Genomic DNA, 49981 nt, shown 5'->3' with positions numbered 1-49981 from the left:
GACCTGCCCAACCACGGAGGTGCCCCGCGCGTTCTCCCCTGCGTCAACCTCATAGCCACACCCAACCCTCCAGAGCTACAGATGGAAAAGGCTCCAAGACCGTGCTGTACCCACCGCAGCCGGCCGAACAGAAAGCCGCCGAATGGGATCGCCCCGCGCTGGGGAAAAGCCGAGGTCGACACCGGAAGCCAACCCCAGCAGAGGACCGAGAGCAGTAGCAGTCCATTCAGGGCCGCGCGGGAAGGCGGCGGCAATATAGCGGCGGATCCCCGGTTACCGAAACCGGGGATCCGCCGAATACTTGTAGCTCCACCGCCACTTCCTGACCGCCCGTCGAAAGGCAGCACAGCGACGATCTATAACGTCACCGCCACACGGCATGCAGTACCTGTTCCTGGCCCGTCACGCCGCGGCGTAGCTGAGGCGGAACAGATCTTGCGCGCGCTCCAGATCCCGCTCCGTACGCAGTTGCACCTCCAGGTCGCCGGTGCCGTGGTGGCCGAGCCCCGTCACATCCCGCGTGAAGCCGGGAACGAGGTCGACCTCCTTGGGGTCCGCTTTGAGGTAGACGAGGAGCTTGGTCTGCTGCGGCGGGCAGACGCAGGCGAAGTTCCGCAGCCGCTGGTAGGCGGTGTACTGCTTGCGCTGCACCCGTGTGATGCCTCCTCCGAGGCCGACCAGTGCCTCGTCGACCGCCGCAGCCAGCTCGGTCATCGCGCCGCCCTGCCATCGGGCGGTCGGCAGCCCGGCCACGCGCCGGCGAACCCGCTGGGAAGCGGCCAACTGCCCGGTGACCGAAGCCACGGTCTCCAGGCCGAAGTGGCCGCTGCCGAAGTACCGGTAGCGGACCAGGTCGATGCTGCGCCGGTGCTCGCGAACGGCGTGCGCGTCGTAACGCGTGAAGTCGCCGGCCACGCAGATAAGCCGCGGTGCGCTCCACAGGATCTGGGACGCGGCCGTGACACCGAGCCGGTCACGGACCAGGTTCCGGAAGGCGTCCTTATGGGCCGTGAGCCAAGCCATGTAATACAGGCCCTGGTTGATTACCCCGGCGGCGGTACCTCGCTTGTACTCGATGATGACCGGTGCACCGTTCTCGTCGAGTCCCAGCGAATCGATACGACCGCCGTCGACGCAGTCGATGACGTACTCGCCCGCCAGGAACGTGACACCCAGCATCGTCTCCATGTGCGCCTCGACGAGGCCCTGTATATCCGCCTCGACCTCAGCAAGACGCGGCACGACCTCGGTCACACCGCATTGCGTGTTGAACAGCTTCAGCGCCACCACTCCCCCTGCACGATCACGATGCCAGAAGTGAACGTCGCAGGGCCCAGGGATATTTCCGCTACCGATACCTTTTCGAAAGGGACGAAGATCCACAGATGCACAGCCAGAACGACGTGATGCCGGACATGGACTCCCTGTACAGCCCCTCCCACATCCGCACCACCTGGGGCGGAACCGGCAGCATCGAAGACGCTTCCAGGGCCTTCGGGTTCTCGCGGGCCAAGGGCTACGACCTGGTCCGGCGCGGGGAGTTCCCCTGCCGTGTGCTGCGCATCGGCCGCAGCACACGTGTCGTCACCGCATCCCTGCTCCGCGTACTAGAAAGCGGTGAGCCTGAGTACAGCGAAGTCCACGACGCGCGCCGCACGCTGGCGTGACCCAGCTCGCATAGAAGCCCCCGCCGGAGCACTTCCGGCGGGGGCTTCTTGCTCTTCTCACTCATCTCCCGCCGCAGCCGCTCCAGCTCGGCGCGTTCGGCCTCCCGCAGCCGGCCACCCTGCGCGGCTGGCGCGGGCCGGTCAGAGGAAGCCGAGCCGTTGCGGCGCCACCGCGAGACCAGCTGTGCAGCGTCCCCGGGTGCACCCCGAGTTCTTCGGCGACCTCGGGGATCGCCTTCCTCGTCTCGATCAGGATGTGTACGGCACCCTCACGGAAGTCGGCGTCGTACTTCTGTTGCTTGGACCCCATGGACCTCAACTTTCCCTGGTATCACGGACTCCACGTTACGAGGGGAACCTCACTTCGCCGAGCAACACACAGGCACGAATGAGAGCTCGGCGCTTCAAGCCGGCCAGCTCTTCCCGCAGCGCTGGATCGGCAGTGACCAGGACCGCTTTGAGCTGGTTGGTGGCCTGGGTACAGGCTTTGACAGCGGATTCCCTGGCCACGATGTACATACGCGCGATCTCTACCGGGCCGTTCCCCGACTTCACCCGGGAACACGCACGGCCACTGAGCACGCCACGGGCGGCAGCTTCTGCATCACCCTGGTCGGTTTTGCTCCGCCGGCGACGAGCCGAACGCCCCGGCCCAGGGGCCTCGATGACGTCGATACCTTGCGACAGCAGATACCGGGACAGCGCCGCCCCATAGTTGCCAGATCCCTCTACCCCGGCACGCCGAAAGAGACCTAACCGGGATGCCCACTGCGCAAGTTGACAATATCCGGTCGCGGTGGCCGGGAAGCTCTCAATGGCCAGGGTCTTCCCCGTCGTCGAAATCACGGCAGCCACGTGAACATCTCGGTGCGTGTCAACCCCAAGAATCACCTCGTCTGCATCCGGAGAAGGGTGATCCATGGGATGAACAGAGCTTGTTGATTCGATCGTTCATCCGCTCCCGTCAGTAGTTGCACATCAGCGTCGCCACTGGCCCGGAGGAGCGGTCGTCAGTGAAACGGTGCAGATTCTCACGCACAGCAGCCCTCCAGACACACTCCCCCGAACCAGCGTCTGTGCGCACTGCCTCGCCCCGCGAACGACATAGGATCGTCAGGACACTTTGGTCAGAAATCTCAGGAGCCAGATCACGGCACGACGGCAGCATCGCTGTCATCTCTTCCATCTGCCGCTCACCAGTACACCGCTGCCTCTCGTCGAGGGAGCACCCGTTGAAGCCCAGCAGCGTCCACGCGCCCCCGGGATCTTCATCGCTACGGAACAGCGCGCCCGCGCGCATCGCAAGCCCCAGCCGCCAAAACGCGCCCCCGCTGCGTCGTCCCAGCCGCCGTCTCGCCCCTTCCGCTGCGTCGAGAACGGTGAGCCCGAGCACAGCAAGATCGCACCGAACACCGCGAACCAGGCAGTCCTCGAACGCAGGAACCCCCGCCGGCAGCCGACGAGGGTCCCTCACCTCTCACTTGCTATCACACGCGTCCCACCAACACCGTCGACGCAGGTGGACCACAAGAACCCCACCTGCACAAACGGACCCGACCTAGACCACATGGACGCCAGAAGACGCTTCCAACAACCTGATGCGGAACAACCGGTGATGTCCGGTGCGAGCCCAGGGTGTTGGCGGCTCACCACCCTGCTCGGCGCGAGCGGTGCGGTAGCCCTGGCCGCCCTGCCGCTGACGATGGCGTCGGGCCGCAAGGGAGGTCGGCCCAGATGGGGCTTCACCCATACCCAGTACAGCACGGACCACGGCGCGCCGGAGGCAACGCGGGGGGCTGCCGACCTGCTCTCCGCGCGGCCCCTGCCGCAGAACCAGCACATCATGGGCTGGAGCGCAGAGAACCCCGAACCGAAGCCCGGACGGTACGACTTCGAGGCCCTCGACGAGCACGTCGCCCGGATGCGGGCCATCGGCGGGCTCCCCGTCCGCACCTTGTGCGGCGCCGCTGACTGGATGAAGGGCGGGCGGCAGGGACGTACCGACTGTCCCGGCTGAAGGCCGTCCCCGGCCGACGCCACTGAGCCCTTCAATAGATCAACGAGGAAATTCCGGATTCCCCTCGGAGACCATTTCCCCCGGAATGGCTGCGGCAGAACCTGAGAACCCCCGCGGGGCGCGACGTCATGAGGAACGACGGACCCGTGCGGCCTTACGGGCCTCGGCCAGCTGGCGGGCCTCGGCGGCGCGACGGGACTCACCCCCTGAGCGGCCGGGCCGGCCCGGGGTGGTGCCCCGGCCACGGAACGGGGCGCCGCCGCGCTGGGGGCGCTGCGCGGCCGGCGTGCCTCCACTGACAGGGACGCCGGAGGGGGCCTGGGCGCCGGTGATGCGGCTCAGTTCAGCCTCGCCGGAGCGGACCTGGGTGGTCTGCGGGGTGATGCCCGCGTCCGCCATGAGGCGCGCCATGTCGCGGCGCTGGTTGGGCAGGACCAGGGTGACGACGCGGCCGGACTCGCCGGCACGAGCGGTGCGGCCGCCGCGGTGCAGGTAGTCCTTGTGGTCGCTGGGCGGGTCGACGTTGACCACCAGATCGAGGTTGTCGACGTGGATGCCGCGGGCCGCGACGTTGGTGGCCACCAGCGCTGTGACCTCGCCGGTCTTGAACCGGGCCAGGGTGCGGGTGCGCTGGGGCTGGGACTTGCCGCCGTGCAGCGCTGCGGCACGTACACCGCTGTTCAGCAGGTGCGTGGTGAGCTTGTCGACGGCGTGCTTGGTGTCCAGGAACATGATCACCCGGCCGTCCCGGGCCGCGATCTCGGTCGTGGTGGCGTACTTGTCTGCGCCGTGTATGTGCAGCACGTGGTGTTCCATCGTGGCGACCGCGCCCGCCGACGGGTCGACCGAGTGGACCACGGGGTCGTGGAGATAGCGGCGGACGAGGAGGTCGACGTTGCGGTCCAGGGTGGCCGAGAACAGCATCCGCTGGCCGTCCGCGTGTACCTGGTCGAGCAGTTCGGTCACCTGGGGCATGAATCCCATGTCGGCCATCTGGTCAGCCTCGTCCAGGACGGTGATGGTCACCCGGTCCAGGCGGCAGTCCTTGCGCTCGATCAGGTCCTTGAGGCGGCCCGGGGTCGCGATGACCACCTCGGCGCCGGCGCGCAGTGCACCGGCCTGCCGGCCGATCGACATACCGCCGACCACCGTGGCCAGCCGCAGCTTCAGGGACCGGGCGTACGGCGTGAGCGCGTCCGTGACCTGCTGGGCCAGCTCGCGGGTCGGGACAAGGATCAGGGCCAGTGGCTGTCGGGGCTCGGCTCGCCGTCCGGCGGTGCGCGCCAGCAGCGCCAGGCCGAAGGCGAGCGTCTTGCCCGATCCGGTGCGTCCGCGGCCCAGGACGTCCCGGCCTGCAAGGGAGTTCGGCAGCGTGGCCGCCTGGATCGGGAACGGCTCGCTCACGCGAAGGCCGGTGAGCGTCCTCAGCAGTTCGGCGGGCATGTCGAGTTCGTCGAAGCTGGCAGCCGTGGTCAGGGCCGGGGTGATGGTGACGGGCAGTGCGAACTCCCCCTGCGGCGTGGAGCCGTGGCGCCCGTGTCCGCCGGAACGGCTGCCGGGGCGTCCCTGACCTTGCGGGCGGACTCGGGCACCCCGGTCGGAACCGGCGGAGCCGCCCTTACGAGGGTTGGGGTAGCGGTCATTCGTGCGAGCTGAGCGGTTCATGGAGAACCTTCCTCGATATGGCACGTATCGAGGAGTTCTCAGCAGAAATAGGCCGAATGAATCGCAAGAACGAGCCGGATAAAAACCTGGAACGAAGCCGGCCGCACCATACGGGACGGCAGTACACTGCCTGAAGTCAGGCGAGCCGTCACACACCGCCATGGCGCGTCGGATATAAAAAGCTTTGGAAACAGCAACGAGCTGAGGCCCGCATCAGTGCGGGCCCCAGCTACCTGTTATGCGTCAGCGTCAGGCAGGAACAATGTTCTCCGCCTGCGGGCCCTTCTGGCCCTGCGTGACGTCGAAGTTCACCTTCTGGCCTTCCTGAAGCTCGCGGAAGCCCTGGGTGGCAATGTTCGAGTAGTGGGCGAAGACGTCAGGGCCGCCACCCTCCTGCTCGATGAAGCCGAAACCCTTTTCCGCGTTGAACCACTTCACGGTACCGGTAGCCATGTTAAATCTCCTTCGGGGCAGTGCCTGGGGGCCCGCACTGCGCGAACCCCGGCGTCGCCGCGATGATTACCCCGTCCGGAAAACAGCACCGGAAATATAAAAGCGCCCGACGGCATAAAGCCATCAAAGGCGCTATGGGAACCACAACTGCAACTGGGATCAACAGTAGCACGGCATGAGCGTCCATGCGTCAGCATTTCAGTGAGTCTCTTTCATCCGGGATCGCGGGTGCTGGTCAGCGGGGTGGCGCGAAGAGACGAGGCTCCTGGTCGTTGCGTTGGCGTTCGCTACGCACCGCCTGCGACTCCGGGACACACGAACCCGCGTCGGACACCACTCACCAGGCCCGCCCTCGAACACGGGAACCCCCGCCGGAGCCAGCCGACGGGGGTTCCTCACCACTCACTTGCTATCACGCGCATCTCACCAACCCCGTCGATGCAGCTGGACCACAAGGCCCCCACCTGCACAAACAGCCACGGCCTAGACCACGTGGACGTCATAAGACGCTTACGACAACCTGTGCCAGGTCGTCCCGAGGGCGGGCCCCCAGGACGAGGACGGGGGCGCCTTCGGGGCCGTCGATCCGGTGCTGAAGGGTCTTCTCGCTCACGCGACCCAAGCTACCCATTCGATGACACGATCCTGACACCCGGGTCAGGAAGCGTTCGTCAAAAACGAAGCGCAGATCAGAAATGGACGGTCGAAACGGTGTAAACGACCGGGTGCCCGGGCTCGTCGAAGCTCACCATGATCCGCTGCGCGGGCTGCGGCGCCGGCCGGTTGACCGTGGTTCCCTGCCACGGCCAGTCGACGTGGAAGTCCCAGCCGACCTTGGCGGCCTGTGCGGGCGCGATGGTGATCGCGCCCTTCTTCAGGGCGGCGGTGTGGGAGCCGACCGCCTTGAGGTACGCCGTCAGCCCGTAGTCGTTGGTGCGGAACTGCACGAACAGGGAGCTGGTCTTCCAGGAGTTGGTCTCGTAGTAGTAGACGGGCGTGGAGCCGAGCGGCACCGGGACGTCGTAGATCCGCTGCTGCAACCGGGAGGGGAAGGCGTTGGTCAGCCCGGTGGCGGCGGCCTCGGACTCCTTGTCCTCGCCGCCGTCCCGGCTCTGCTGGGCGGAGATGACGAAGTAGCCGGCCGGGATGGTGATCAGCAGGAAGATCACCAGCGCCATCAGGAAGGGGCGGCGGGTCCGGGCGCGGGGCGCGGGGCCCGCGGCGTGCTCGTCGTGCCGGGGCTGCTGGTCCGGGTCGGTCATCGGCGGCCCGACCGTTCGTAGCGTTCGTAGCGCTCCGCGCGGCGGCGGTTGGCGCGCCGGAAGCGGCGGGCCACCAGGCGGGCGAGGTCGGCGGCGCCCACCATCCCGGCCTCGGGGCCCAGTTGGGCCTTGGCGATGGTGGCCTCGGGGCGGTAGCCGCGGCCGGTGAGGTGGCGCTTGAAGGCGTCCCGGGCGGGGCCGATCAGCAGGTCGTCGGCGGCGCTGACGCCACCGCCGATGACGAAGCAGGAGGGGTCGAGGGCGGCGGCGAGGTTGGCGATGCCGACGCCGAGCCACTGGCCGATGTCCTGGAGGAGCTCGACGCACATCGCGTCGCCCTCGCGGGCCAGCTCGGTGATCAACGGGCCGGTGATGTCGCCGATCCGTCCGCCGACCCGCTCGATGATGTTGTACGCGACCGGGGAGTCGGCGGCAGCCAGCTCCCGCGCCTCGCGGACCAGGGCGTTGCCGGAGCTGTACTGCTCCCAGCAGCCGCGGTTGCCGCACGGGCAGCGGTGGCCGCCGGGGACCACCTGCATGTGGCCGAACTCGCCGGCCACCCCGTACTTGCCGCGCTTTATCGCGCCGTCCTCCAGGATGGCGCCGCCGATGCCGGTGCCGAGCGTGATCATGACGAGGTGGTCCTCGCCTCGACCGGCACCGAACCGCCACTCCGCCCAGGCGGCGGTGTTGGCGTCGTTGTCGACCATGACCGGGACCGCGAGGCGCTCGGCGAGGCGGTCCCGCAGCGGCTCGTTGCGCCAGTTCAGGTGCGGGGCGAAGAGCACCCGGGAGCGGTCGGCGTCCACCCAGCCGGCGGCACCGATGCCCACGGCGTGCACGTCGTGCCGGTCGGAGAGGTCCAGCACCAGCTCGGTGATGGTGTCCTCGACGACCTTGGGGCTCTTGGACTTGTCCGGTGTCTCGGCACGGACCTTCTCCAGGATGTTGCCGTCGGCGTCGACCACCCCGGCCATGACCTTGGTGCCGCCGATGTCGATGCCGACGGTGGGCACCCGGGGGGCGGTCAGGTGCGAGCGGCGCTCGCGGGCGCCGACGGTGCGCAGGACGGTGGCGCGGGCGGTGCCGCGGTGTGCCCGGTCCCGGTACATGCTCATCGGATCACCCCTCGGACCTCGTCGCGGGTACGGCTGCCGGGACAGCCGTGGTGGCTGCCGTTTCGGTCTCGACGGCTGCGTGCGGGCAAGAGTCGTCTCGTCCCTGCGGGTCTCGGGGAGGCGGGGGCCTCCTTGGATGGTCCGGTGCGATTGTGCATCACCCGCGCCGTCCGGCGCACCGCGGTGCCGGGCCGTGCGCCCCGCATCGGCCAGGAGCCGGCGCGGGGCGCGCACGGGTTCACTCGGGCCGGTGACCCCCGGGGAACTCCGCGGGGGCGGAGCGGGACAGCTCGTGGCTGAGCTGCTCCAGCTCGCTGCCGCCGGCCATCTGCCGGGTCAGCTCCTCCAGCGCGATCTCCGACTTGAGGTGGCTGCCGGCCATGGTGCCGCGCTTGAGCAGCACGAAGCGGTCGCCGACCAGGTAGGCGTGGTGCGGGTTGTGGGTGATCAACACCACGCCGAGCCCGGCGTCCCGGGCGGCCGCGACGTACTTGAGCACCACGCCGGACTGCTTGACGCCGAGCGCCGCGGTCGGCTCGTCCAGGACGAGGACCTTGGCGCCGAAGTAGACGGCGCGGGCGATCGCGACGCACTGCCGCTCACCGCCGGAGAGGGTGCCGATGGGCTGGTCGACGTCGCGCAGGTCGATGCCCATCCGCAGCAGCTCGGCGCGGGTGGTCTCGCGCATGGTGCGGACGTCGAGCCGGCGGAACGGGCCGACGCCGGTGGTCGGCTCGGAGCCCAGGAAGAAGTTCCGCCACACCGGCATCAGCGGCACCACCGCCAGATCCTGGTAGACGGTGGCGATGCCACGGTCCAGGGCCTCGCGCGGGGAGCCGAGCCGGGCCTCCTCGCCCTCTATCCGGAAGGCGCCGGCGTCGTGCTGGTGCAGCCCCGCGATGATCTTGATGAGGGTGGACTTGCCGGCGCCGTTGTCGCCGAGCACGCAGGTGATCTCGCCCGCGTGCACCTCCAGTGACACCCCGGTCAACGCCTTGACGTTGCCGTAGAACTTGCTGACGTCATCGAGTTCGACGAGGGCCGTCATGACTTGTCCTCCGCGCGCTTGCGGACCCAGGCGTTCAGGAGCGTGGCGAGCAGCAGCATCACGCCGAGGAAGAACTTGTACCAGTCCGGGTTCCACTGCGCGTAGACGATGCCCTTGCTGGCCATGCCGAAGATCAGCGCGCCGACCGCGGCGCCGATCGCTGAGCCGAAGCCGCCGGTCATCAGACAGCCGCCGACCGCCGCCGCGATGATGTAGAGGAACTCGTTGCCGACGCCGTCGCCGGACTGGATCGCGTCGAACGAGAACAGCAGGTGCTGGCCCGAGATCCAGGCGCAGAACGCGACGCCCATGTAGAGGCCGATCTTGGTGCGGGTGACCGGGACGCCGACCGCGCGGGCCGCGTCCGCGTTGCCGCCCACCGCGAAGATCCAGTTGCCGGCCCGGGTCCGCAGCAGGACCCAGGTGGCGACCGCGACCAGCGCCAGCCACCACACGATGGTGATCTGGATGTCCACACCGCCGATGGTCAGGTGCGAGGCGAAGAGCGCGCGGGCGGAGTCGAAGCCCTCCATGTCGGCGATGGACTTGGTCGACACGGTGCCGCTGATCAGCTTGGTGAAGCCGAGGTTGAGGCCGGTGAGCATGAAGAAGGTGCCCAGCGTGATGACGAAGCTGGGCAGCTTCGTCCGGGTCAGCAGCACCCCGTTGAAGACCCCGATGGCGAGGGTCACCAGCAGCGAAACCCCGACGCCGACCCAGGTGTTGGCGGTCATCTGGTAGCTGAACATCGACGAGACCAGCGCCGAGCTGACCACCATCACGCCGGCCGACAGGTCGAACTCCCCGCCGATCATCAGCAGCGCCACCGGGACGGCCATGATGCCGATCGTCGACGACGCGTACAGCACCGTGGAGAGGCTGGCGGGCCGCAGGAACGGCTCGGCGATCAACGAGAAGAAGAGGAAGACGGCGATCGCGCCGACCACCGAGCCCAGCTCGGGGCGGCTCATCAGCCGGCGGGCCAGGGAGCGGTGCACCAGCCGCTCGTCGCCGGGACCCCCGGTCGGGGCGGGCTGCCTGGCGGGTGCGTCGGCGGCGCTCATCGGGTCCCCCGCTTCGTGTACTCCTGCAGCGCGGCGGCGTCCTTCTTGGTGATCACCTGGGGTCCGGTGAGCACCGGCTTGCCGCCGCCGAGGATGTCGGAGTTGTACTTGTAGAGCCACAGCAGGTCGACCGCCTGGTAGCCCTGGAGGTAGGGCTGCTGGTCGACGGCGAAGCCCAGGGAACCGTCCTTCAGGCCGTTCGCCACCTGGGCGTTGAGGTCGAAGGTGTCGATCTCGACCTTGCTGCCGGCCTGCTCCTTGGCCTGGACGGCGGTGGGGGCGAACGGCGCGCCGAGGGTGACCACGGCGTCGATGGCCGGGTCGGCCTGGAGCTTGGACTCGATGGACGCCTGCACGTCGGGCATGTTGGTGCCGTCCACGTACAGCTTCTGCATCTCGCCCTTGAAGGTCTTCGCCGCGCCGTCGCAGCGCTGCTCGTGACCGACGTTGCCCTGCTCGTGCAGGACGCACAGGGCCTTCTTCTTCCCGCGCTTGGTCAGCTCCTCGCCGACCGCCTCGCCGGCCACCGTCTCGTCCTGGCCGATGTGGGTCAGCGCGCCGAACGCCTTGGACTCGGCGGCGCCGGAGTTCACCGTGATGACCGGGATGCCGGCCTTCTCGGCCTTGCGCACCACGTCCTTCATGGCGTCCGGCTTGGCCAGCGAGACGATCAGCCCGTCGACCTTCTGGTCGATGTAGGACTGCACGAGCTGGCTCTGCCGCTGGGCCTCCTTGTCGTGCGCGTAGACGAAGTTGATGTTGTCCTTGACCGCGGCCTGCTGGGCGCCGTTCTGCACGATGTCCCAGAAGGTGTCGCCGTCTCCCGAGTGGGTGACCATCGCGAACGTCCACCGGGGGGTGTGCACGGCGGCCTTGCCCCCGGCGGCCTGCGCCGCGCGTTCCTCGGCGCGCTTGCCGCCGGTGCTGCTGCACCCCGCGAGGGAGACGCCGAGCACCGCTGCCAGCACGGCGCCCACGACGCGTCCTCTTCTTCCAACCCTTGCCACGAGGAAACGCCTCTCCCGCTCTTGTCGCTGTCCCGGGTCTGTCTGGTGTCGCCGCGACGCCGGGCGACCGGGCCGGGCAACCGACCAAGTATCCGTTACCGGCGTTCTGTACCGATTCACGGGGCCCGGCCGTAGGGGGCCGGTGCCGGATGGTACGCACTCCGGCGACGGGCCGCGGGGTGTCCCGGGCCGACCTTTACCGTACGGCCTCGCGCCTCACGGCCGGACCAGCAGCTGGAACTCGAAGGCGTAACGGGACGCGCGGTAGACGTGCGAGCCGAACTCCACCGGGCGTCCGGTGTCGTCGAAGGTGGTGCGCTCCATCGTGAGCAGGGGCGCGCCCTCGGGCTCGTCGAGCCGGGCGGCCTCGTCGGCGGTCGCCGCGCGGGCGCCGACGGCCTGCCGGGCGCTGTGCAGGGTGATGCCGGCGGCCCGCATCAGGCGGTACAGGCCGGTCTCCTCCAGGTCGGCGGTCGCCAGCCCCAGCAGGCCGAGGGGAAGGTGGTTGCGCAGATGGGCCACGGGCTCGCCGTGGGTCAGCCGCAGCCGCTCGACCAGAGCGACCTCCGTGCCCTCGGCGATCCCCAGGGCGGCGGCGACCTCGGCGTCCGCCTCGGTGGTGGTGTTCAGCAGGACGCGGGTGGCCGGCTTCTGCCCGGCCGCCTCCAGGTCGTCGTAGAGGCTGCTGAGCTCCAGCGGGCGCTTGACCTGGCTGTGCACGACCTGGGTGCCGATGCCGCGGCGGCGGACCAGCAGGCCCTTGTCGACCAGCGACTGGATCGCCTGGCGCACGGTGGGCCGGGACAGGCCGAGCCGGCCGGCCAGCTCGATCTCGTTGCCGAGCAGGCTGCCGGGGGCCAGCCGGCCGTTCTCGATCGCCGCCTCCAGTTGCTGCGACAACTGGAAGTACAACGGGACCGGACTGTTCCGGTCCACGCTGAACTGGACGGGGCTCTCGCCGCCCGCGGCTTCTGTATCGCGTTTCCCCACGCTCGCGAGCGTATCCGGCCGCACAGATGACGGGAAGTCCGGAGGTCACATTGTCCGGACAAGGACGGTCAGAGGGGCCGGAAGGTGCGGAAGCCGCGGCCCGGAGGTGCACGTCGGGCGGGCCGGGCTACCAGGGCAGCGGCCGGCTGTCGCGGAAGAAGCCGCCGGTCGGCCCGTCGTCGGGCAGCGTCGCCGCGTACAGGACACTGGCCGCGCCCTCCGCGACCGGCCGGCCGCCGGCGCCGCCCATGTCGGTGGCCACCCAGCCCGGGCAGACCGCGTTGACCAGCACGCCGTCCGCCCGCAGTTCCGCGGCGAGCATCCTGGTCAGCGCGTTGAGCGCGGCCTTGGAGGCGGAGTACGCGGGGGTGCCGCCGCCCATGTTCGTCAGCGAGGCGGCCTCGCTGGAGACGTTGACCAGCCGGGGGTGGGCCGAGGCGCGCAGCAGCGGCGCGAACGCGATGGCCATCCGCCACGGCCCGTAGAGGTTGGTCTCGGCCACCTCGCGCACCACCGCCAGATCGGCGGTGACGGCCCGCTGCCAGGTGTCGTAGCCGCTCCCGGCGTTGTTGACCAGTACGTCCAGCCGGCCGAAGGCGTCGGCGACCTCGGCGGCGGCGCGTGCCACGCTGCGGTCGTCGGTGACGTCCAGGGGCAGCGGGCGGAGGTCGGCGTCGGGGCGGGCCGCGGCGCGCAGTTCCTCGACCGTCCGCCGGGCGGCGCCCGGGTCGCGGCCGGTGAGCAGCACGGTGTGGCCGCGCTCGGCGAGTTGGCGGCTCACCTCGCGGCCGATGCCGCGGGTGGCGCCGGTGACGAGGGAGACGGGGGCGGTGGACGGCATGGGTCGCTCCGGGGTGGGTCGCGGACGGGGCGGGGCGGTGCGGAATACCTGGCCGGTCGCGGGCGGGCGGTCACCGCTCGCGGGCGTCGTCCGCCCGTATGGCCGCCGCGGGTTCCGGCGCGTCCGCGGCGGGCCGGCCCGCCGCGTCCTTGGCCAGCGCCCGGATTCCGACGAACAGCAGCAGCGCGCCCAGCAGCGGGCCGACCGCGGCGATGCCGACCGTCGTCGGGATGCCGAAGTGGCCGGAGAGCACGCCGAACGACAGCGGCCCGACGGCGCCGCCGGCGAACAGCCCACCCTGCATCGCCGCCCCCGCCCGGGCGCTCTCCCCCGGCAGCAGCCGCATGGTGGCGGCGAGCAGCAGCCCGGTCCAGCCCCAGCCGCCGGCCACCGCGAGCAGCGCGCCGATCAGGAACGCCACCGGGGTGCCCGCGACGATGGTGGCGAGCCCGGCGGTGCCGGTGAGCATCATCACGGTGACGGTCCAGGGGATCCGGTGCGGCGCCCGGTCCGCCAGGCCGCCCGAGCCGAGGCGCACCGCGACGCCGAGCAGGCTGGCCACCATCTGGAGCGTGCCGGCGGTGGCCGGGGCGAATCCCGAGGCGGTGCCGATCTGGATGAAGTAGGCCGAGCCGACGTTGCTGCCGATGGTCGCCAGCGCCGCGGCCAGACTCCAGGCGACCACCACCCGGCCGACGGTGCGCGGCGACGGTCCCGCGGCGACCCGCCCGGTCGGCCCGCCGGCCGGCCGCTCCGCCCCGACCGCCCCGACTCCCGCCGGCCGGGCCAGCGCCGCGGCGATCAGCGTCAGCAGGGCCAGCCCGGCCGCCGTCCACAGCGCGGGCCGCCAGCCGTGCGGCGCCGCGACCAGCGTCACCAACAGCCCGGGCAGGAACGGCCCGGCGCCGAGCGAGGCGCCGAACAGGCCGCCGGCGAAGGAGTGTCGACCGGGCGCGATGTCGGTGGCGATCACCCGGGCCGCGGCCGGCTGAGTGAAGGCGTTGCCGAGCCCGGCGAGCGCCAACAGCAGGCACAGTTGCCACAGTTGCCCGACCAGCGCCAGGCCGGCGAGCACCGCGGCCGCGAGCAGGGCGACACCGCCGAGCACGGCCCGGACCGGCATCCGCGGCACGATCCGGCGGGCCACCGGGGAGCCCACCGCGGTGAAGGCGAAGAAGCAGGTGACGGCCGCGCCGAAGGCGGTGCCGGAGAGGTGCAGCGTGCGCTGGACGGGCGCCGCGAGGGCGGGCGCCATCAGGCCGGGGGTGATGGCCGCGATGGTCACCACGACGGTGGCGACCAGGCGGCCCCAGCGGCTGCGGGGCACCGAACCGGTGGCGCCCGGGGTGGCACCGGCGGCCGGGGCAGGTGCCGGGGCCGGGGCAAGTCCCAACGAGTGCTGTTTTGCGGCGAGTTGCGGCTTGGGGGAGGAGTCCATGCAGTGATCCTGCGGCCGGATTCCGCCCCCCGTCCAAGGTCTTTTCTGATAGCCAAGGGTTATGGACGCCCACCTTCGCGATCTGCGCTACTTCCTCGCCACCGCCGAGGAGTTGAACTTCACCCGGGCCGCCGAGCGGCTGTTCATCTCCCAGCCGGCGCTCAGCAAGCAGATCCGCCAACTGGAGACGGGCCTGCGGGTCCGGCTCTTCCACCGCGACCGGCGCACGGTGACGCTCACCGAGGCCGGCGCCGCGCTGCTGCCCCGGGCGCGGGAGCTGCTCGGCCTCTGGGACGAGACGCAACGCGCGGTGAGCGACGCGGCGGCCGCCGCGGCCGCGGTGCTGACCCTGGGCGTCTCGACCAGTGTGGGCCGCGGCCTCCTCCCCGCCATCCGGGCGCAGTTCGCCGAGCGCCGCCCCAACTGGCGCATACAGGTGCGGCAGGTCTCCTGGGACGACGGCACCGCCGGGCTCGCCGGCGGCACCGCCGATCTGGCGCTGCTGTGGCTGCCGTTCCCGGGCCAGGAGGCGTTCACCGTCGAGGTGGTGGCCACCGAGCCGCGGTGGGTGGCGCTGCCGGCCGGGCACCGGCTCGCGGACGCCGCCGAGGTCCCGTTCGCCGAGCTGCTCGACGAGCCGTTCCTCGCGCTCCCGGAGAGCGCGGGTGCGCTGCGCGACCACTGGCTCGCGACGGACGAGCGGGGCGGCCGGCCGGTGCGGATCGGGGCCGTGGTGGCCGGCGCGGACGAGACGTTCGAGGCGGTGGAGGAGGGGTTGGGCGTGGTCCTCCTGGCCGCCGGGAACGCCGCGATCTACCGGCGCCCCGGCGTGGTCGCCCGCCCCGTGGTCGGCCTGTCCCCCAGCCAACTGGCGCTGGCCTGGCGGGCGGACGACCACCGGACCGCGCTGCGCGAAGCCGTCGAAGCGGTCCGGCGGGCCGGGCCGCCGGCGTAGCATCCCGTCAACCCGCCGGCCCCGTCGGCCCGCTGCCCCTGCCACGAAGGAGCCGCCCCGTGTCCGTACGCCGCATCGTCCCCAACCTCCGCCTCGCCGAGGGCGACGCCCCCGAGGCCATGGCCGGCCACCGGGCCTTCTACGGCCTGCTCGGCCTGGAGGAGGTGATGAACCACGGCTGGGTGATGACGCTGGCCTCCCCCACCGAGCCCGCCGCGCAGTTGTCCTTCCTGACGCACGACGCGACCGCGCCGGTCGTCCCCGACCTGAGCGTCGAGGTCGCGGACGTGGACGCGGCGTACGAGGCGGTGCGGGCGTCCGGCGCGCGGATCGTGCACCCGTTGCGGGACGAGGAGTGGGGCGTGCGCCGCTTCTTCGTCGAGGCCCCGGACGGGCGGGTGGTCAACGTCCTGGGCCACCGCCGACCGCCGACCGACTGAACGGAACCAGACTCTCCGGTCGCCGCGCCCTCACTGTCGATCCCCCAACCACCGGCCCGCGCCTCCCGCTTCATCCAGCCACGTCGCCCGGCTACTTCATCCAGGCGTCCTCGTACTTCCGGTACGTCCCGTCGTGCGTGGCGAGGTGCACCCACTGGTCCACATACGCCTTGAACTGGTCGTCGCCGCGAGGCAGCGCGTAGCCCTTCTCGGAGAAGGTGAACGGCTTGTCCGGGTGGACCGCGCACAGTTGGGGGTGGATCTTGGCCTGGTAGCGGGTCTCGCTGGCGTCGGTCATCATCACGTCGGCGCGGCCGGCGATGATCTCGTCGAAGATCGTGGTGTTGTCCGGGTGGACGGTGAGGGTGGCGCGCCTGAGGTGGGCGCGAGCGAACTGCTCGTTGGTGCCGCCGGGGTTGACCACCACGCGGGTGCCGGGGCGGTCGATCTGGTCCAGCGTCCGGTACGTGTCCTGGTCGGCGCAGCGGACGATGGGGGTCTTGCCGTCGGTGCGGGTCGGCTCGCTGAAGTAGACGGACCGGGCGCGGGCCAGGGTGATCGAGACGCCGCCCATGCCGATGTCGCAGCGCCCGGACGTCAGGTCGCCGACTAACCCGCCCCAGGTCGTGGGAACGTAACGGGCCGTGGCGTCCAGGCTCTTGGCGAGGTCCTGGGCCATGTCGATGTCCACGCCGTCGTACCGGCCCGTCGCCGGGTCGCGGTAGCTGAAGGGGCGGTAGTCGCCGGTGGTGCAGACCCTCAGCACCCCACGGCGCGGGACGGCGTCCAGGAGCGTGGCCGGCCGCTGCCGGTCGCGCTGGGCCCCGACCTCGGTGGCGGTGCCCGCGGTCGGGGCGGGGGCGCGGGAGGCCGCCGGGGCCGCGGCGGCGAGGGCGAGCAGGCAGGCGAGGGCAGGGAGGATCGCGGCGCGCTTCATCGTGGGCTGACTCCTGATCGGGTGGCCGGAGCGCTCAGGGTGGCAGAGCGCGACGGCCGGGTGAAGCCCCCGCCCGGCCCGTGGGACGACCGCCTGCCGACCGCTGCCCGCCCGTCTCCCCCGTCAGGACGTGCCGGTCCCCCCCGGCTCCCGTCAGGCCCCGTACGGGTCCAACGCGCCGTCCTCGCCGGGCTGTTCCGGCACCGCGTCGGCGAGCCGGGCCAGGAGGTCCGCGGCGCGCTTGCCGACCGTCTCCCGGTCGCCCTCCGAGAGGGCCGCGCCCATGCCGACGGCGACCGCGCCGGCCGCTATCCACTCGGGGGCGGTCTCCAGCGTCACCCCACCGGTGGGCACCAGCGGCGCCTGCGGCAGGGCGGCACGGACGTCGCTGACCCAGGACGGGTGATAGCCGGATGCCGGGAAGAGCTTGAGGGCGTCGGCGCCCAACTCCAGGCCGCGCACGATCTCGGTGGGCGTCGAGACGCCGGCGAAGACCGGGACGCCGTAGCGGTGGCCGGTGTGGATGACCGAGGCGTCCAGGGTGGGGGCGACCAGGAAGCGGGCGCCGGCGTCCACCGCCATCCGGGCCGACGCGGCGTCGAGGACCGTGCCGGCGCCGATGACCGCGTCGTCACCCAACTCGCGGGAGAGGGTGGTGACCGCCTCCAGGGCGAACGGCGTGGTCAGGGATATCTCCAGGCTCGTGATGCCGGCCGAGAGCAAGGTGTCGGCGGTGGCGCTCGCCTCGTCGTACGTCTTGCTGCGGACGATGGCGAAGACGCGCTGCGCCAGTGCGGCCCGGGTGATCTCCCAGCGATACACGGCAGTTCGCCGTCCTTCCTTCTTCTCCGACGCCCTCGCCGCTGTGACGCGGCTCACGACAGACCCAGCACTTTCGGGGCGCGCCGCGCCGGCTGACCGCTCATGGTCCGTATGCCGTCGATGCCCGCCCATTCCTCGTTTCTGCCGAAACGCTACCGGCAACCACTGACAATCCTCTCTCGGGGTGCGCCCCCGTGCGCCCCTTCTGCCGAGAATGGGCGGTGGAGTGCGGGAAGTGGCCGGCGGGACCGGGGGGCTTGGGGAGCACGACGGCGGCCGGGGTGCCTGAGCACCCCGGCCGCCGTGGGTACCGCCCGCGCGCGGGCGACGCCGCTTCAGCCTCAGCAGCCGAAGTCGACGAGGTTGAACGTCTTGTAGTGGTCAGAGGTGTAGTAGTCCTCCTGCTGCTGCTCGCCGGTGACGATGCGCCGGGCACCGCGGTTCGGCGCGTCGGGCGTGACCACGGTGTACTCGTGGTAGTAGCCCTTGTCCTGGGACGGCAGGACGCCCTCGCGGTTGTCGAAGACGGTGCCGTCCTTCGGGTACGGGAACGGGCCACCCTTGGCGATCAGGTCGAGGGTGTCGTGCGCCTGGGACGGCAACTGGGAATTGCAGACCTTGCCGACCGAGTTGACGTGGACGGCCGCGGTGTGGACCGCGGCGTGGTGGGCCGGGGCGACGGGCGTCGCGGCGACCGCCGTACCGCCGAGGAGGAGGGCCGACGCGAGGGCGCCCGCGGCGCCGATACGGGTAATCCGTGGGGGGATTCTCATGCGCACCAGAATGACGCGCGTAGACATCATCCTGTCAATCCCAAGGAGCTTATGTTTCCCGGGAGTTCACACGGACACCGCACCGCCACCGCAACACGCCCGCTCCCGTCGACCGCCCGCCACCCACGCGCCACCCCGCACCCCCACCATGACTTCTCAGGAGGAACTCCCCATGCGCGTCAAGGACTTCGACCATCTGGTGCTCAAGGTGCGGGACATCGAGCGCTCCTTGGACTTCTACTGCGGGCCGCTCGGCCTGGAGCCGGTCCGGGTGGACGCCTGGCGGGCCGGCGAGGCCCCGTTCCCGTCGGTGCGGGTGAGCCCGAGCACCCTCATCGACCTGATCACCGGCGACCGCGCCGGCACCAACGTGGACCACATCTGTCTGGTCGTCGACCCGTTGGACTGGCGGGAGGTCATCGACTCCGGCGCCTTCACCGTGCTGGAGGGCCCGGTCGGCCGGTACGGCGCCCGCGGCGACGCACAGTCCCTCTACGTCGCCGACCCGGACGGCAACACCGTCGAGCTGCGCTGGTACCCCCAGGACGCCGCCTGACCGGCGGCTGAAACGCCCCGCGCATTTTTGCCTCAGAGGCAAATCTTTTGCCTCTGAGGCGAAGGCTGGCTATACCGGAAGCATGACCGAGCTCCCCGACGAGCCCTCCGGCACCGCCCCGGAGGAGCTGTCCACCGTCGCCCCGCGCCTGCGCGACCTGCGGCGACGCAACGGGCTCACGCTGGAGACCGCGGCCCAACGGGTGGGACTGTCGCCCGCGCACCTGTCGCGGCTGGAAACCGGCCAACGACAGCCGTCGCTGCCGATGCTGCTGGCACTGGCCCGGACGTACGGCACCACGGTATCCGACCTGCTCGGCGAGGCCGCCCCGGAGCGGGACCCGATCCTGCGGGCCGGCCGCGCCGAGCCCTCGGAGGCCGGCGGCTGGACGTACTGGACCGTGGGCGGCGCCGGACGCGCCATGCAGGCGCTGCGGGTGCACGTGCCGCAGCGGGCGCAGGGCGACCTGGTCCGGGTGCACCCCGGCGAGGAGTGGCTCTACGTCCTCGGGGGCCGCCTGCGGCTGACCCTCGGCGAGGCGGTGCACGTGCTGGACCCGGGGGACGCCGCGCACTTCGACTCGCTCACCCCGCACCGGCTGGCGGCCGCCGCACCCGGCGGGACGGAGCTGCTGTTCGTGCACACCCTGCTCCAGAGCGGCGCCGCCGAGCTGTGCCTCGGCGGCGGCACCCCGCACGGCCGCGGCGGCTGAGCCCGCGCCGTCCGCCCGCCCACCACCGTCCACTTCACCGTTCCGGAAGGGAAGGTCGATCCGCCATGCCTGACGACACCACCCCCGCCCCGTCGACGCCCGTCCCCCCGACCTCCCGCCGCTACGTCGAGACCAAGCCACCGCGCGGCGTGTACGTCCGGGTCTTCATCTACGTCGTCGCCACCCACGCGCTGCTGGCCTTCATGAGCCTGCTGGTGCTGATCGCCAAGAACCGCTAGGACAGGCCCCGGCCGCCGCGGTCGCGGACCAGTTCGTCCCGACCCGCGATCGGGTGAACCCTGGTGCCGCGCCCTGCCCGGCGGCGTTCCCCGGGCCCGCGGCACGCAGCACACTCCTCGGAGAGCCCCGCCACACCGAGGAGGACCGAAGGATGCACCGTACGCGCACCGCCGCCGTCGCCGCCCTCGCGGTGGCCCTCGCCACGCTCCCGTTGACGGGGATGGGACCGTCCCGCGCCGCGCCGCCCCGGAGGGTCGACGACGCCCTGGACGGCTCCACGACCGCCGCCCTCTCCCCCGTCCCGCGGTCCGTTCGCGACCGCGGCGACCGCCTCACGATCACCCCGACCGTGGCCCTCGTCGCCCAACGGGGCACCGACGCCCCGGCGCTGGCGCTGGTGGCACGGTCCCTGAGGGCGGCCGGCGCCCGACACGTCGTACGGGAGCCGCGGGCCGTCCCCGGGAGCGGGCGGCTGACCGTCTACGTGGACGGGCCGGGCGCGGACCGCGCCCTGAGGGAGCTGGGGGCGCGCGGCGCCGCCGGGCTCCCCGCGGAGGGCTACGCGCTGGCCGCCGGCCGCGGCCGGATCGCGCTGGCCGGCAGGGACGCCACCGGCACCTACTACGCCGCCCAGACGCTGGGCCAGTTGCTGCCGCACCGCGCCCACCCGGGCGCCCAGGTGCGCGGCACCGTCGTACGGGACTGGCCGGCGACCCGGCTCCGCGGCGTCGTCGAGGGCTTCTACGGCACCCCGTGGTCGCACGCCGCCCGCCTGGGCCAACTCGACTTCGCCGCCCGGCACAAGATGAACCTCTACGTCTACTCGCCCAAGAACGACGCCTACCTGCGGCAGAAGTGGCGCGACCCCTATCCGGCACGCCAACTGGCCCAGATCAAGGAGCTGGTGGACCGGGCCCGGGCCCGGCACGTGGAGTTCAGCTACGCGCTCTCCCCCGGGCTGTCCGTCTGCTACGGCTCGGACGCCGACGTCCGGGCCCTGACACGGAAGTTCGCGACCCTGTGGGGCATCGGGGTGCGGACCTTCGCGGTGCCGCTGGACGACATCACCTACACCACCTGGCACTGCGCCGCGGACCGGCGGAAGTTCGGAACCGGCGGCGGCGCGGCCGGGAGGGCGCAGGCCCAGTTGCTCAACCGCGTCAACCGGGAGTTCATCGCCCGCCATCCGGGCGCCCGACCGCTCCAGATGGTGCCGACCGAGTACCACGACCTCAAGGCGACCCCGTACAAGGCCGCGCTCGCCGCCCGACTGGACCGGAACATCCCGGTGGAGTGGACGGGCGTGGACGTGCTCGCGCCCACCATCAGCGCCGCGCAGGCCCAGCAGGCCCGCACGCTCTTCGGGCACCCGATCCTGCTCTGGGACAACTACCCGGTCAACGACTACGTCACCAAGCGGCTGATGCTCGGGCCGCTCAACGGGCGGGGCCGCGGACTGCCGGCCCGGCTCGCCGGGTTCACCGCGAACCCGATGATCCAGCCCGCCGCGTCCGAACTGGCCCTGGCCACCGCCGCCGACTACGCCTGGAACGACCAGGCGTACGACGCGCGGGCCTCCTGGGACCGCGCCATCGCGGAGCTGGCCGGTGGCGACGCCCGCACCGCCCACGCCCTGCAGGCCTTCGCGGACGTCAACTACGCCTCGGGGATCAACCCGCACCAGGCTCCCGAACTGGCCGCCGCCCTGGCCCAGTTCCGCAGGGGCGGCGGCGCGCGGCGGCTGGACGCGGTACTGCGCGACCTGCGGGACGCGCCCGGTGTGCTGCGCGACCGGCTCGCCGACCGCCGCTTCGTCCACGAGTGCGCGCCCTGGTTGGACGCCACCCGGGCCTGGGGCGTGGCAGCCCGTGAGGCCCTGCGGCTGATCGAGGTGACCCGGACGGGCAAGCGGGCGTCGGCCCGGCACCTGCGGGAGCACATCCCGGGGTTGGTGGCGCGGGCGAAGTCGTACGTCTATGTGGACATGACGGGGAAGCGGATCCCGGTGGTGGTCGGCGACGGGGTGCTGGACGCCTTCGTCCGGGACGCACTGGCCGGGCGCCGCGCGCAATGAGGTGATCCGGCCCCGTCCACGCCCCTGGTGGCCGGCGCCCGCACCCAGGCACCGGCCGCCGCCTCGCCCCTTACGAGAGGAGACCGCCATGGTCCGACCCGACCGCCCGACGTCCGCCAGCGCACCGAGTGGCAGCGCTGCGCACCGCCTGGACATCAACGCCCCGCGTCCGAGCGCCACCACCGTCCTGGAGGAGGCGGTCCGCGCGCTCGCCCCGGAGGACGGCGCCAACCGGCTCGTCCAACGGATCGCCGCGGGACAGGCGCCGCGTTCGGTGTTCGCCGCGTTCGCCCTGGAACAGCGCCACCTCATCACCTCCGACCGGCTCAGCTTCCAGCACCTGGCGCGCCGCGCGGACGGCGATCCACCGGTGGCGGACTACTTCGACCTGCTCGCCGAGGGCGAGTCCCTCGCCCTGGAGCGGCTGGCCGGGCTGACGGACGCCTGCGCGCTCACCGACCGGGACATCGCCGGGTACCGGCCGCTCCCCGGCTGCCAGGCGTACCCGTCGTACGTGGCCCGCCTGGCGCTGGGCGCCGAGCCGGCCGACGTGGTGGTCGCGCTCACCGCCAACTTCGCGGCCTGGGGCGGCTACTGCGCCACGGTCCGCACCGCGCTGCGGGAGCACTACGGCTTCCCCGCGGCGACCGACGGCTTCTTCACCCTGTTCGCCGAGCCGGCGCCGGAGGTGGCGACCGCGACCCGGGCGGCGGTGCAGCAGGGCCTGGACACCGGGCAGGCGCGTCCGGAGCTGGCGCACCGCTACGGGCAACTCCTTCAGGCGTACGAGGCGATGTTCTGGAACTCGCTGGACGAGTGATCCGTTTCCCGCGTGACGGAACGGATCACGGCGGGGAGGACCGGCGGTGGGGGCACGGATGGCGGACGGGGAAATGCTGGCGCGCGCGGCGGAGTTGACGGCGCGGGCGGGGCGGCGGGCCGCCGCGACGTTCGGGGCCTGGGCGCCACGAGGCGCGGACGACGGCGCGGGCCCGGAGCACGGCCCTCCGGAGGCGGTGGAGGCGGCGGGGTTGTTACGGGCGGAGCTGACGGCCGCGTTCCCGGACGTGGCGGTGTGCGGCGGGACGGTCGGGGCGCGCCCGGATTCGGCCGGCCCGCGCTGGATGATCGCCCCACCGCCCCGTACCGACGATCCGGCCCGGCCGCTCTGCCTGGCCTACGAGGACGCCTCCGGCCCGTCGCTCGGCGTGGTCCAACTCCCGCTGGGCGTGCGGACGGTGGCCGCCGGGCGCGGGCTGGGCTGCCGGCTGCTGGACGGCGGCGGGGAGCCGTCGGGCGGCCGGCCGGTGCGGACCGGCGGGCGCGCGGAGTTGACGGGCGCGCGGACGCTGACGGACGGCCCGGCGGGCTGGCCGGAGCCGCTGCTGACGGCGGTGCACCGGCGGGTGGCGCTGGCGGCCTTTGGGGGCGGGGCGTTGGACGTGGTCACCGGCCGGGCGGACGCCTGGCTGAGCGTCGGCCCGGTGACGTACGGGGAGCGTGCCGCGCTGGCGGTGGTCGTGGCGGAGGCCGGCGGCCGGATCACGGACCTGGGCGGCGCCCCGGTGCCGACGGGCGACGGCTCGGTGCTGGTCACCAACGGGCCGCTGCACGAGGGGTTCCTGCGGCTGATCGCGGAGGCGGGCGGGCACGAGCCGAAGCCGGTGGTGGACGCCCCCGATCCCGGCTGGGCGGCCGAGGGGGCCGCGCTGGCGGAGGGGCTGCGGGCGCTGCTGGGCCCGTTGGCGCTGCGCGCCGACCACATCGGGAGCACGTCGGTGCCGGGGATGGCCGCCAAGCCGGTCTTCGACCTCCAGGTGAGCGTGGCGGATCTGGCGGAGGCGGCGGTGGCCTTCGACGGACCGCTGGCCGGGGCGGGGTTCGAGCCGGCCCCGCATCTGCGCGATCACGTTCCGGCGGGCCGGGCGGACGCCCCGGAGCGCTGGGCGAAGCGGTTCTGGTCGCGGCGCGGTGGCCCCGGGCCGGACGTCAACCTCCATGTGCGGCGGGCCGGTTCGCCCAACGAGCGGCTGGCGCTGCTCTTCCGGGACTGGTTCCGGGCGCATCCGGAGGCGGTGCCGGCGTACGCCCGGTTCAAACGGGAGTTGGCGCACCGGGTCCCCGAGCTCGGCGCGTACGCCGACGTCAAGGACCCGGTGGTGGACCTGGTGATCGAGGTCGCCGAGCCGTGGGCGGCGACGACGGGCTGGCGGCCCTGAGAGGCATCTGAGGCGATGCCCATCAGGGCCATGGCAACCGCCCGTTCCGGCGGGGCAGGATCATCGCCTGCCGTCCAACTTCCCCTGCTCTGCGCCCAGTTGGCGGTATCGGGCGGCCAGCCGGTCCGCTCCCTCCGCGGTCAGCGAGCCGTGCAGCCGGAGCCGCGCGATGCCGCCGTCGGGGAAGATGTCGAGCCGGACATGGGTGGCGGCCGGGGCGTCGTCCAACAGGAAGCGGTGGACGGTGTCGGGCTGGAGCCGGGTGCGGGGCAGCAGTTCGGTCCACTCGCCGTCCTCGCCGTCGCGCCCGAGGAGCGCGGCCCAGCCGGCCGCGTTGCCCTTGAGGTAGCCGGTGTCGATCTCCACCGCGCGGATCACGGACCGCTCGGTGAGGCGGTAGCGCACCCAGTCGTTGCCGCTGCCGCGGCGGCGCCGGGTCTCCCAGCCGTCGTCCATCTTGCGGGAGCGGCCTGGCCGGATGGTGTTGGTCGGCGAGGAGTAGAAGCGGTCCGAGGCGTCCTCGACGCGGCCGCCGTTCTCCAGCGCGACGAGGTCGAAGGTGCCCAGCGCGGCGAGCCAGCGGGGCGCGGGGACGACCTCGCCGTGGACCCGGAGGCGGGCGATGCCGCCGTCGGGGTGCTGGTTGAGGCGGAGGTGGGTGAAGCGGCGCTCGGCGTGGACGGCGAAGCCGTTGGCGGCGTGCCCGCCGATGGCGGTGCGCGGGACGAGGGTGGTCCAGGCGACGCCCTCGGCGAGGAGCTCGGCCGGCGACGGGGAGCCCTCGACGCAGGCGCCCTCGATGCTCACCGACTGCGGGTAGTTGCCACGGAAGTGCGCGGTGTCGACGACGATGCCGCGGATCACGCCGGGGGCGCCGAGCCGTATCAGCGCCCAGTCGTGGTCCTCCTCGGACGGGAAGGGGTGGTCGCCGTCGGCACCGCGCCGGCGCCGGGTCTCCCAGCCGTCCATGACCTTGCCCTTGTGGCCGAAGTGCTCGGGGTCGAAGACCGCCGGGTCCGGCTTCAGCAGGTTCTCCCGCTCGGCGAAGAACTCGTCGTTGGCGGCGAGCACTCCGGCACCGAGCCGCCGGTCGGCGAGGTCGGGCAGGTGGGAGAAGGGGAAGCCGGCCGCACCCGGGGTGCGGTAGTCGGCATGCGGGTCGCCGCCCCCGTAGGGGCTGGCATCGCCGGTGTAGTGGGGCAGTTCGCCGGTGGTCATGCGCGCGGCCTTTCGAGCAGCTCGCCGGTGGGCTCGACGAGGGTGGTGCCGTCGTTGATCTGCCGGCCGCGCAGCCAGGTGGAGCGGACCACGCCGTGGAAGGTCTTCCCGGCGTAGGCGGTGATCTTGTTGCGGTGTTGGAGCTCGGCCGGGTCGACGGTGAAGGTCGCCTCCGGCGCCAGCACGGCGAAGTCGGCGTCCTTGCCGGGCGCGATGGCGCCCTTGGCGTCGAGGCCGACGAGCCGCGCCGGGGCGGCGGACATCCAACGGACCACGTCGTCCAGGGTGTGGCCGCGCTCGCGGGCGGCGGTCCAGATGGCCGGCAGGCCGAGTTGGAGGGAGGAGATGCCGCCCCAGGCCGTGCCGAAGTCGGGGGTCTTGAGGTCGAGGGTGGAGGGCGAGTGGTCGGAGACGATGCAGTCGATGGTGCCGTCGGCCAGGCCCTGCCAGAGCACGTCCTGGTTGCCGGCCTCGCGGATCGGCGGGCAGCACTTGAACTCGGTGGCGCCGTCCGGGACTTCCTCGGCGGTGAGGGTGAGGAAGTGCGGGCAGGTCTCGACGGTGATCTGGACGCCCTCGGCGCGGGCGGCGGCGATCATCGGCAGCGCGTCGCCGGAGGAGAGGTGCAGCACGTGCACCCGCGCGTCCAACTTCCGGGCCAGGTCGATCAGGCCGGCGATGGCGTCGTTCTCGGAGGCGCGGGGGCGGGAGGCGAGGAAGTCGGCGTACTTGGGGCCGTGCACCTCGGGGGCGGCGTCCAGGTGGCCGGGATCCTCGGCGTGCACGATCAGCAGCCCGCCGAAGCCGGCGATCTCGCCGAGCGCGGCGGCCAGTTGCTCCCGGTCGACCTGCGGGAACTCGTCGACGCCGGAGGGCGACAGGAAGCACTTGAAGCCGAAGGCCCCGGACTCGTGCAGCGGGCGCAGGTCCTTGACGTTGCCGGGGATCGCGCCGCCCCAGAAGCCGACGTCGATATGGGCCTTGGTGCGGGCGACCTCGCGCTTGGTGTCGAGGTTGGCGACGGTGGTGGTGGGCGGGAGGCTGTTGAGCGGCATGTCCACGAGGGTGGTGATCCCGCCGGCCGCGGCGGCGCGGGTGGCCGTCCAGAAGCCCTCCCAGTGGGTGCGGCCGGGGTCGTTGACGTGTACGTGGGTGTCCACCAGGCCGGGCAGCAGGACGTCGTCGCCGAAGTCCGTGACCCGGGCCCCGGCCGGGGCCGCCGCGTCGTGCGGCAGGACGGCCACGATCTTGCCGTCCTTGACGGTGACGGAGGCGGCGCGCGTCCCCTCCGGGGTGACGACGCGAGTGGAACGCAGCACCAGCTCTGTTTCGGACACCCGGTACCTCCCATATCGTTGTTCCATGGTCGCCGGTCGGCCCGCGCGGGGCACGGCTGCCGGGGGCCGTGCCACTCCGGACACACCTCCCCTGAAGCCGGGAATTCCGGTACGGACCACCGGTATACAGAAATTCAACAATCTGTTGAATGAGTTTTCACTTCGAAACCCGGCCCGTCAAGACCCCTGTGCGGCGGCCGGGCCGGCGATCGCGTCGGCCCGCTCCGGATGCGCCGCCGCCTCCCGCGCCTCACCCCTGACCTGCGACGGGATGATGTCCTGCGGGATCGGCCCGGTGCCGGCGGCGGCCCGCTCGCGGCCCGAGAGCGCCGCGTAGAGCAGCCCGGCGACCGACATCCCGAAGATCCAGGAGAACGGCGCCACGGCGTGGAAGACCGGAACCAGCGCCAGCGTGGCGGAGACCGCGGCGGCCGGCAGGAACGCGATCATGGCCTTGGGGTTGTAGCCCCTGCGGTAGTAGTAGGCGCCGGCGGCGTCGGCCGAAAACAGCGCATCGACATCGATCCGCCCCCGCCGCACCGCGTAGTAGTCGACGAGCAGGATCGCCACCAGCGGGCCGAGGAAGGCGCCCAGCGCTCCCAGGAAGTACTGGATCACCAGCGCCGAGGAGTACAGCTTCCAGGGCAGGACCAGCACCGCCAGCACCGCGGTGATCATGCCGCCGCGCCTGAAGTCCAGGTACTTCGGCAGCAGGTTGGCGAAGTCGTAGGCGGGCGAGACGAAGTTGGCCACGACGTTGATGCCGATGGTGGCCACGATGAAGGCGAGCGCGCCGACGATGGTCACGACCGGGTTGTCGATCTTCTGGATCACCTTCACCGGGTCGTAGATCGCCTCGCCGAAGACCGCGATGGTGCCGGCGGTGACCAGGACGGCGACCACCGCGAAGGCCGTGAAGTTCACCGGCAGCCCGATCAGGTTGCCCCGCCGGTAGGAGCGGTGACTGGGCGTGAAGCGGGCGAAATCGGCGTAGTTGAGGACCAGCGTCAGGAACGTGGCCACCGTGAGGCTGACCGCGATCAGGCTCTGCTGGAGCTGCGCGGTGCCGCTGAGTCCGGTCAGGCTGCGGGTCAGTGAGATGTCGCCGTGCGCCTTGACGACGAGGTAGAGCGCCAGCGCCAGCACCACCAGCCAGACCACCGGCCCGGTCGCGAAGTCCTGGACCTTGCGGATGAACTCCATCCCGCGCGTCAGCAGGAGGGCCTGCAACCCCCACATCACCATGAACGCGATCCACCCCAGAGTGGACAGCCCCAGCACCGAGTTGTGGTGGTACGCGTCCAGCCCCGGCGCGATCTGCAGCGTCAGCAGCACCACGGCCGTCGAGGCCAGCCAGGTCTGGATGCCGTACCAGGCCACCGCCATGACCGCGCGCAGCAGTGCCGGGATGTTGGCGCCGTAGACGCCCCAACTCGCCCTCGCCAGCACCGGATACGGGACGCCGGTGCGGTGCCCCGCGTGCCCCATCCGGTTCATGAACCAGTAGACGATCGTGATGCCGGCCAGCAGCGCCGCGAACACCTCCCAGGCCGGCAGCCCGAGCACGAAGAGGCTGGCGGCGAAGGCGTAGTTGCTGATCGCGTGGGTGTCGGACATCCACAGCGCGAAGACGCTGTACGTGCCCCAGCTGCGCTTCGCGGTCGGCGCGAGGTCCTCGTTGAACAGCCGCGGGTCCGGTGGCCCCGGACGGCCTTGCGGGGATGTGCTCATGTGTCCTCCCAGGCAGGTTGGGTGGAGCTTGGGAATCAGTCGTCAGATGCCTGATGTCTTGCGCGAAAAATCGTTGCTACGGGCGGAACCCTGTTGCCGGCCCCGGTCTCCCGCGCCCGCCAGCCCGAGGTGGGTGCTGAGCGGCCAGGAGCCGATGACCTTCGGGCGCGGCGGCGCGAAGCTCCGCTGCGTACTGGTGGCCAACCCGAGGCCGACCACCGCCTCGGCGAACTTCACCGCGGCGGCGACACCGTCCACGACCGGCGCCCCGAGTTCCGCCGCGACCCTCTCCTGGAGTCCGGCCATCCCGCCGCACCCCAGGCAGATCACCTCCGCGCCGTCCCGGACCACCTGGCGCGCGGTCTCGATGATCACCGCGACGGTCCGCTCGGGGTCCTCCTCCAACTCCAGGACGCCCAGGCCGGTTCCGCGCACGCCGGCGCAGCGCTGGAGCAGCCCGGCGGTCAGCAGCCGGTCCCGGATCTGCGGTACCGCGCGGTCGAGGGTGGTGACGATGCCGTAGGCGTGGCCGAGCATCAGCGCCATCTGCGCCGCGGACTCGGTGATGTCCAGGACGGGGACGTCCAGCAGTTCCTGCGCCCCCTCGCGGCCCGGTTCGCCGAAGCCGGCCATGACCAGCGCGTCGAACGGGGCGTCCAGGGTGGCGAGCCGGTCCAGGACGGCCGCGGCGCTGAGGTACCCCTCGAAGTGCCCCTCGATGGACTCGGGTCCCCACAGGGGTTCGGTGGCGAGGATCTCGGTGCCCGGGGCGGCGACCGCGGTGGCGGTGGCGCGAATCGAAGCGGTCATGGAAGCCGTGGTGTTGGGGTTCATGACGAGAATGCGCATGACGCTCCAGCAATTTGGAGGATTCCACAGAATGGATAGTAGGTTTCGCGCAGCAGAACGTAGCTATGGCCACTGGCACCGTCAAGAGATCTGCGCAAGGAGCCTGCCCCTCCGGACTCACGGGCGCTGACCGGCGGGAACGACTGTGCGGTACGCGGTGTACCCGCGCGGCACGACCGGTAGGCTGCTCCGGTCGGGCCCGGCGCCCGCAAGGCGTAGAGCTTCAGACCGATCCGACCCCGCCCGAAAGGAACGCGACGTGCCGCCGTCCAGCGCCAGCACCTCCGCCGCCGATGCCAAGCCAGCAGGCGCCAGCGGTGGGGTCCAGTCCCTTGAGCGCGCCTTCGACCTGCTGGAGCGGATGGCCGACGCCGGCGGCGAGGTCGGCCTGAGCGAGCTCTCCGCCAGCAGCGGGCTGCCGCTGCCGACCATCCACCGGCTGATGCGCACGCTGGTCGCCTGCGGCTACGTCCGGCAGCAGCCCAACCGCCGGTACGCCCTCGGGCCGCGCCTGATCCGCCTCGGCGAGAGCGCCTCCCGCCTGCTGGGCACCTGGGCCCGACCGTTCCTGGCCCGCCTGGTGGAGGAGACCGGCGAGACCGCCAACATGGCGCTCCTGGACGGCGACGAGATCGTCTATGTGGCACAGGTGCCCTCCCGGCACGCGGTGCGGATGTTCACCGAGGTCGGCCGCCGCGTCCTGCCGCACTCCACCGGCGTCGGCAAGGCGCTGCTGGCCGACCACCCGCCGGAGGAGGTCCGCGCCCTGCTCGGCCGCACCGGCATGCCCGCCGCGACCGAGAAGACCATCACCGACCCGGAGCGCTTCCTCGACGCCCTCGCCGACGTCCGCCGCCTCGGCTACGCCGTGGACGACAACGAGCAGGAGATCGGCGTCCGCTGCCTGGCGGTCCCGGTCCCCAACTCGCCCACTTCCGCGGCGATTTCCATCTCCGGCCCGACCGGCCGGGTGACGGAGGCCGCGACCGACAAGATCGTCCCGGTGCTCCAGGACGTGGCGGCCCAGTTGTCGGTGGCGCTGGCCAACCAGACGCCCGGGTGACGCCCGGGTGGGGCGGCCCTTCGGTGCCGCCTCACCTCCTCGGCAACCGCCCGAAGCGGTCGATCCGTTCCCGCACTTCGGCCAGCGCCGGGGACAGCGCGCTGACCGAGCCCACCGCCCCGGCTATCAGCAGCAGCGAGCGGCGCAGTCGGGCCACCTCGGGCCGCCCGTGGCTCACCATCGCGTCCAGCGCGGCCAGTTCCTCGTCGGCGGCGGACCGATCCGATAACTCGCCGGGGAGCGCGGCCAGTTGACGACGGAGCCGGGCCACCGCGGCCCGCAGCTCGCGCTCCCGCGGGTCGTCGGCACCCCCGGCCGAACGGCTTTCCCTCTTCACCTGTTCCACAACTGCGGCGCCCTCCAAGGCCGTTGCCCGTTCCGCGATGCGGGACAGTTAACGCCACTCTGTGCCACCCGCGCCATACGCAGAGCCAAAAAACCGGCCCACGGGACGGTCCGGCGGGGCGCCCGCCCCGTCCCGTTGCGCCAAGACGGGCCACCAGCCCACTCCCGCGGCCCCCTTGGGTGTCACACCGAGGTACCGGGAGGCACCCTTCGCACCACCTCCCCCACCCGTCTCCCCTGGCTGGTTTTCGCCCTTCGACCCCCGATTCCCCTACCCCACGGCCGGTTTCACCCCCCTCCCGCGCGCCCCTCCCGCCCCTCACGGCCCCTGCGCGCGCCGCGCACGTCCCGCGCGCGAGTACCCGGCCACCCCCTGACCATGCGTCAGCACGTGCGTTCCCCAGGCCGCCCGTTGGCGTGGGCGTATCCCGTACAAGGCGTATGGCGCGACGCGATGGAGCATTCTCCCTTCCGGGGAAATATCCGGCATATCACTGGATCGCATATCGCCGGATCGCACCGCATCGGATCACCGCACCACTGGATCGGAGAACGCCATGGAGCCCAACCCCGGCCCCACCCCCGGCCCGAACCCCGACCCCGACTCCCGGCGCATCAGCGTCATCCAGCTCATCTGCCGGGCGTACGGCCTGGCCGACGCGTCCGAGATCACCGAGGAGCACATACACCGCTACGTCAGCGAGCGCCGGCGCACGGAGGAGCGGACGGACCAGCTCCGGGACCGGCTGCGGCCGCGGATCCCGCGCCAGCGGACATCGGGGGGCGCGGCCTGAACCAGGGTCGCGGGGGCGCCGCACGCCGCCATGAGGTAAGCAGTTGCCATGGCACATCCAGGGGAGAGCGCAGGCGCCGGGGGGCGAGCGGGGGACGCACGGCCCGAGGGGAAGGTGGCCGGGCTGCTGCTCGCCGCGGGCGGCGGGCGGCGGCTGGGGGGCCGGCCGAAGGCACTGCTCGACCACCGGGGACGCCCGTTGGTCGAGCATGCCGCCCGCGTCCTGCGGGACGGCGGCTGCGGCCCCGTGCACATCGTGTTGGGCGCGGCCGCGGAGGCCGTACGGGACCGGGCGGAGCTGACCGGCTACCACGTCTCGGTGAACCCCAACTGGGCGGCGGGCATGGGCAGTTCGCTCCGGGCGGGGCTGGCCGCGCTGGCCGGTTCGGGGGCGGACGCCGTGGTGGTGTCGCTGGTGGACCAGCCGGGCATCGGGGCCGCCGCGGTGGCCCGGGTGGTGGCCGCCTCCACGGGGCGGGGGGCGCTGGCCGCCGCGGCGTACGGGGGCGAGCGGGGGCACCCGGTGCTGTTCGGCGCCGACCGGTGGGCCGACATCGCGGCGAGCGCGGAGGGCGACCGGGGGGCGCGGGCCTATCTGCGGCGGCACGCCGACGCGCTGACGCTCGTCGAGTGCGGTGACGTGGCCGAGCCGTACGACATCGACACGCCGGACGACCTGACGCGGCTGGAGTGACGGGCCGGGCGGGGCGGGCGCGACGCGCAAGACGCCCGCCGACGGCGGAAGTTGACGGGAAACCGATGTCGCGGAGCCCCGCCGGGGCGGGAGTAATGGAGAGTGACCACGGTGGCACCGAGAGCCATTCGATCACCACTTCTGTCGACTCGGAGAATCTCGATGTCAACAAACCATTGAAGTTCCGCGATAAGGAAACTAGTCTCCACTGGTCAGAAGCGCCCTGTACCCGAACGGCGCCCGCGACCGTATCTCGGAACTGGCGGCACCCGGTGCCGCCCAGGTGCCCCGGCGGCCGCCAGGCACCGCCGCTGAATGGAGTGACAGCTCATGTCCGCACCAGCGCCGTCCCCGCTGGCCATCGTCGAAGTCGACCCCGCGCACACGCCGGAACGCCAGGGCGAGGCCCTCAGCGACGCCGCACTCACCTTCGTCGCCGAGCTGCACCGGCGGTTCACCCCCCGCCGCGACGAGCTGCTCGCCCGCCGCGCCGAGCGCCGCGCCGAGATCGCCCGGACCAGCACGCTGGACTTCCTGCCCGAGACCGCGCGGGTCCGCGCGGACGACAGTTGGCGGGTCGCCGAGGCGCCCGCCGCGCTCAACGACCGCCGGGTCGAGATCACCGGTCCCACCGACCGCAAGATGACCATCAACGCGCTGAACTCCGGCGCCAAGGTGTGGCTCGCCGACTTCGAGGACGCCTCCGCTCCCACCTGGGAGAACGTCGTGGGCGGCCAGCTCAATCTGATCGACGCCTACCAGCGGAAGATCGACTTCACCGACGCCCGCACCGGCAAGTCCTACGCCCTCAAGCCGGCCGAGGAACTCGCCACCGTCGTGATGCGGCCGCGCGGCTGGCACCTGGAGGAGCGCCACCTGCAGTTCGAGGGCCGCCCGGTCCCCGGCGCGCTGGTCGACTTCGGCCTGTACTTCTTCCACAACGCGCAGCGCCTGCTGGACCTCGGCAAGGGCCCGTACTTCTACCTCCCGAAGACCGAGTCGTACCTGGAGGCCCGCCTCTGGAACGAGATCTTCGTCTTCGCCCAGGACTACGTCGGCATCCCGCAGGGCACCATCCGCGCCACGGTCCTCATCGAGACCATCACCGCCGCATACGAGATGGAGGAGATCCTCTACGAGCTGCGCGACCACGCCTCGGGCCTGAACGCCGGCCGCTGGGACTACCTCTTCTCCATCGTCAAGAACTTCCGGGACGGCGGCGCCAAGTTCGTCCTCCCGGACCGCAACGCGGTGACGATGACCGCCCCGTTCATGCGCGCCTACACCGAACTCCTGGTCCGCACCTGCCACAAGCGCGGGGCGCACGCCATCGGCGGCATGGCGGCCTTCATCCCCAACCGCCGGGACCCGGAGGCCAACGAGAAGGCGCTGGCCAAGGTCAAGAACGACAAGGACCGGGAGGCCGGCGACGGCTTCGACGGCTCCTGGGTCGCCCACCCGGACCTGGTCCCGATCGCCCGCGCCTCCTTCGACGCGGTCCTCGGCGACAGGCCCAACCAGAAGGACCGCCTCCGCGCGGACGTCTCGGTCGCCGCCGCGGACCTCATCGCCATCGACTCCCTGGACGCCAAGCCCACCTACCAGGGCCTGGTCGACGCCGTCCAGGTCGGCACCCGCTACATCGAGGCGTGGCTGCGCGGCCTCGGCGCGGTCGCCATCTTCGGCCTCATGGAGGACGCCGCCACCGCCGAGATCTCCCGCTCCCAGATCTGGCAGTGGGTCGACGCCGGCGTCGTCTTCGCGGAGGAGGGGCACGCCGGCACCAAGGTCACCGCCGACCTGGTCCGCCGCATCGCCGCCGACGAACTGGCCGCCATCCGAGCCGAGTTGGGCGACGCAGCCTTCGCCTCCGGCAAGTGGCAGCAGGCCCACGACCTTCTTCTGAAGGTCTCCCTGGACGCCGACTACGCCGACTTCCTGACCCTGCCGGCCTACGAGCTGCTGGGCTGATCGACGACGGCTCCCGGGCCCGCGCACACCACCGCTCCGGGGGTGGGCGCGGGCCCTTCGCCGCCCCAGGAACCCCACGAGTACCATCGCCGCATGCCGCCCGCCTCCCCCGAAGCACCCCTCCCCCGTTCCACGAAAACCCCCTCCGCGGCACCCCGGGCCACTACGATGCACGCTGATCAAGCGGGCAGCGGGCAGCGGGCAGCGGGCAGCAAGTCGGTGTTGTTCGCGGTGCGTTCGGCGGTCGCGCTGCACCGGCTCCTGGACGCGCTGCCGGTCTTCGCCGGTGACCCGCGCATCCGGCGCCACTTCACCCTCGTCCCCGGGTCCGCCTTCGCGGCCGAGGCGCTCGGTGCGCTGGACGGGGCCGGGGCCCGGCTCGTGCCGTGGGACGACGCTGTCCGGACCTCCTACGACCTCGTCCTCGCCGCCAGCCCCAAGGGCGACCTGGACCGGCTCCGCGGCCCACTCGTCCTGCTGCCGCACGGCGCGGGCTTCGGCAAGTCGCTTCCCGGGGAGGGCTCGGCGGACTCCGCCTCCGGGTTGGACGCGACGTTCCTGATACGGGACGGCGTCCCGCTCGCGGATCTACACGCCCTGGCCCACGGCGCCCAGGTCGCCGCGTTGACGGAGCGCTGCCCCGCCGCGGCCCCGCGCGCCGCCGTCGTCGGGGACCCCACGCTGGACCGGCTGCTCGCCTCCCGGGGTCGGCGCGAGCGGTACCGCGCCGCGCTCGGCACCGGCGGCCGCCGGCTGGTCGTCCTCACCTCCACCTGGGGGCCGGAGTCCCTCCTCGCCCGGCACCCCGGGCTCCCCGCCCGGCTCGTCGCCGAACTCCCGCAGGACGCCTACCAGGTGGCGCTCGTCCTGCACCCCAACGACCACAGCGAGACCGGGGCCCAGGACCTCGCCGAGTGGCTCGCCCCGGCCGTCGCCGGCGGGCTGCTGGTGCCCCGTCCCTACGAGGAGTGGGCCGCCGTCCTGGTCGCCGCGGACGCCGTGCTCACCGATCACGGCTCGACGGCCCTGTACGCGGCGGCCCTGGACCGGCCGTTGCTCGCCGTCTGCGACGGCGGCACGGAGCTGCTCCCCGGCAGCCCGATGGCGCGCCTGCTCGCCGCCGTGCCCGCGTTCCGCTCGCCGGACGACCTCGACGCCGCCGTCGCGCGGCACCGACCGGGGTCCGTCCGCGCCCTGGCCGACGGTGCCTTCGCGGAGCGGGGGCGGGCGCTGGAGCGGCTACGGGCCGCGGTATACGGGCGGTTGGGGCTGTCGCCGCCTGCCGCGCCCGCCGAGCCCCGGCTGCTCCCGCCGCCGCGCCGCACCGCCCCCGCGCCGGTCGCCTGGGCGGTCCGCACCACGGTCACCGGCACCACGGTCACCGTCGAGCGCCATCCACCGGGCGGGGACGGCCCGTTGGGGCACCTGGCCGTCGAGGAGGACGCCGCCAGCGTCCGGCACGCCCGGTCGGCGGCGGTGCTCCTCCGCCGCGCCCGCCCGGGATCCGGTGACACCGCCTGGACGGCGGGCGGTTGGACCACCCATGCGCTCGCCCGCTACCCGGGGCGCCGCACCGCCGCCGTGCTGCTCGCCGCCGACCGCTGCGTACTGCGCCGGCCGGGCGGGGCGCCGCTGTCCGTGCGGATCGCGGCCCGGGAGGCGGCCGGTCGGGTCCACCGGCCCGATCCGGCGGCCGTGGTGTCGGCGGTCCACGCCTGGCTCGCCCGCTCCGGGACGGAGGCGGCCTGGCCCGTTACCCTCATCTGCCGGATCGGCGGCCGGAGTTACCGCGTCCGGCTGGCACCCGCCACCGAGGACGAGGCCGCCCTGGAAGTCTGAGCGGCCGGCCGGGGTCGCGGTCAGGTGCGCGGGCGGCCGCCGGCCCGTTCCCGGACCGCGCGGGCGGCCTCCCGGTAGGCGGTGGCCGCGGCGTCGTCCCCGGTCTCCGCGACGAGTTCGGCGAGCGCGTCCAGCACCCGCACCTCGTCGGTGGTGGACCGGCGTCGGCGGGCGCCGTCGAGGGCGGCCTCGTAGAGCGCGCGGGCCGGCTCCGGGCGGCCGCGGCGCCGCAGCACCCGCCCGAGGGCGAAGCCGGTGCGCGCGGTCATCCGCTCGCGCCGCTGCTCCCCCGCCATCTCGTGCGCCCGGGTCAACTCGGCCTCGGCACGGTCGAGTTCGCCGAGTCCCTCCCACGCCTGCCCGAGCAGATAGCCGAGCAGCAGCACGCCGTAGGGGTTCGGGATCTCCGCGTGGAGGCGGGCGGAGCGCTGGTAGTCGGGGACGGCGGCGGCCCAGTGGCCCTGTTCGGCCTGGAGCCGGCCGCGGAATTCGAGCGCCGAGGCGTACAGCTTGCGGTCCTGCGCGTCGGTGCCGAGCAGGGCCGCACCGCTCACCGCGGCGTCCAACTCCCGGCCGGCCTCCTCGTACCGCTCGCTCTCCCACAACGGGCGCGCCAGTTGGCAGCGCATCCGGATGGTGGCCCGCAGGTCCTCGGCGCGTTGGGCGGCGTCCCGGCCGGCGTGGAAGGAGTCGATGTGGTCGGCGCTGCCGGGGTGGTCCAGGAGGTGCGTCCACAGGGGCTCGCACAGCGCCCAGGACTCGGCGTGCAGCCCGGCGGCGGACGCCAGGTGGACGCCGGCGTGCAGGACCCGCCGCTCGGCGTGCAACCAGTGCAGGGCGGCCGGCTTGTCGGGGAAGTCCAGGTCCGGTGCGTCCGGGAGCGCGGCGGTCGGCGGGGCCAGGGTCAACCGTCCGCCGGTGGCCAGGTGGTCGGCGCGCTGGGCCTGGCGGAGCAGCCAGCGCAGCAGTCGGCGCCGCCCGTCGTCCGCCTCGTCCGGCGCTCCGTCGGCGGCGGCCCGGCGGCGGGCGTGGCCGCGGACCAGGTCGTGCATCCGCAGCCGTTCGGCGGGGGCGTCGCCGTCCGGGTGGGCGTCCACGGCGTCCGGGTCCGGGCCGGCGTCGAGCAGGCCGGCCCGCTCCAACTCCGCCAGCGCGTCCGCGGCGGCGTCCGAACCCGTGCCGAGGAGGGCGGTGGCGGCTTCCGGGGCGAGGGCCACGCCGGGGAGGGCGGCGAAGAGCCGGTACGCGGCGCGGGCCTGCGGGGTGAGGTCCCCGTATGCGGTGTCCCAGACGTGCTCGATGTCCGGCACCCCCTTCTCCCGTAGTTCCGCGGCGAGTTCGGTGGTGAGCCGGGTCCAGCCGCGGCGCCGGTTGCGGCGCACCCAGCGGCCGGCGACCCGTAGCGCGGCCGGCAGCCCGCCGCACCCTTCGGCGAGCGCGGCGGCGGTCTGCGGACGGGCGGTCAGGGCCGGGTCGTCGACGGTGTGCAGCAGGAGCCGTACGGCGTGCTCGTCGGCGAGCGGGCGGAGCGGGAGTTCGACGGCCGTGCCCGGTTCGAGGTCGTCGAGGCGGTGGTGGCCGGCCAGGATCACCACGCTGCCGGGCGAGGAGGGCAGCAGCAGGGCGGCCTCCGCCTCGAAGCCGCGGACGTTGTCCAGGACCACCACCAGGCGGCGGTGCCGGGTCTCGTCCCAGTATTGGCCGCGGCGGGCGGCGAACGACCGCTCCACCCAGTCGCGTTCGACGCCCAGGGTGCGCAGCAGTTGGCCCAGGGCTTCGTGGGTGTCGACGGCGCCGGCGCGCCGGTCCGCGTCGAGGTCGGCGTAGAGCACGCCGTCGGGGCAGCGGGCGTGCAGGCGTCGGGCGAGCCGGAAGGCGAGTTCGGTCTTGCCCACGCCGGAGAGGCCGGTCAGCGCGATGATCAGGGGCCGGTCCGCGGACTGGGCGTCGAGCCATGCCCCGGCGGCCTCCAACGCCGCGGACTGCTCCTCCTCGCGGTTCTCGAAGTGCCCGATCTCCGGCGGTAACTGACAGGGGGTCCGGCGGGGCGCGGGCGTTCCCGCGGCGTGCATGTGCACCGCTCCGATGTGCCCGGCCTGCACCAGGTGCTGCACCTCAGCGCCGCCGCCCACGCTGTTCCATGTCTCTTCGGCCACGGGGCAACTCTAGGGCCTGGCCGACGGATCGGGGTCGGACCGACCGGGTGCGGTCCGGTGTGCGGGGCGGTTCATGTGAGGACCGCCCCCAACGCCACGAACGCGCAGATGAGGACGGAGAGGAGGGCCAAGTAGGGGGCGACGAAGCGGAGGTAGGTGTCGTAGCCGATCTTGGCGAGGGAGACGCCGCCCATGACGACGGCGGTGGTGGGGACCCAGAGGTTCATCCAGCCGCTGGCGGCCTGCCAGGCGGTGACGACGACGGGGCGGGCGACGCCGGCGAAGTCGGCGAGCGGGGCGAGGATGGGCATGGCGAGGGTGGCGTGGCCCGAGGTGGAGGGGATCAGGAACGCCAGGGGGAGGTTGACGACGAAGACGATCACGCCGAAGAGGGCCGAGGGGGTGCCGGCGACCACGCCCTCGATGGAGTGCAGCACGGTGTCGGTGACCTTGGCGTTGTTCATGATGACGGTGACGCCGCGGGCCAGGACGATGACCAGGGCCGGCGAGATGAAGTCGGCGGCGCCCTGGACGAAGGTGGCGGTCAGGCGCTGCTCGCCCATCCGGGCCAGCAGCCCCACCAGGACCGAGCCGACCAGGAACATCGCGGCCAACTCCGGGAAGGACCAGTCCAGTTCCCAGGCGTAGGGGGTGGCGTCGGCGCGGCCGGTGAGGGCGCCGGACCACGGGATGACCGAGAAGATCATGAAGGCGAAGAGCAGGGTGACGGCGAGCAGGACCGTCTTGTGGAGGCCGGTCAGCGGCGGGGGTTCGGCGGTGTCCGGGGTGTTCTGGGCGTGGGCGCGGTCGCCGGGGAGGAAGCCGCACAGCGAGCGGTCGGGGTCGGCGCGCACCCGGCGGGCGTAGCGGATGACGTAGGCGATGGTGACGGCGGTCAGCACCAGCCACATCGCGACGCGCAGCGCGATGCCGTCGCCGAGGGAGATCTCGGCGGCGGAGGAGGCGACGCCGGTGGCGAACGGGTTGACGGTGGAGCACAGCACGCCGATGCCGGCGCCGAGGATGATCGCGCCGGTGGCCACCAGGCGGTCGAAGCCGAGGGCCAGCATCAGCGGGACGATCAGGCCGTAGAAGCCCAGGGTCTCCTCGGCGAAGCCCTCCACGGTGCCGAGGAGGGAGAAGACCGCCATCACGCCGGCGATGAGGAGGGCGCCGCGGTCGCGGAGGCGGTGGGCGAGGCGGCCGATCCCGCGGTCCAGGGCGCCGGTGGCGAAGACGACGGTGATGAAGGCGCCGATGGCCAGGACGAAGAGGAACACGCCGGCGCTGCCGTACAGTTCGCCGACCAGGTCCGGGCCCACCAGGCCGGTCTTGGTGTCCCGGACGCCGTAGAGGCCGTTGACCGGGGAGAGGAAGAGGTCGCCGAGGCGCTCGGGAAAGGTGCGGCCGGAGGGGGCGGGGTGGTAGCTGCCCTGGAGGGGGCGGCCGGCGGTGGTGCGGGCGTAGGTGCCGGAGGGCAGCACGAAGGTCAGCGCCCAGATGACGATCGTGACCAGGACGAGGACCGTGAGGGCGCTGGGGAAGGTGAAGCGGCGGCCTCCGGTGTCCTCGTCGTCCGACACGGTCGCGCCGTTGGCCGACGGCGTCGACGCGCCGCCGTCGGACGGCTTCGGGGCACCGCCATGGGGCGACTTCGGGGCCTCGTCGTCAAACGCCCCCGGGATCACGCGGCGCCTCCGGCCCGGTGCGCGGCGGCGCACTCGGCGAGCAGCGCGCCGCGCAACTCGGAGCGCGACACCCGTCCGTTGGGTCCGTGCGGACTGCCGAGACCGCCCTCGGCGCCGAAGAGCGGAGCCTCGGCGTCCGGTACCGCCGCGGCCAGGCCGTTGACGGTGGCTTCCGGCGTCGACGCCGATGCCGGCGTGGTGGCTTCGTGGGGCACGCGGGCCCCCTCTCTGTGGCGCCCGCCTGCGGGGCGCACACGTTGACGGTCTGTCAGGTTTCGGGTCCAACGGCACCATATCGGGCACATGGAGCCCGGCGAGGTCGCCACGTTGGGGGCGGCCGGCGCCATGTCGCGGGCGGCGGCCGGCGATTGGCGGCGCGCCGCCACCATGGGTGCCCCGCGCCGCGCGGGGCGCCGTGGGCTCCCGCGGGCGCGCCCTCGCGGCACCGGTCGGCGGTAGGGGTTCGCTCTACTATGGGCGGAGTAACGGCGCGATAAGAGCGGGCGGGTGGGAACGGGTGGCGCGGCGGCGGGAGCAGGTGCTGGACGCGGCGGTCGAGGTGCTGGGGGCGCAGGGGGCGCGGCGGCTGACGTACCAGGCCGTGGACCGGGCCGCGGGCGTGCCGACGGGGACCACCTCCAACTACTTCCGCAACCGGGCGGCGCTGGTCGACGGCATCGCCGAGCATCTGCTGGTGCTGGAGCGGCGGGAGTGGGCGGCGCTGACCACCGGGCCGGCGCCGGTCGGCCCGGACGAACTCATCGAGGCGATGGCCGCGTTCGCCCGGTATGCCGCGGGGCCGGGGCGGTCCCGTACCGCCGCGCGGTTGGCGCTGCTGCTGGAGTCGTCGGCGCGGCCGGAGCTGCGGGCGTCGCTCGACCGGGGCCGGCAGGAGGTGCTGCGGCACAGCACGGAGTGGGTGCGCCTGCTGGGTTCCGGGGCGCCGGAGCGGCACGGGCGGATCCTGGTGAACCACCTGGAGGGGGTCGTGCTGCGTCAACTGACCTTTCAGGACGGCGCGTTCGACCCGACAGAGGAGATGCGGGCGCTGGTGGGCGGGCTGCTGGGCGGCGGCGACTGAGGACACGGCGGGCCGCCGGGAGCCGCGCCGCAAGGGAACCGAGAGCCGCACGTCCAGCCGGCAACGGGCCCGACGATCGCCCCAACTACCCGCCATCCAAAGGACGTTGTGCGTTCCCGACGCCTGTACGGAGCCCAACAGGTCTGGTAGGAAAGGTTCCTAACGATTGGGGAACCCCCCACGGCCCACTCCGACAGGAGGACTCCATGCGCTCCCGATCGATAGCCAGAACCACCACCCGCGTCGCGCTCGGCCTGGCGCTGCTCGCCGTCCCCGCCACCGCGGTCGCCACCACCGCCGCACCGGCCGACCGGGCCCCGGCCCAGACCGCCCCCCACGCCCCGCGGGCCGCCACCGGGCTGGACGACCCGGCGAAGAAGGAGCTCGCCATGCAGCTGGTCTCCAGCGCGGAGAACTCCTCGCTGGACTGGAAGGCGCAGTACAAGTACATCGAGGACATCGGCGACGGCCGCGGCTACACGGGCGGCATCATCGGCTTCACCTCCGGCACCCACGACATGCTGGAGCTGGTCGAGCTCTACACCAAACGGAAGCCCGACAACATCCTGGCCAAGTACCTGCCGGCGCTGCGCAAGGTGGACGGCAGCGACTCGCACGAGGGCCTGGACCCCGACTACCCCAAGGACTGGCGGAAGGCCGCGGCCGACCCGGACTTCCAGAAGGCGCAGAACGACGAGCGGGACCGGGTGTACTTCAACCCGGCGGTCAAGCAGGGCAAGGCCGACGGGATCGGCGTGCTGGGCCAGTTCGCGTACTACGACGCGATCGTGATGCACGGCGACGGGAGCGAGCCGACCAGCTTCTCCAGCATCCGGAAGCGGGCGCTGGCCAAGGCCAAGCCGCCGGCCCAGGGCGGCGACGAGAAGAGCTACCTCAACGCCTTCCTCGACGCGCGGGTGTGGGCGATGAAGCAGGAGGAGGCGCACAGCGACACCAGCCGGGTCGACACCGAGCAGCGGGTGTTCCTGAAGGACGGCAACCTCGACCTGCACACGCCGCTGGACTGGAAGGTGTACGGGGACAGCTACCACATCGGCTGACCCACGGGATACCCCAACGGCCCGTAGGGGGACGGCGGTTGCCGTTCGCCTACGGGCCGTTCGTCGACGGCGGGAGCGCTCAGTGGGCGGGCGAGGTGGCGGCCTCGCCGTCGTCCATCCGGCCGCGGTCGGGCTGTTGGGGTATCTCCGGGGCGGCCTCGGCCGGCGGCGGGTCCGCCTCGTGGCCGTCCGCGCCGGGCCGCTTCCCGAGGTGGTTGAAGGCGAGGTTGAGGACGATGGCGACCAGGCAGCCGGTGCTGATGCCGGAGTCCAGGACGACCAGCAGGTCCTTGGGGAAGCTGTGGTAGAAGTCCGGGGCCGCGATGGGGATCAGGCCGACGCCGAGCGCGGCGGCGACGATCAGGGCGTTGTCGCCCTTCTCCATGGCGGCGCTGGCCAGCGTCTGGACGCCGCTGGCGGCGACCGAGCCGAACAGCACGATGCCGGCGCCGCCCAGGACGGGCAGCGGGACCAGGGAGATGATCGAGGCGGCGACGGGACACAGGCCGAGCACGAGCAGGATCGCACCGCTGGTGGCCACCACGAAGCGACTGCGGACCTTGGTCATCGCGACCAGGCCGATGTTCTGGGCGAAGGCGCTGTTGGCGAAGCCGTTGAAGAGCGGGCTGACGGCCGAGCCGAGGGTGTCGGCGCGCAGGCCGCCGGCGATGGTGCGCTCGTCGGCCGGGCGGCCCACGATCTTGCCGAGGGCGAGCATGTCGGCGGTGAACTCGGTCATGCAGACCAGCATCACGATGCACATCGAGACGATGGCGGCGACGTCGAACTGCGGGGCGCCGAAGTGGAACGGCGTCGGGAAGCCGAGGAGCCCGGCCTTGGTGATCGCCGAGAAGTCGGTCATGCCGACCGGGATCGCGATCAGCGTGCCGACGATCAGGCCGAGCAGGATGGCGATCTGCTGGAGAAAGCCGCGCAACACCCGCCGCAGCACCAGCACGATGACGAAGGTGACCGCGGCCATCGCGATGTTCCGCAACGAGCCGTAGTCCGCGGCCTGTTCGTTGCCGCCCTCGGACCAGCGGAAGGCGACGGGGAGCAGCGAGACGCCGATCAGGGTGATGACGGTGCCGGTGACCACCGGAGGGAAGAAGCGGACCAGTTTGGAGAAGTAGGGGGCGAGGAGGAAGCCCAGCACACCGGCGACGATGACCGCGCCGAAGATCACCGGCAGGGCGTCGTGCGGGTTGTGCTCCTTGGCGATGGCCACCATGGGGGTGACACCGGCGAAGGAAACCCCGTTGACGAAGGGGAGTTTGGCGCCGACCTTCCAGAACCCCAGGGTCTGCAGGAGGGTGGCGAGACCCGCGGTGAAGAGGCTGGCGCCCATCAGGAACGCGGTCTCGGTGGGACTGAGCCCGCAGGCGGGCCCCACGATCATCGGCGGGGCGACGACACCCGCGTACATGGCGGCCACGTGTTGGAGGCCGCTGGTGAACATCTTGAAGGGCGGGAGGGTCGCGTCGACCGGATGCTTCCGGTCCTCCTCGGACTTCTGCCCGGTAATTGCGGCCACTGCGGGCCTCCTGTCGATTTCTGCTCCGCCGGAAGCCGGCGGTGCGAGCCTGTCACGGAGGGCGTGCCATGTGGTGCGTGGTGCCGAAGTCGCGCTGGTGAGCGGGAAGGTGGCCGCGCTTGTGGCGCAAGGGTGTGGGGGTCGGTCCGGGGGTGCGGGGTCTTCCCGCACCCCCGGACCGGTTGCTTGCGGACCCCGCTGGGATCCGCAAGCTCAGCCGGGAGCCGTCCCTCCCGGCCGAGTCTGCAGGTGTGCCGCGTCCTCGGGGGATCAGCCCTCGGCCGCGATACGGGCCAGACGCTGCGCCTCGGCCCGCGTGCTGCGGGCGATGGCGTCCTCGTCGACGTTGGTGAGGTGGTTGTCCTCGACCACCGGCCTGCCGTTGACCAGCGACAGCGTGACCGGGGCGGCCGCCCCGAAGACCAGGGCGGTGACCGGGTCGGCGATCGAGGCGTGGCCCAGCCCGTCCAGCTTCCACAGGACCAGGTCGGCCAGCTTGCCGGGCTCCAGGGAGCCGATCTCGGCGCTCCGGCCGAGGACTTGGGCGCCGCCGTAGGTGCCCAGCCGCAGCGCCTTGCGGGCGTTGAGGGCGGCCTCGCGGTGGGCGCCGAGGCGGTTGATGAGCAGCGCGTTGCGCAGCTCGGTGTGGAGCTCGCCGGACTCGTTGGAGGCGGTGCCGTCGACGCCCAGGCCGACCGGGACGCCGGCGGCGAGCATGTCCGGGACGCGGGCGATGCCGGCGGCCAGGCGGGCGTTGGAGGACGGGCAGTGCGCCACGCCGGTCTTGGTGCGGGCGAAGGCGTCGATGTCGGAGTCGTTCATGTGGACGCAGTGCGCCATCCACACGTCCTCGCCGAGCCAGCCGGTGGACTCGAAGTAGTCGGTCGGGCCCATGCCGAACAGCTCGTGGCAGAACTTCTCCTCCTCCACGGTCTCCGAGCCGTGGGTGTGCATCCGGACGCCCTTGCGGCGGGCGAGCGCGGCGCCCTCGCGGAGGAGTTCGGTGGAGACCGAGAACGGCGAACAGGGCGCCGCCGCGAGGTGCACCATCGACCCGAACGAGGCGTCGTGGTGCGCGTCGATGGCCGCTTCGGTGGCGATCAGGGCGCCCTCGGTGGTCTCCACGGCGAAGTCCGGCGGCAGGCCGCCGTCCTTCTCGCTGCGGTCCATCGAGCCGCGGGCCAGGGTGATCCGGGCGCCGATGTCGGCGACCGCGGCCAGCTCGGCGGCCACCAGGTCCCCCGCGCCGCGCGGGAAGACGTAGTGGTGGTCGGAGGCGGTGGTGACGCCGCCCTTGACCATCATGCCGAGCGAGCCGTGGGTGGCCGCGGTGAGCATCTCCGCGTCGATCCGGGCCCAGGTCGGGTAGAGCGCGACCAGCCAGTTGAAGAGGTTGTGGTCGGTGGCCAGGCCCCGGGTGATCCACTGGTAGAAGTGGTGATGGGTGTTGATCAGGCCCGGGGTGGCGAGGTGGCCGGTGCCGTCCACGCGGCGGACGACGTTCGCCAGCCCCTCGGGCGCCTTGCCGGCGCCGACGGACTCGATGGTGTTGTCGGCGATGACGACGTGACCGCTGGCGTACTCGGTGTCGTCGGCGTCGACGGTCGCGATGGCGCAGTTCTCGATGACGATGCGCTGCTGCACCGCGCTGTCAGGGGATGCCGATGCTGCCATGCTGCTTTCCTCGTGCTTTCGTGGCGGTTTGGGCACGGCATGGCCCTACGGGATTTGAGTGCCGGAGCCGGGCGAGGCGGCTGACAGTACCGCTGCCCGCGTGGTGCTCCGGGTGCCGAGATGATGGAAGAACAGGTTGAGCGTGACCGCGACCAGGGCTCCGGCGCTGATCCCGGAGCCGAGCACGGTCTGTGCCCAGGCGGGGAACCCGGCGTAGAAGGTCGGCGCGGCGAGCGGGATGATTCCCGCGCCGAGCGACACGGCCACCAGGATGATGTTGGAGCTGTCCTCAAGGCCGGCCTCGGCGAGCGTGCGGATGCCGCTCACCGCGATCGAACCGAACAGCACGATGCCCGCGCCACCGAGGACCGGCATCGGCACCAGGGAGACCACGGCGCCCAGGACGGGGAAGGCGCCGAGGACCAGGAGCACCGCGCCGGCCAGCGCGACGACGTACCGGCTGCGGACCCGGGTCAGCGAGACCACGCCGACGTTCTGCGCGAAGGCACTGGTCGGCAGGCCGCCGAAGACGGGGCCGAGGAGCGTCGCGATGCCGTCGGTGCGCAGGCCGCGGGTGATGGTGTCGCTGGTGGTCCTGCGGTCGCAGATCTCGCCGAGGGCGAGCATGCCGGCCGAGGACTCGGTCATCAGCACCAGCATGACGATGCACAGCGAGAGGATCGCGGCGGGCTGGAACTCCGGGGCGCCGAAGGCGAACGGGGTGGGCAGCGCGGCGATCGGGGCGGTGCGCAGCCCGTCGAAGCTGGCCATGCCGAACGGGATCGCGGCGAGGGTGCCGACGACCAGGCCGATGAGCAGGGCGACTTGCTTGACGAAGCCCTTGGCGAAGCGCTGGAAGAGCAGCACCACGAGGAGGGTGAAGCCGGCCAGGGCGAGGTTCTTCATGGAGCCGAAGTCGGCGGCGTGCTTGTCGCCGCCCTGGGCCCAGCCGACCGGTACGGGCATCAGCGTGACCCCGATGAGGGTGATGACGACGCCGGTGACCAACGGCGGGAAGTAGCGCAGGAGTCTGCCGAAGAACGGGCCGATCGCCAGGCAGAAGACGCCGGCACACATCACCGCCCCGTAGATGGCGGGGAGTTGGTGCCCTTTGGCGGTGTTCTCGGCGATGGCGAGGATCGGGGTGATGCCGGCGGAGCTGGCCGCGTTGACGAACGGGAGGCGGTTGCCCACGAAGCGACGGATGCCGAGCGTCTGCAGGAGCGTCGCGACGCCGGCGATGAGCAGGCTGGCGGCGATGAGCCGGGTCCGGCCCGCGAGGTCCAGGCCGACGGCCTGGCCGATGATGAGCGGAGGGGTGACGACGCCGGCGTACATCGCTGCGATGTGTTGCAGGGCGGCGGGGACGAGCCGCCTGACGGTCGGCTTCTCGTCCACCGGGTGAACCGGTGGGACGGGGTGGTGCGGGGCTTGCTCTTGCTGTGCCATGGGTCGATCCCCTCGGATATCGCGTCCCCTCCCCGCTGCGGGGTGGGGAGGGGACGCGAGGCACGGCGTTGCGTCGTGAGCCGCTAAAGGTTCGTCAGATCCATCGGGATCAGGGCTTCGACACCGTCGCGCAGAACAGTGGCTTCGATCAGGCCGTACGGGCGGTCCGCCGCGTAGTAGACCTCGTTGTCGTTCTTGAGCCCGAAGGGCTCCAGGTCCACGAGGAAGTGGTGCTTGTTCGGGAGCGAGAAGCGGATCTCGTCCACCTCGGACCTGTTGTTGATGATGCGCGACCCCATTTGGTACAGGGTCTGCTGGAGCGAGAGGCTGTAGGTCTCGGCGAAGGCCTGCAGCATGTGCTTCTTGACCTGCTCGTACGAACGCTCCCAGTTGGGCATCCGCTGCTCGTCGGAGGTCCAGTTGAAGCGCCAGCGGCTGGACACCTGGGTGGCCAGGATGCGGTCGTACGCCTCCTTGAGGGTGGTGTACTTGTCCTTGATGTACCCCCAGAACTCCGAGTTGGTGGAGTTCATCACGATCAGGTCCTTCAGACCGGAGATGACCTGCCAGTTCTCACCGTCGTAGGTGATCTCGGTCAGCCGGGTCTCCTGGCCCTTGCGGACGAAGGAGTGCTTGACCTCCTCGGCGCCGATGAACTGCGAGTTGGCGTCGGAGGTCCCGATGCGCTCCCAGGCGAACTCCTCGATCCGGATCCGGGCCCGCTTGATCGGCTCCTGGCTGTCGACGAAGTGCCGGGCCAGGTGGATGCCGAACTGCTCGGCCGACTCGATCCCGTACTCCTTGGCGAAGGCGTACACGGTGTTCTTCGTCGTGTCGGTGGGCAGGCAGTGGGCGTTGGAGCCGGACAGGTGGACGTCCTCCAGATCGCCGGAGAGCGCGACCGAGACGTTCAGGTCCTTGATGTGGTGGGTCGCGCCGTCGCGGGTGATCTTGACGACGCGGTTTTCCGCCTTGCCGTACTGGTTCTGGCCGAGAATCGTGGGCATGTCGGTGCTAGCTCCCTCGGTATACGGAGTAGCCGAACGGGTTGAGCAGCAGCGGTACGTGGTAGTGCTCGCCCGGCTTGACGGCAAAGGTGATTGCCACCTCCGGGAAGAAGGCTCCGCTGTCCCGTAGCGCGGGGGCGTCCTGCTGTTCCTCGGCTTGCTGGTGGGAAACGCTGTGCTGGTTGGAGATGAAGTACGCCTCGGTCTGGAACTCGATGCGTACGTGGGTGGTGCCCTCCGGCAGCGCCGGCAGGTCCTTGCAGCGCCCGTCGGCGTCGGTCTTGCCGGCGCCGTGGGCGGTCCACGCAGCGCCGCCGCCGGAACGCACCGCGAGAGTGAGGGCGACGCCCTCCGCGGGGCGGCCCACGCTGGTGTCCAGGATGTGCGTGGACACCGACGTCGGTGCGGCCGTCTCGCTGCTCATGTGGGGTCTCCTTCTGCGATGCGGTTCAGGCGGATGCGGTTGATCTTGCCGAGTTCCCCCCGGACGATCTCGCGTTCCTGTTCCGGCGCGTTGTCGATCCGGTTACGGATCGCGTCCCGCATCTGCTCAGCGGTACGGCCGGAGGCACAGATCAGGAAGACGTGCCCGAACTTCTCCTGGTAGGCCAGGTTGAGTTCGAGCATCTCCGCCTTGAGGTCGTCCGGGGCGCCGGCCATCCCGCTCTGCTCGCGGTGCGAAGTGGGATCGCCCGGCGTGGGCCGTCCGATGGGCGGGTGTCCGGCCATCGCCTCGGCCAGGTCCTGCGCGCAGAGCTCGGCCATGGCGGCGTCGCTGGCGGCGAACAGGGCGTCGGTGGTGGTGAAGGGGCGCCGGGCGAGGACCTTGCTCCCCCAAGCCCGGCTGGCGCACACCTCGTGCAGGGCGGCCTGAGCCTCGCCGGCATCGGATGCGTTGAACCGGGTAAGCCCCTGGGGCGTACTCGAAGACACGGGAAGCCTCCGTGGCCTGGTGCTGGACAGCTCTGGTTGGCTGGAAACAGCTAAGACCTCCGGCAACATCTCGTCAACACTTTGTTGAAAAGTCGGCAACACAAAAGCCGCCGTCCGGGGTTTCCGGGCGGCGGCTTCGGCCACTGGATGGGGAGTTGGGCCCCTTCGCCTCAGTCGGCGTCCTTCGCGGCGCTTTCCCTGTTCAGGTAGTTGTAAACGGTGAAGCGGCTGACGCCGAGGGCTCCGGCGACGGTCTCCACGCCGTGCCGGACGGAGAAGGCGCCCCGGCTCTCCAGGATCCGCACCACCGACTGCTTGGTCTTGCGGTCCAGCTCGGAGAGCGGCATGCCGTGCCGGCGCTGGAGCTCGACCAGGATGTGATCGAGCGACTCCGAAAGGTGCGGGAGGCGGACGGCCACCCGCTCCCGCCCCTCCCAGGTCAGCACCACGTCGTCGCCGGTGGCCTGGTCGGGGGCGACCATCTGGCCACCCATCGCGTCCACCAGCGGCTTGACCGCCTGGACGAAGGCGTGGTCGGCGGGCTCGGTCACGTCGCGTCCCCCTCGCCGTGCGCAGCGTCACCCGGCGCCTCGTCCCCGATCACGTTGACCTGAAGGGAGACCCGGGTGGCGCCGGCCGCCAGGGACCGCCGCAGCAGGGCGTCGACCGCGCCCAGCACCCGGTCGGCGTCGCCCTCCGCGGTGTTGCCGAAGGGGCCGACGTCGACCGCGTCCAACTGGGCGCCGGTGACGATCTCCCGCGCCACCACCGCATGGGCCGGCGCCTCGTCCAGATCGAACGGCTCCGTCGTGAACTCAACTCTCAATCGCACGCGGTTCAACCTACGCGCGGTTCGGCCCGCCGACCAGAAATTGCCCGCGGCCCCCCTTGACAGCTTCCCGGCCCGCCGGGCAGTGTTCCATTAAGCAGAAAGTAAGTTCCGCTATTCGGAAGGAGCGTCGGGCCCTATGGGTTTCGCGGACACGCGCTTCGACGTCAATCTGTCGATCTTGTTCACCGAGCTTGCGTTGCTGGAGCGGCCGGCGGCCGCGCGGGCGGCGGGGTTCACGGCGGTGGAGCTGTGGTGGCCGTGGGTGGACGCCCCGACGCCGGAGCGGTCCGAACTGGACGCGCTGGCTGGTGCGTTGCGGGATGCCGGGACGCAGTTGACCGGGTTGAACTTCTACGCCGGGCGGTTGCCGGGTCCGGATCGTGGTGCGTTGTCGGTGCCGGGTGAGGAGTCGGCGCGGTTCCGGGCGA

At 72.1% G+C, this 49981-nt stretch carries 49 protein-coding genes and 1 pseudogene; 18 read left to right on the top strand and 32 right to left on the bottom strand.

Annotation, left to right across the window (positions count from 1 at the left end):
• Window positions 1-402 precede the first annotated feature (402 nt).
• Window positions 403-1290 (bottom strand): DUF5655 domain-containing protein, encoded by an 888-nt coding sequence (locus ACIQU6_RS34490; protein ID WP_403485684.1) that lies wholly within the window; start codon window positions 1288-1290, stop codon window positions 403-405.
• A 95-nt stretch (window positions 1291-1385) separates the two neighbouring features.
• Here ACIQU6_RS34490 and ACIQU6_RS34485 point away from each other — a divergent pair, with 95 nt between their 5' ends.
• Window positions 1386-1667 (top strand): helix-turn-helix domain-containing protein, encoded by a 282-nt coding sequence (locus tag ACIQU6_RS34485; protein WP_403485683.1) that lies wholly within the window; start codon window positions 1386-1388, stop codon window positions 1665-1667.
• 61 nt (window positions 1668-1728) lie between these two features.
• Here the strand turns inward: ACIQU6_RS34485 and ACIQU6_RS34480 are convergent, their stop codons facing one another.
• Both ACIQU6_RS34480 and ACIQU6_RS34475 read right to left on the bottom strand, forming a co-directional pair.
• A complete protein-coding gene (locus tag ACIQU6_RS34480) occupies window positions 1729-1977 on the bottom strand; it encodes a transposase (protein WP_403485682.1) in 249 nt (82 codons plus the stop codon).
• A 35-nt stretch (window positions 1978-2012) separates the two neighbouring features.
• Window positions 2013-2588, bottom strand: coding sequence for a transposase (locus ACIQU6_RS34475; protein ID WP_403485681.1), 576 nt, complete (start codon window positions 2586-2588; stop codon window positions 2013-2015).
• 694 nt (window positions 2589-3282) lie between these two features.
• On the opposite strand from ACIQU6_RS34475, the gene ACIQU6_RS34470 reads away from it, so the two are divergent.
• Entirely contained in the window at window positions 3283-3684 is a 402-nt protein-coding gene (locus ACIQU6_RS34470) for a hypothetical protein (protein ID WP_403485680.1), read from the top strand.
• Between the two features lie 126 nt (window positions 3685-3810).
• On the opposite strand, the gene ACIQU6_RS34465 is transcribed toward ACIQU6_RS34470, so the two are convergent.
• The 10 genes from ACIQU6_RS34465 to ACIQU6_RS34420 all read right to left on the bottom strand — a co-directional run bounded on the left by ACIQU6_RS34465 (window position 3811) and on the right by ACIQU6_RS34420 (window position 14570).
• On the bottom strand, window positions 3811-5349 hold the full coding sequence (locus ACIQU6_RS34465) for a DEAD/DEAH box helicase (protein ID WP_403485679.1): 1539 nt from the start codon (window positions 5347-5349) through the stop codon (window positions 3811-3813).
• Between the two features lie 249 nt (window positions 5350-5598).
• Complete coding sequence (locus tag ACIQU6_RS34460; RefSeq protein WP_018536328.1) at window positions 5599-5802, bottom strand: cold-shock protein; 204 nt, start codon at window positions 5800-5802, stop codon at window positions 5599-5601.
• A gap of 689 nt (window positions 5803-6491) precedes the next feature.
• The gene (locus ACIQU6_RS34455; RefSeq protein WP_403485678.1) at window positions 6492-7064 is read right to left on the bottom strand and encodes a hypothetical protein; all 573 of its coding nucleotides are present in this window, start codon (window positions 7062-7064) and stop codon (window positions 6492-6494) included.
• The gene (locus tag ACIQU6_RS34450) at window positions 7061-8182 is read right to left on the bottom strand and encodes an ROK family glucokinase (protein ID WP_274912566.1); all 1122 of its coding nucleotides are present in this window, start codon (window positions 8180-8182) and stop codon (window positions 7061-7063) included. Before ACIQU6_RS34450 ends, ACIQU6_RS34455 begins: the two co-directional genes overlap by 4 nt.
• A gap of 238 nt (window positions 8183-8420) precedes the next feature.
• Window positions 8421-9230: an ATP-binding cassette domain-containing protein gene (locus ACIQU6_RS34445; protein WP_403485677.1), complete on the bottom strand. Its 810-nt coding sequence runs from the start codon at window positions 9228-9230 to the stop codon at window positions 8421-8423.
• The gene (locus ACIQU6_RS34440) at window positions 9227-10294 is read right to left on the bottom strand and encodes an ABC transporter permease (RefSeq protein WP_403485676.1); all 1068 of its coding nucleotides are present in this window, start codon (window positions 10292-10294) and stop codon (window positions 9227-9229) included. Before ACIQU6_RS34440 ends, ACIQU6_RS34445 begins: the two co-directional genes overlap by 4 nt.
• Window positions 10291-11271, bottom strand: coding sequence for a sugar ABC transporter substrate-binding protein (locus ACIQU6_RS34435; RefSeq protein ID WP_403485675.1), 981 nt, complete (start codon window positions 11269-11271; stop codon window positions 10291-10293). Before ACIQU6_RS34435 ends, ACIQU6_RS34440 begins: the two co-directional genes overlap by 4 nt.
• 246 nt (window positions 11272-11517) lie before the next feature.
• The gene (locus ACIQU6_RS34430) at window positions 11518-12237 is read right to left on the bottom strand and encodes a GntR family transcriptional regulator (RefSeq protein WP_403485686.1); all 720 of its coding nucleotides are present in this window, start codon (window positions 12235-12237) and stop codon (window positions 11518-11520) included.
• A 181-nt stretch (window positions 12238-12418) separates the two neighbouring features.
• Window positions 12419-13132 (bottom strand): SDR family oxidoreductase, encoded by a 714-nt coding sequence (locus ACIQU6_RS34425; protein ID WP_403485674.1) that lies wholly within the window; start codon window positions 13130-13132, stop codon window positions 12419-12421.
• Window positions 13133-13202: 70 nt separating this feature from the next.
• Complete coding sequence (locus tag ACIQU6_RS34420) at window positions 13203-14570, bottom strand: MFS transporter (protein ID WP_403485673.1); 1368 nt, start codon at window positions 14568-14570, stop codon at window positions 13203-13205.
• 61 nt (window positions 14571-14631) lie between these two features.
• Here ACIQU6_RS34420 and ACIQU6_RS34415 point away from each other — a divergent pair, with 61 nt between their 5' ends.
• Window positions 14632-15525: a LysR family transcriptional regulator gene (locus ACIQU6_RS34415; RefSeq protein ID WP_403485672.1), complete on the top strand. Its 894-nt coding sequence runs from the start codon at window positions 14632-14634 to the stop codon at window positions 15523-15525.
• Window positions 15526-15584: 59 nt separating this feature from the next.
• Window positions 15585-15965: a VOC family protein gene (locus ACIQU6_RS34410; RefSeq protein ID WP_403485671.1), complete on the top strand. Its 381-nt coding sequence runs from the start codon at window positions 15585-15587 to the stop codon at window positions 15963-15965.
• Between the two features lie 91 nt (window positions 15966-16056).
• On the opposite strand, the gene ACIQU6_RS34405 is transcribed toward ACIQU6_RS34410, so the two are convergent.
• The 3 genes from ACIQU6_RS34405 to ACIQU6_RS34395 form a co-directional block, all read right to left on the bottom strand.
• Entirely contained in the window at window positions 16057-16902 is an 846-nt protein-coding gene (locus ACIQU6_RS34405; RefSeq protein WP_403485670.1) for a transporter substrate-binding domain-containing protein, read from the bottom strand.
• 153 nt (window positions 16903-17055) lie between these two features.
• On the bottom strand, window positions 17056-17724 hold the full coding sequence (locus ACIQU6_RS34400) for a bifunctional 4-hydroxy-2-oxoglutarate aldolase/2-dehydro-3-deoxy-phosphogluconate aldolase (RefSeq protein WP_403485669.1): 669 nt from the start codon (window positions 17722-17724) through the stop codon (window positions 17056-17058).
• A 341-nt stretch (window positions 17725-18065) separates the two neighbouring features.
• Window positions 18066-18497, bottom strand: coding sequence for a ribonuclease domain-containing protein (locus ACIQU6_RS34395; RefSeq protein WP_403485668.1), 432 nt, complete (start codon window positions 18495-18497; stop codon window positions 18066-18068).
• Window positions 18498-18669: 172 nt separating this feature from the next.
• Here ACIQU6_RS34395 and ACIQU6_RS34390 point away from each other — a divergent pair, with 172 nt between their 5' ends.
• From ACIQU6_RS34390 to ACIQU6_RS34365, 6 genes are all read left to right on the top strand, one after another.
• The gene (locus tag ACIQU6_RS34390) at window positions 18670-19053 is read left to right on the top strand and encodes a VOC family protein (protein WP_403485667.1); all 384 of its coding nucleotides are present in this window, start codon (window positions 18670-18672) and stop codon (window positions 19051-19053) included.
• An 82-nt stretch (window positions 19054-19135) separates the two neighbouring features.
• Window positions 19136-19765 (top strand): helix-turn-helix domain-containing protein, encoded by a 630-nt coding sequence (locus ACIQU6_RS34385; RefSeq protein WP_403485666.1) that lies wholly within the window; start codon window positions 19136-19138, stop codon window positions 19763-19765.
• Between the two features lie 65 nt (window positions 19766-19830).
• Window positions 19831-20004, top strand: coding sequence for a DUF6126 family protein (locus ACIQU6_RS34380; protein WP_403485665.1), 174 nt, complete (start codon window positions 19831-19833; stop codon window positions 20002-20004).
• A gap of 152 nt (window positions 20005-20156) precedes the next feature.
• Window positions 20157-22079, top strand: a complete 1923-nt coding sequence (locus tag ACIQU6_RS34375) for a beta-N-acetylglucosaminidase domain-containing protein (RefSeq protein ID WP_403485664.1) — start codon at window positions 20157-20159, stop codon at window positions 22077-22079.
• A gap of 88 nt (window positions 22080-22167) precedes the next feature.
• Window positions 22168-22899 carry a transcriptional regulator gene (locus ACIQU6_RS34370; protein WP_403485663.1) on the top strand — a complete coding sequence of 244 codons (732 nt, stop codon included), beginning with the start codon at window positions 22168-22170 and terminating at the stop codon, window positions 22897-22899.
• Between the two features lie 58 nt (window positions 22900-22957).
• Window positions 22958-24298 (top strand): inositol monophosphatase family protein, encoded by a 1341-nt coding sequence (locus ACIQU6_RS34365; RefSeq protein WP_403485662.1) that lies wholly within the window; start codon window positions 22958-22960, stop codon window positions 24296-24298.
• 60 nt (window positions 24299-24358) lie between these two features.
• On the opposite strand, the gene alc is transcribed toward ACIQU6_RS34365, so the two are convergent.
• The 4 genes from alc to ACIQU6_RS34345 all read right to left on the bottom strand — a co-directional run bounded on the left by alc (window position 24359) and on the right by ACIQU6_RS34345 (window position 29433).
• Window positions 24359-25516 (bottom strand): allantoicase, encoded by a 1158-nt coding sequence (gene alc, locus ACIQU6_RS34360; RefSeq protein ID WP_403485661.1) that lies wholly within the window; start codon window positions 25514-25516, stop codon window positions 24359-24361.
• Window positions 25513-26853, bottom strand: coding sequence for an allantoinase AllB (allB, locus tag ACIQU6_RS34355; RefSeq protein ID WP_403485660.1), 1341 nt, complete (start codon window positions 26851-26853; stop codon window positions 25513-25515). The genes alc and allB overlap by 4 nt, the downstream gene beginning before the upstream one ends.
• Window positions 26854-27030: 177 nt before the next feature.
• Window positions 27031-28584: an NCS1 family nucleobase:cation symporter-1 gene (locus ACIQU6_RS34350; RefSeq protein ID WP_403485659.1), complete on the bottom strand. Its 1554-nt coding sequence runs from the start codon at window positions 28582-28584 to the stop codon at window positions 27031-27033.
• Window positions 28585-28626: 42 nt separating this feature from the next.
• On the bottom strand, window positions 28627-29433 hold the full coding sequence (locus ACIQU6_RS34345) for an aspartate/glutamate racemase family protein (RefSeq protein WP_403485658.1): 807 nt from the start codon (window positions 29431-29433) through the stop codon (window positions 28627-28629).
• A gap of 259 nt (window positions 29434-29692) precedes the next feature.
• Between ACIQU6_RS34345 and ACIQU6_RS34340 the strand changes: the two genes are divergently transcribed.
• On the top strand, window positions 29693-30496 hold the full coding sequence (locus tag ACIQU6_RS34340) for an IclR family transcriptional regulator (protein WP_403485657.1): 804 nt from the start codon (window positions 29693-29695) through the stop codon (window positions 30494-30496).
• A gap of 31 nt (window positions 30497-30527) precedes the next feature.
• Here the strand turns inward: ACIQU6_RS34340 and ACIQU6_RS34335 are convergent, their stop codons facing one another.
• The gene (locus tag ACIQU6_RS34335) at window positions 30528-30842 is read right to left on the bottom strand and encodes a DUF5955 family protein (protein WP_403485656.1); all 315 of its coding nucleotides are present in this window, start codon (window positions 30840-30842) and stop codon (window positions 30528-30530) included.
• Between the two features lie 556 nt (window positions 30843-31398).
• On the opposite strand from ACIQU6_RS34335, the gene ACIQU6_RS34330 reads away from it, so the two are divergent.
• The 4 genes from ACIQU6_RS34330 to ACIQU6_RS34315 all read left to right on the top strand — a co-directional run bounded on the left by ACIQU6_RS34330 (window position 31399) and on the right by ACIQU6_RS34315 (window position 36138).
• A complete protein-coding gene (locus tag ACIQU6_RS34330; RefSeq protein ID WP_403485655.1) occupies window positions 31399-31635 on the top strand; it encodes a hypothetical protein in 237 nt (78 codons plus the stop codon).
• Window positions 31636-31749: 114 nt separating this feature from the next.
• On the top strand, window positions 31750-32328 hold the full coding sequence (locus ACIQU6_RS34325; RefSeq protein ID WP_403485685.1) for an NTP transferase domain-containing protein: 579 nt from the start codon (window positions 31750-31752) through the stop codon (window positions 32326-32328).
• A gap of 330 nt (window positions 32329-32658) precedes the next feature.
• Entirely contained in the window at window positions 32659-34299 is a 1641-nt protein-coding gene (gene aceB / locus ACIQU6_RS34320) for a malate synthase A (RefSeq protein WP_403485654.1), read from the top strand.
• A gap of 168 nt (window positions 34300-34467) precedes the next feature.
• Window positions 34468-36138, top strand: coding sequence for a translation initiation factor 2 (locus tag ACIQU6_RS34315; protein WP_403485653.1), 1671 nt, complete (start codon window positions 34468-34470; stop codon window positions 36136-36138).
• Between the two features lie 20 nt (window positions 36139-36158).
• On the opposite strand, the gene ACIQU6_RS34310 is transcribed toward ACIQU6_RS34315, so the two are convergent.
• The 3 genes from ACIQU6_RS34310 to ACIQU6_RS34300 all read right to left on the bottom strand — a co-directional run bounded on the left by ACIQU6_RS34310 (window position 36159) and on the right by ACIQU6_RS34300 (window position 40197).
• Entirely contained in the window at window positions 36159-38294 is a 2136-nt protein-coding gene (locus ACIQU6_RS34310) for an AAA family ATPase (RefSeq protein ID WP_403485652.1), read from the bottom strand.
• A 71-nt stretch (window positions 38295-38365) separates the two neighbouring features.
• A complete protein-coding gene (locus ACIQU6_RS34305) occupies window positions 38366-39877 on the bottom strand; it encodes a YfcC family protein (RefSeq protein WP_403485651.1) in 1512 nt (503 codons plus the stop codon).
• A gap of 101 nt (window positions 39878-39978) precedes the next feature.
• Window positions 39979-40197 carry a hypothetical protein gene (locus ACIQU6_RS34300; RefSeq protein ID WP_403485650.1) on the bottom strand — a complete coding sequence of 73 codons (219 nt, stop codon included), beginning with the start codon at window positions 40195-40197 and terminating at the stop codon, window positions 39979-39981.
• Window positions 40198-40499: 302 nt separating this feature from the next.
• Here ACIQU6_RS34300 and ACIQU6_RS34295 point away from each other — a divergent pair, with 302 nt between their 5' ends.
• Both ACIQU6_RS34295 and ACIQU6_RS34290 read left to right on the top strand, forming a co-directional pair.
• The gene (locus ACIQU6_RS34295; protein WP_403485649.1) at window positions 40500-41063 is read left to right on the top strand and encodes a TetR/AcrR family transcriptional regulator; all 564 of its coding nucleotides are present in this window, start codon (window positions 40500-40502) and stop codon (window positions 41061-41063) included.
• Between the two features lie 206 nt (window positions 41064-41269).
• Window positions 41270-42124 carry a chitosanase gene (locus tag ACIQU6_RS34290; protein ID WP_403485648.1) on the top strand — a complete coding sequence of 285 codons (855 nt, stop codon included), beginning with the start codon at window positions 41270-41272 and terminating at the stop codon, window positions 42122-42124.
• Between the two features lie 79 nt (window positions 42125-42203).
• Here the strand turns inward: ACIQU6_RS34290 and ACIQU6_RS34285 are convergent, their stop codons facing one another.
• The 8 genes from ACIQU6_RS34285 to ACIQU6_RS34250 all read right to left on the bottom strand — a co-directional run bounded on the left by ACIQU6_RS34285 (window position 42204) and on the right by ACIQU6_RS34250 (window position 49553).
• On the bottom strand, window positions 42204-43658 hold the full coding sequence (locus ACIQU6_RS34285) for a nucleobase:cation symporter-2 family protein (RefSeq protein WP_403485647.1): 1455 nt from the start codon (window positions 43656-43658) through the stop codon (window positions 42204-42206).
• 270 nt (window positions 43659-43928) lie between these two features.
• A complete protein-coding gene (locus ACIQU6_RS34280) occupies window positions 43929-45332 on the bottom strand; it encodes an 8-oxoguanine deaminase (protein ID WP_403485646.1) in 1404 nt (467 codons plus the stop codon).
• A 45-nt stretch (window positions 45333-45377) separates the two neighbouring features.
• Window positions 45378-46781 carry a nucleobase:cation symporter-2 family protein gene (locus tag ACIQU6_RS34275; RefSeq protein ID WP_403485645.1) on the bottom strand — a complete coding sequence of 468 codons (1404 nt, stop codon included), beginning with the start codon at window positions 46779-46781 and terminating at the stop codon, window positions 45378-45380.
• Window positions 46782-46864: 83 nt separating this feature from the next.
• Window positions 46865-47788: a factor-independent urate hydroxylase gene (gene pucL, locus ACIQU6_RS34270; RefSeq protein ID WP_274912598.1), complete on the bottom strand. Its 924-nt coding sequence runs from the start codon at window positions 47786-47788 to the stop codon at window positions 46865-46867.
• Between the two features lie 7 nt (window positions 47789-47795).
• Entirely contained in the window at window positions 47796-48212 is a 417-nt protein-coding gene (gene uraH, locus ACIQU6_RS34265) for a hydroxyisourate hydrolase (protein ID WP_403485644.1), read from the bottom strand.
• A complete protein-coding gene (gene uraD / locus ACIQU6_RS34260; RefSeq protein WP_403485643.1) occupies window positions 48209-48721 on the bottom strand; it encodes a 2-oxo-4-hydroxy-4-carboxy-5-ureidoimidazoline decarboxylase in 513 nt (170 codons plus the stop codon). The genes uraH and uraD overlap by 4 nt, the downstream gene beginning before the upstream one ends.
• Window positions 48722-48891: 170 nt before the next feature.
• Window positions 48892-49272: a helix-turn-helix domain-containing protein gene (locus tag ACIQU6_RS34255; RefSeq protein ID WP_403485642.1), complete on the bottom strand. Its 381-nt coding sequence runs from the start codon at window positions 49270-49272 to the stop codon at window positions 48892-48894.
• Complete coding sequence (locus ACIQU6_RS34250) at window positions 49269-49553, bottom strand: hypothetical protein (protein WP_403485641.1); 285 nt, start codon at window positions 49551-49553, stop codon at window positions 49269-49271. Before ACIQU6_RS34250 ends, ACIQU6_RS34255 begins: the two co-directional genes overlap by 4 nt.
• Window positions 49554-49689: 136 nt before the next feature.
• On the opposite strand from ACIQU6_RS34250, the pseudogene ACIQU6_RS34245 reads away from it, so the two are divergent.
• Window positions 49690-49981: pseudogene (locus ACIQU6_RS34245) on the top strand (hydroxypyruvate isomerase); the annotation flags it as partial.

Source organism: Streptomyces sp. NPDC090442, from assembly GCF_044769405.1.
GTDB lineage: Bacteria > Actinomycetota > Actinomycetes > Streptomycetales > Streptomycetaceae > Streptomyces.
Note: the sequence above shows the minus strand (reverse complement) of the source record. Positions and strands in the feature narration are given on the sequence as shown.

What these genes read in the sequence shown, in the direction of transcription:
- ACIQU6_RS34485 (WP_403485683.1), top strand. Translation starts at nt 1,386, where the DNA reads ATGCACAGCCAGAACGACGTGATGCCGGACATGGACTCCCTGTACAGC.
- ACIQU6_RS34480 (WP_403485682.1), bottom strand. Translation starts at nt 1,977, where the DNA reads ATGGGGTCCAAGCAACAGAAGTACGACGCCGACTTCCGTGAGGGTGCC.
- ACIQU6_RS34475 (WP_403485681.1), bottom strand. Translation starts at nt 2,588, where the DNA reads ATGGATCACCCTTCTCCGGATGCAGACGAGGTGATTCTTGGGGTTGAC.
- ACIQU6_RS34470 (WP_403485680.1), top strand. Translation starts at nt 3,283, where the DNA reads ATGTCCGGTGCGAGCCCAGGGTGTTGGCGGCTCACCACCCTGCTCGGC.
- ACIQU6_RS34465 (WP_403485679.1), bottom strand. Translation starts at nt 5,349, where the DNA reads ATGAACCGCTCAGCTCGCACGAATGACCGCTACCCCAACCCTCGTAAG.
- ACIQU6_RS34460 (WP_018536328.1), bottom strand. Translation starts at nt 5,802, where the DNA reads ATGGCTACCGGTACCGTGAAGTGGTTCAACGCGGAAAAGGGTTTCGGC.
- ACIQU6_RS34455 (WP_403485678.1), bottom strand. Translation starts at nt 7,064, where the DNA reads ATGACCGACCCGGACCAGCAGCCCCGGCACGACGAGCACGCCGCGGGC.
- ACIQU6_RS34450 (WP_274912566.1), bottom strand. Translation starts at nt 8,182, where the DNA reads ATGAGCATGTACCGGGACCGGGCACACCGCGGCACCGCCCGCGCCACC.
- ACIQU6_RS34445 (WP_403485677.1), bottom strand. Translation starts at nt 9,230, where the DNA reads ATGACGGCCCTCGTCGAACTCGATGACGTCAGCAAGTTCTACGGCAAC.
- ACIQU6_RS34440 (WP_403485676.1), bottom strand. Translation starts at nt 10,294, where the DNA reads ATGAGCGCCGCCGACGCACCCGCCAGGCAGCCCGCCCCGACCGGGGGT.
- ACIQU6_RS34425 (WP_403485674.1), bottom strand. Translation starts at nt 13,132, where the DNA reads ATGCCGTCCACCGCCCCCGTCTCCCTCGTCACCGGCGCCACCCGCGGC.
- ACIQU6_RS34420 (WP_403485673.1), bottom strand. Translation starts at nt 14,570, where the DNA reads ATGGACTCCTCCCCCAAGCCGCAACTCGCCGCAAAACAGCACTCGTTG.
- ACIQU6_RS34415 (WP_403485672.1), top strand. Translation starts at nt 14,632, where the DNA reads ATGGACGCCCACCTTCGCGATCTGCGCTACTTCCTCGCCACCGCCGAG.
- ACIQU6_RS34405 (WP_403485670.1), bottom strand. Translation starts at nt 16,902, where the DNA reads ATGAAGCGCGCCGCGATCCTCCCTGCCCTCGCCTGCCTGCTCGCCCTC.
- ACIQU6_RS34395 (WP_403485668.1), bottom strand. Translation starts at nt 18,497, where the DNA reads ATGAGAATCCCCCCACGGATTACCCGTATCGGCGCCGCGGGCGCCCTC.
- ACIQU6_RS34390 (WP_403485667.1), top strand. Translation starts at nt 18,670, where the DNA reads ATGCGCGTCAAGGACTTCGACCATCTGGTGCTCAAGGTGCGGGACATC.
- ACIQU6_RS34385 (WP_403485666.1), top strand. Translation starts at nt 19,136, where the DNA reads ATGACCGAGCTCCCCGACGAGCCCTCCGGCACCGCCCCGGAGGAGCTG.
- ACIQU6_RS34380 (WP_403485665.1), top strand. Translation starts at nt 19,831, where the DNA reads ATGCCTGACGACACCACCCCCGCCCCGTCGACGCCCGTCCCCCCGACC.
- ACIQU6_RS34375 (WP_403485664.1), top strand. Translation starts at nt 20,157, where the DNA reads ATGCACCGTACGCGCACCGCCGCCGTCGCCGCCCTCGCGGTGGCCCTC.
- ACIQU6_RS34370 (WP_403485663.1), top strand. Translation starts at nt 22,168, where the DNA reads ATGGTCCGACCCGACCGCCCGACGTCCGCCAGCGCACCGAGTGGCAGC.
- ACIQU6_RS34365 (WP_403485662.1), top strand. Translation starts at nt 22,958, where the DNA reads ATGGCGGACGGGGAAATGCTGGCGCGCGCGGCGGAGTTGACGGCGCGG.
- alc (WP_403485661.1), bottom strand. Translation starts at nt 25,516, where the DNA reads ATGACCACCGGCGAACTGCCCCACTACACCGGCGATGCCAGCCCCTAC.
- ACIQU6_RS34350 (WP_403485659.1), bottom strand. Translation starts at nt 28,584, where the DNA reads ATGAGCACATCCCCGCAAGGCCGTCCGGGGCCACCGGACCCGCGGCTG.
- ACIQU6_RS34345 (WP_403485658.1), bottom strand. Translation starts at nt 29,433, where the DNA reads ATGCGCATTCTCGTCATGAACCCCAACACCACGGCTTCCATGACCGCT.
- ACIQU6_RS34330 (WP_403485655.1), top strand. Translation starts at nt 31,399, where the DNA reads ATGGAGCCCAACCCCGGCCCCACCCCCGGCCCGAACCCCGACCCCGAC.
- aceB (WP_403485654.1), top strand. Translation starts at nt 32,659, where the DNA reads ATGTCCGCACCAGCGCCGTCCCCGCTGGCCATCGTCGAAGTCGACCCC.
- ACIQU6_RS34315 (WP_403485653.1), top strand. Translation starts at nt 34,468, where the DNA reads ATGCACGCTGATCAAGCGGGCAGCGGGCAGCGGGCAGCGGGCAGCAAG.
- ACIQU6_RS34290 (WP_403485648.1), top strand. Translation starts at nt 41,270, where the DNA reads ATGCGCTCCCGATCGATAGCCAGAACCACCACCCGCGTCGCGCTCGGC.
- ACIQU6_RS34280 (WP_403485646.1), bottom strand. Translation starts at nt 45,332, where the DNA reads ATGGCAGCATCGGCATCCCCTGACAGCGCGGTGCAGCAGCGCATCGTC.
- ACIQU6_RS34275 (WP_403485645.1), bottom strand. Translation starts at nt 46,781, where the DNA reads ATGGCACAGCAAGAGCAAGCCCCGCACCACCCCGTCCCACCGGTTCAC.
- pucL (WP_274912598.1), bottom strand. Translation starts at nt 47,788, where the DNA reads ATGCCCACGATTCTCGGCCAGAACCAGTACGGCAAGGCGGAAAACCGC.
- uraH (WP_403485644.1), bottom strand. Translation starts at nt 48,212, where the DNA reads ATGAGCAGCGAGACGGCCGCACCGACGTCGGTGTCCACGCACATCCTG.